The organism is Chondromyces apiculatus DSM 436, assembly GCF_000601485.1.
GTDB classification, from domain to species: Bacteria; Myxococcota_A; Polyangia; order Polyangiales; family Polyangiaceae; genus Chondromyces; species Chondromyces apiculatus.
Genome location: NZ_ASRX01000004.1, coordinates 1 through 52882, shown reverse-complemented (window position 1 = coordinate 52882; position 52882 = coordinate 1). Strand labels below are relative to the sequence as shown.

32 protein-coding genes and 1 pseudogene are annotated in these 52882 nt (G+C 72.0%); 13 read left to right on the top strand and 20 right to left on the bottom strand.

Annotated features, from left to right (window positions below; translation table 11 throughout):
* Together CAP_RS03065 and malQ are read right to left on the bottom strand one after the other, a co-directional pair.
* A pseudogene (locus tag CAP_RS03065) lies at nt 1-1378 on the bottom strand (PD-(D/E)XK nuclease family protein); the annotation flags it as partial.
* Nucleotides 1379-2018: 640 nt separating this feature from the next.
* Nucleotides 2019-3560, bottom strand: a complete 1542-nt coding sequence (malQ, locus tag CAP_RS03060; protein WP_044235877.1) for a 4-alpha-glucanotransferase — start codon at nt 3558-3560, stop codon at nt 2019-2021.
* A 139-nt stretch (nt 3561-3699) separates the two neighbouring features.
* Between malQ and CAP_RS03055 the strand changes: the two genes are divergently transcribed.
* On the top strand, nt 3700-4215 hold the full coding sequence (locus CAP_RS03055; RefSeq protein WP_044235876.1) for a hypothetical protein: 516 nt from the start codon (nt 3700-3702) through the stop codon (nt 4213-4215).
* A 97-nt stretch (nt 4216-4312) separates the two neighbouring features.
* On the opposite strand, the gene CAP_RS03050 is transcribed toward CAP_RS03055, so the two are convergent.
* A complete protein-coding gene (locus CAP_RS03050; protein ID WP_044235874.1) occupies nt 4313-4774 on the bottom strand; it encodes a SpoIIAA family protein in 462 nt (153 codons plus the stop codon).
* Between the two features lie 180 nt (nt 4775-4954).
* The gene (locus CAP_RS03045) at nt 4955-7141 is read right to left on the bottom strand and encodes a serine/threonine-protein kinase (protein ID WP_044235873.1); all 2187 of its coding nucleotides are present in this window, start codon (nt 7139-7141) and stop codon (nt 4955-4957) included.
* A 232-nt stretch (nt 7142-7373) separates the two neighbouring features.
* Between CAP_RS03045 and CAP_RS03035 the strand changes: the two genes are divergently transcribed.
* Nucleotides 7374-8540 carry an acyl-CoA dehydrogenase gene (locus CAP_RS03035; protein ID WP_044235869.1) on the top strand — a complete coding sequence of 389 codons (1167 nt, stop codon included), beginning with the start codon at nt 7374-7376 and terminating at the stop codon, nt 8538-8540.
* A gap of 70 nt (nt 8541-8610) precedes the next feature.
* On the opposite strand, the gene CAP_RS03030 is transcribed toward CAP_RS03035, so the two are convergent.
* From CAP_RS03030 to CAP_RS03020, 3 genes are all read right to left on the bottom strand, one after another.
* A complete protein-coding gene (locus CAP_RS03030; protein WP_044235868.1) occupies nt 8611-9003 on the bottom strand; it encodes a SpoIIAA family protein in 393 nt (130 codons plus the stop codon).
* A 194-nt stretch (nt 9004-9197) separates the two neighbouring features.
* Nucleotides 9198-9545, bottom strand: a complete 348-nt coding sequence (locus tag CAP_RS03025) for a hypothetical protein (RefSeq protein WP_044235866.1) — start codon at nt 9543-9545, stop codon at nt 9198-9200.
* Nucleotides 9546-9667: 122 nt separating this feature from the next.
* Nucleotides 9668-10636, bottom strand: coding sequence for an NAD-dependent epimerase/dehydratase family protein (locus CAP_RS03020; RefSeq protein ID WP_044235864.1), 969 nt, complete (start codon nt 10634-10636; stop codon nt 9668-9670).
* 664 nt (nt 10637-11300) lie between these two features.
* On the opposite strand from CAP_RS03020, the gene CAP_RS43625 reads away from it, so the two are divergent.
* Nucleotides 11301-14576, top strand: a complete 3276-nt coding sequence (locus tag CAP_RS43625; RefSeq protein WP_052374036.1) for a hypothetical protein — start codon at nt 11301-11303, stop codon at nt 14574-14576.
* A 199-nt stretch (nt 14577-14775) separates the two neighbouring features.
* Nucleotides 14776-16089, top strand: coding sequence for a serpin family protein (locus CAP_RS03010; RefSeq protein WP_052374035.1), 1314 nt, complete (start codon nt 14776-14778; stop codon nt 16087-16089).
* Between the two features lie 57 nt (nt 16090-16146).
* Here CAP_RS03010 and CAP_RS03005 read toward each other — a convergent pair whose 3' ends face one another.
* The 7 genes from CAP_RS03005 to CAP_RS02975 form a co-directional block, all read right to left on the bottom strand.
* Nucleotides 16147-20661 (bottom strand): UvrD-helicase domain-containing protein, encoded by a 4515-nt coding sequence (locus CAP_RS03005; protein ID WP_231511056.1) that lies wholly within the window; start codon nt 20659-20661, stop codon nt 16147-16149.
* A 112-nt stretch (nt 20662-20773) separates the two neighbouring features.
* Entirely contained in the window at nt 20774-23980 is a 3207-nt protein-coding gene (locus CAP_RS03000; RefSeq protein ID WP_156040444.1) for a PD-(D/E)XK nuclease family protein, read from the bottom strand.
* 620 nt (nt 23981-24600) lie between these two features.
* The gene (locus tag CAP_RS02995; protein WP_044235860.1) at nt 24601-25218 is read right to left on the bottom strand and encodes a glutathione S-transferase family protein; all 618 of its coding nucleotides are present in this window, start codon (nt 25216-25218) and stop codon (nt 24601-24603) included.
* Nucleotides 25219-25333: 115 nt separating this feature from the next.
* Nucleotides 25334-26989: a PAS domain-containing protein gene (locus CAP_RS43620; protein ID WP_231511054.1), complete on the bottom strand. Its 1656-nt coding sequence runs from the start codon at nt 26987-26989 to the stop codon at nt 25334-25336.
* Nucleotides 26990-27108: 119 nt separating this feature from the next.
* On the bottom strand, nt 27109-27876 hold the full coding sequence (locus CAP_RS02985; RefSeq protein ID WP_044235858.1) for an SRPBCC family protein: 768 nt from the start codon (nt 27874-27876) through the stop codon (nt 27109-27111).
* Between the two features lie 303 nt (nt 27877-28179).
* The gene (locus CAP_RS02980) at nt 28180-28764 is read right to left on the bottom strand and encodes a bactofilin family protein (protein ID WP_081864510.1); all 585 of its coding nucleotides are present in this window, start codon (nt 28762-28764) and stop codon (nt 28180-28182) included.
* 53 nt (nt 28765-28817) lie between these two features.
* Entirely contained in the window at nt 28818-29231 is a 414-nt protein-coding gene (locus CAP_RS02975) for a secondary thiamine-phosphate synthase enzyme YjbQ (RefSeq protein WP_044235856.1), read from the bottom strand.
* Nucleotides 29232-29365: 134 nt separating this feature from the next.
* Between CAP_RS02975 and CAP_RS02970 the strand changes: the two genes are divergently transcribed.
* From CAP_RS02970 to CAP_RS54820, 3 genes are all read left to right on the top strand, one after another.
* Complete coding sequence (locus CAP_RS02970) at nt 29366-30040, top strand: cell surface protein (RefSeq protein WP_197040971.1); 675 nt, start codon at nt 29366-29368, stop codon at nt 30038-30040.
* An 800-nt stretch (nt 30041-30840) separates the two neighbouring features.
* Nucleotides 30841-31596 (top strand): hypothetical protein, encoded by a 756-nt coding sequence (locus tag CAP_RS02965; RefSeq protein WP_044235852.1) that lies wholly within the window; start codon nt 30841-30843, stop codon nt 31594-31596.
* 58 nt (nt 31597-31654) lie between these two features.
* On the top strand, nt 31655-33208 hold the full coding sequence (locus CAP_RS54820) for a hypothetical protein (RefSeq protein ID WP_044235851.1): 1554 nt from the start codon (nt 31655-31657) through the stop codon (nt 33206-33208).
* Between the two features lie 361 nt (nt 33209-33569).
* Here the strand turns inward: CAP_RS54820 and CAP_RS49780 are convergent, their stop codons facing one another.
* On the bottom strand, nt 33570-33725 hold the full coding sequence (locus CAP_RS49780; RefSeq protein WP_156040443.1) for an RHS repeat-associated core domain-containing protein: 156 nt from the start codon (nt 33723-33725) through the stop codon (nt 33570-33572).
* Between the two features lie 63 nt (nt 33726-33788).
* Here CAP_RS49780 and CAP_RS02955 point away from each other — a divergent pair, with 63 nt between their 5' ends.
* The 5 genes from CAP_RS02955 to CAP_RS02935 all read left to right on the top strand — a co-directional run bounded on the left by CAP_RS02955 (nt 33789) and on the right by CAP_RS02935 (nt 42887).
* A complete protein-coding gene (locus CAP_RS02955) occupies nt 33789-35186 on the top strand; it encodes a hypothetical protein (RefSeq protein WP_231511053.1) in 1398 nt (465 codons plus the stop codon).
* A gap of 288 nt (nt 35187-35474) precedes the next feature.
* On the top strand, nt 35475-38885 hold the full coding sequence (locus CAP_RS02950) for a protein kinase domain-containing protein (RefSeq protein ID WP_052374027.1): 3411 nt from the start codon (nt 35475-35477) through the stop codon (nt 38883-38885).
* A 243-nt stretch (nt 38886-39128) separates the two neighbouring features.
* Nucleotides 39129-39965, top strand: coding sequence for a mechanosensitive ion channel family protein (locus tag CAP_RS02945; protein WP_044235847.1), 837 nt, complete (start codon nt 39129-39131; stop codon nt 39963-39965).
* Between the two features lie 423 nt (nt 39966-40388).
* Nucleotides 40389-41402: an FHA domain-containing protein gene (locus CAP_RS02940; RefSeq protein ID WP_044235843.1), complete on the top strand. Its 1014-nt coding sequence runs from the start codon at nt 40389-40391 to the stop codon at nt 41400-41402.
* 153 nt (nt 41403-41555) lie between these two features.
* Nucleotides 41556-42887 (top strand): NAD(P)/FAD-dependent oxidoreductase, encoded by a 1332-nt coding sequence (locus CAP_RS02935; protein ID WP_197040970.1) that lies wholly within the window; start codon nt 41556-41558, stop codon nt 42885-42887.
* Between the two features lie 206 nt (nt 42888-43093).
* Here the strand turns inward: CAP_RS02935 and CAP_RS43615 are convergent, their stop codons facing one another.
* The 5 genes from CAP_RS43615 to CAP_RS02910 all read right to left on the bottom strand — a co-directional run bounded on the left by CAP_RS43615 (nt 43094) and on the right by CAP_RS02910 (nt 50176).
* The gene (locus CAP_RS43615; protein ID WP_052374025.1) at nt 43094-44962 is read right to left on the bottom strand and encodes a serine/threonine-protein kinase; all 1869 of its coding nucleotides are present in this window, start codon (nt 44960-44962) and stop codon (nt 43094-43096) included.
* Nucleotides 44963-45110: 148 nt separating this feature from the next.
* Nucleotides 45111-47204 (bottom strand): transglutaminase TgpA family protein, encoded by a 2094-nt coding sequence (locus tag CAP_RS02925; protein WP_044235838.1) that lies wholly within the window; start codon nt 47202-47204, stop codon nt 45111-45113.
* Nucleotides 47201-48466, bottom strand: a complete 1266-nt coding sequence (locus CAP_RS43610; RefSeq protein WP_052374023.1) for a DUF58 domain-containing protein — start codon at nt 48464-48466, stop codon at nt 47201-47203. The genes CAP_RS02925 and CAP_RS43610 overlap by 4 nt, the downstream gene beginning before the upstream one ends.
* Nucleotide 48467: 1 nt before the next feature.
* A complete protein-coding gene (locus CAP_RS02915) occupies nt 48468-49349 on the bottom strand; it encodes an AAA family ATPase (RefSeq protein WP_197040972.1) in 882 nt (293 codons plus the stop codon).
* 143 nt (nt 49350-49492) lie between these two features.
* Entirely contained in the window at nt 49493-50176 is a 684-nt protein-coding gene (locus tag CAP_RS02910; RefSeq protein ID WP_044235835.1) for a polymorphic toxin type 44 domain-containing protein, read from the bottom strand.
* Nucleotides 50177-50309: 133 nt separating this feature from the next.
* Here CAP_RS02910 and pbpC point away from each other — a divergent pair, with 133 nt between their 5' ends.
* Nucleotides 50310-52784: a penicillin-binding protein 1C gene (pbpC, locus tag CAP_RS02905; RefSeq protein ID WP_052374021.1), complete on the top strand. Its 2475-nt coding sequence runs from the start codon at nt 50310-50312 to the stop codon at nt 52782-52784.
* Nucleotides 52785-52882 lie beyond the last annotated feature (98 nt).

Below are 52882 nucleotides of genomic sequence, written 5' to 3'. Positions count from 1 at the left end.
CCCCCTGCCTGGCCCCCCCCTGCCTGGCGCCCTCCCTGGCGCCCTCCCTGGTGCCCCCCTGCCTGGCCCCCCTCTCCCGGGCGCCCGTGTCCCCGCCCATCTCCCAGATGTCGGGCTTCCTCCGGCCCACGTCGGCCAGGATGGCCAGTGCGCCCACCACCTCCAGCGCTTCCCGCGGCGTCAGCGGCGCGCGCCCCGTCAGCCGGAAGAGGGGCAGCAGCGCGGCGATGCGCTCCATGGGCAACCGCTCCTGGAGCGCCCTCACCACCGACAGGAGGCGCGCCCCGGCGGCGCACTGCGCGATGGGCAGCCCACCCGCCACGTAGACCGCAGGGCCCTTGTCCTCGGGCCAGGGCAGCCTCCCGAGCCGCTCCTCCAGCAGGATCGCCCAGGGCTCCACGGAAGGCACGAGGAGCGCGATCTCCTCGAAGGGCGTCCCCCGACCCACCTCGTCCACCACCCAGGCGGCTGCCGCGTCGAGCTCCTCGTCCACGCTTGGATGCACCTCGACGCTTACCTCACCGCGCATCTCGCCGCGCGCGCCCTCCTCGTGCCCCTCGCCATGCGCGCCCTCCTCGTGCCCCCGCGCCGTGGCGTCCTCGAACAGCCAGCGCCCGAGCTGCCCGAGATCCCCGGCCGCCTCTGCGTCCTCCGCGGTGCCCGTCCTCAGCGCGTCGGCCGCTTTCATCCCGAGCAGCGCCTCCATCCGCGCCAGGTAACCCTCGTGCCGCGGCCTCGCCGCGAGCAGCCCGAGGGTCAGCCGGGGCAGGGCGAGGACGAAATCGCGCTCCACCACCGTCAGGTCACCTGCGACCACGGCGAGGGTGGACCCCTCGAAGGGCCAGGCCGCGGCGCCGGACGAGAGGACCGCCGCCGCTTCGGCGAGGAGCCGCGGCGTGGTCACCGAGGTGCCAGCCTCGCGGTCCAGCGCCGCCCAGAGCGCCGCCACGTCCCGCTCCCGCGGACCGGCGTGGCCTGTGCCGAGCAGCGCGCGCGGCGACAGCCCCTGGGTCTCCAGGTCCCGCAAGGTGCGGGCGAAGGCGTCTTCCCAGCCCCGGCAGTCGCGGAGCTGCGCGGGGTCGAAGCGCTCGAGCTGCAGCTTCTGCCGGAACAGCGCCGCGAGCCGCGCTTGCCGCATCTCCTCCTCCCCTGGCGATAGCGACGACCTTGCCGTGCGCAGCACCGCCTCCGCGGCCCCTGGCACCGTCAGGAACCGCGTCCCCGCGAGCCCGTCTGCGCGTCCCTGCCGCAGCAGCTCCCGCCGCAGCCCGTAGGCGGCGCGCCCGTGCGGCACCAGGACGGTCCGCAGGGGCACCGCGCCGACCGGGAGGTCGAGTATGGCCTGCGCCCACGCCGCCGTGCTCCAGAGCACCAGCATCGGTCGCCCCGCCTCGCCGGGCAGCGGACCTCCGGGTGGGGCCACGCGAAGTGCGCCAGCCCGTTTCCATCCGGAGTCGATGCTCGTATTACCAATCGATGCGATTGCGCGGATGGTCGTCATCCGAAATTCGACTCCGCTTCTTCGTGAGCGCCGCAAGACCTTCATTGGGCCGCTGTTTCAGCACTGCGTACGTCCCCTCAGGGCGATGCCGCGTGCTGCTCGTTTCGATGCGAGGCGGTGATTATCACTGCAATACGACGGCTCGCAAGAAGATTGACGCGCATGAATCGCGTGCAATTCTGGGTAAGCTAGCGTGTTTCCAGGCAATCACACGGACGCTTGAGCGTGCGTATCGCTTCTATCCGACAAATTGCAAACGTTTGGCTGAGAAGGCAGGCACTGAACCGGTAAGCGATGGAGAGCGCTGCGCGCGCCCGCGCCGGTGATCTCAGCGGCCCTCTGCGGCGTGTGGCAACGAAACCGATGGTTCCGGAAGACGAAGCGGACCGCCGTACGGCAGCCCGCTGGCGCGGGAGAGGCTCTCCCGGCCGAGGTGCGCGGCCGGGATCCTGGCGCTGAACGTGTGCTGGCGCGGAACGCGTGCTCGGCGGAGCGGGGCTCGCGGGAGCGAGGCCGGTCAGTCCTCTTTCGCCTCGCGCTTCGCCTCGCGGAGGCTGGGGATCCGGTCGTAGAGCGCGCCGATCTCGTGGAGCCGCCCGGCGTGCTCCCTGCGGAATGGGTCGCCCGTGAGCCGGAATCGCCAGTTGCCGTCGGCCTCCGCCGGGGTGTTCATGCGCGCCTCGGCGCCGAGGCCCAGCACGTCCTGCATCGCCACCACCGCGATCCGCCCCACGGAGGCGAACGAGGCGCGGATGAGGTCCCAGTGAATCTGGTCTCCCGACACGCTCAGGTATCGCTGCGTGTGGGTGCGCACGTGCGGCTCCGCGCTCCGCCACCAGCCGACGGTGGTGTCGTTATCGTGGGTGCCCGGATACACCACGCTGTCCTCGGTATGGTGGTGGGGCAGGTGGGTGTTGTCGCCGCCGCCGCCGAAGGCGAACTGGAGCACGCGCATCCCCGGCAGCTTCGCCTCCTGCCGCAGCGCCACCACCGGCTCATCGATCATGCCGAGATCCTCGGCGATGAGCGGCAGCCGCCCCTCGTGCTTCTCGATGGCCTGGAAGAAGGCGATACCCGGCCCTTTCACCCAGCGGCCCCCGCGGGCGTCCGGCGCGCCGAAAGGCACCTCCCAGTAGGAGGCGAGCCCGCGGAAATGGTCAATGCGCACGATATCGGCGTGGGTGAGGCAACGCCCGAGCCGGGTGCGCCACCAGGCGAAATCGTCCTTCGCCATGCGCTCCCAGCGATAAAGCGGATTGCCCCAGAGCTGACCGAGCTTGCTGAAGTAATCCGGCGGCACCCCGGCGACGCCGGTCGGCAAGCCCTTCTCGTCGAGGAAGAACAGGTCGCGGTGGGTCCAGACGTCGGCGCTGTTGCGGTCCACGTAGATGGGGATGTCGCCGACGACGCGCACCCCGCGGTCATTGCAATAGCGGCGCAGCTCCGCCCACTGGTGCTCGAAGAAGAACAGGGTCACCGCCTCGGCCTCGATGGCGTCGGCGAGCTCCTTCTTCGCCCCCTCCAGCGCGGAAGGCTCGCGGTCCCGGAGCGGAACGGGCCAGTCCCACCAGGCGACGCCGCCGTGCTGGCGCTTGAGCACGCTGAAGAGGGCAGCGTCGAACAGCCACGCCTCCTTGTCCCGGAGGGCGCGGTAAGCGCCGGAGAGGGGGTGCTCGGGGGTCTCCAGCAGGCGCTTCGCGGCCTTGAGGAGGCGGGGCTCCTTGAAGGCGCGCGCGGCGCGGTAGTCGACGTGGGGGCCCTCGCCCAGCTCCCGGGGCGCGTCGAGGTCGCCGTCGTCGAGCAGGCCCGCGTCGCGGAGCGCGACGAGGTCGACGAGCATGGGGTTGCCGGCGAGGGCCGACCAGCTCATGTACGGCGCGTCGTTGTCCGTCGGCCCGAGCGGCAAGACCTGCCACAGCGACAACCCTGACGACGCCAGCCAGTCGATGAAGGCGCGCGCCGCGCCGCCCAGATCCCCGATCCCGTGGGGTCCTGGCAACGAGGTCGGGTGCAGCAAGATGCCCGCTTCGCGGCGGGTCTCGGGGGATTGTTCACTCATGCTCGATAAGCCTCCAGGCTGCCGCATACGTCACCTCCCGGAGGACGTCGAGAGGGGCTCGGCCGCGCGCCCTGCGCCCGCTCAGGCGCCGTCATCGCCGGCACGGTCATCGCAAGGAGGCGGGACGGAGGTAACGCCCATGCGATGGCTCATCCTTGTTGCTGCCGGAGTGCTCGGGCTCTCGGCATGCCGGGCCGATGAAGAGGGAGACCGGGCACTCGGGGCCGAGCCACCGACCCCGATCGAGGCCAGCGAGCGCCCAGACCTGCCCACCATGCGCGACGGCACGCCCAGCGCAGGGCCGGCCACGGACGTCACGGCCTCGCCGCCCGTGCGGGCGCCCTCGGCGCCCTCGATGACGGAGACGCAGCCCAGGTCCAGCATGCCCGGGCCGGTGATCACCCCGGAGACCCGGTCGGAGGGGACCACCCGAGCTACCCCGTCCTACACGCCTCCCGACGCCTACCGGGCGCCCAGGGAAGACCTCCCGCCGGGGATGCCTGGCGGCACGCAGCGGGAGATGCAGCCCTCGGAGCCCAGGCCCACGCCCGAGGTCCCGCCGGGCACGCGCCACGAGGTGCAGCCGTCGTCACCGCCCCCGATCTTCCCACCCGAGGGCATCGCCCCGGGGCGCGACAACGGCTCTTTCCGGTGACGGGGTCTCGTGACGGGGACTCGCCGGTGATGGGGACTCGCCGGTGATGGGGACTCGCCGGTGACGGGGGCTCGCCGGTGACGGAGGCCTGGTCGGGTCAGATCTGGAAGACGGGCTCCCGGTCGGGGTGCGTGTCTTCCAGCCAGGCGCGCGCCTCGGCTTCCTTGGCGAAGAAGCGGGGCGCGTAGAGCGCGCCAGGCTGGCCGGTGAGCCGCGAGGCCTGGATGGTCAGGGTCGCGATGGCCCGCTGCACGCGGTTCGCGCCGAAGATGGCGGTGGCGCGCAGGTGGCCGTCGAGGCCGTGCTCCATCGCCGCCTTGCGGGTCTCCAGCGGGATCTGACCGAGGTAGGTCAGGTCGATGAGCCAGCACACCGTGCCCGAGCGCGACGACAGCCTGCGCACCTCCTTGAACAGGTGCCGGATGTGCTCCGGGGTCACGTCACCGAGCACCCGGAGGAAGACGATGTCGGGCGCCTCGAAACGGATGCTGTGGGTGCCGAGCCGCTGCCATCCACTCCGTCCCACGCTGAGCGCCGCATCGATGGAATCGTGAGCCATCGGACCCTCCAGGGTTGCGACCCATGCCCATGTGCTGAGGTCGGATCTCCGGTCTAGCTCCGGAAACGGGGTCGGTCAAACCGCCACACGGTCAGGACGTGTTGGGGAAGATGAAGGGGGGAATGGCGTAGTGGCAACGCCCTACGCGGCTCTGCGCAGCCCCCTGAGAGAAAGAGTTCCCTAGTCTTCCGGCTGGAGCAGCGCGCCGCCTCCGTGCGCATCGACGACCCGCGCGCCTCCGGGCGTGAAGCCGAGGGCCACGAGGCGCGGCGCGCCCTCGGGCCGTGCGTAGCAGGTGCACCACGTGGCGCGGCTCCCACCGTGGCGCCGCAGCACGGCGCGCTCTGTGACCAGCCAGGGGACGCCCTGGAGATCGAGGACGAGCGCCATGGGCTCGCCGGACGCCTCGGCCCCTGCTTCCAGGCGCTCCTCGTACGCTCCGCCGCGATCGAAGCGCAGCACCACGCCCTTGCCCGCGGCCCAGTAGTCTCCCTCGACGCCGGCCACGGCCACGCGCAGCGCGGGACCGTCGTTGACGCAGGCGGTGACCACCTGGATCTGCTGGTCGTAGCCGAGCACCAGCGCCCGGCCTCGCACGCCGCGCCGCGATCCCACCACGAGCATGCCGAGAGGACCGGGGGCCAGCGCCTGCACATCGCCGCCGAGGGGCAGGATGGTGGGGCCGGCGTAGGTGTGACCGTCGTCCGAGAGCCACAGCTCCGGGCCGCCGTTGCTGTCGTCGGTCTCCGCGGTGACCACCCCGAACGTCTGCCCGTCGCTGAACGCCGCCTGGATGGGACCCACCTCGCCCGGGCGCCCGGGCATGCCCCCGCGCACGAAGCTCGTCTGCGGAAGCAGCAGCACGTGCTCGGGCCCGACCAGGACCACGCCTCCGCGCGGCCCGCGCACCACCCAGGGCGAGGCGGCCACCTCGGCCCGGAGCTCGCGGGGGACGGGCACCTCCATCATCCGCCCCTCCGACTGCGCGAAGAAGAAGAGCCGGTCGCCGGAGCGCGCGAAGGCATGCGCGCCCGACTGGAACGAGACGCTCCCGGGCGCGAGGGACACGCGCTCGGCAGGCCCCGGAGAGGTGGGCGCCGAGATCTCCTTCACGCGCACGCGGGCCCGCAGCCTCTGCCCACCTTCGCCACCTTCGCCGCCTTCGCTGCCGTCGCCGCCGAGCAGGTGCGTGGTCCGGAAGCAGGTCGCCGGCCTCCGCTCCGCCGCGGCGCGCTCGCGCCACCGCGTGGCGCACGCCTCGAGCAGCGGCAGAAGCTCCGCCCCCAGCTCCTCGACGCTCGCGAAGCGCGCCGGTCGGTCCTCGCGGGCGATGGACGCGAACCGCTGCCGCGCCTTGCGCTCGTAGCGGCTCGCGCCTTCCACCTCCAGCGCGGGCCCGGGTGGGCGCGGCGAGCCCCCGCGGGCGAGGATCTCGTCGACGGCGTCGAGCAGCGCCCGCTCCTCCAGCCAGCCGCGGTGCAGCAGCCGCGCCGTGCGCAGCGAGCGGCGCTCTCCGTTGTCCCACGCGGTCCGGCTCCGGCACCACGCCTCGCCCGCGATCAAGAACCAGATCGTCGCCGAGAGCGCGTGCACGTCGGTCCAGGGACCGACGAGCGGGTTGCGATCGCTCGGCCACAGGGCCGAGAGCATCTGCTCGGGCCCCCCGTACTCCGGCGTGCCTGCCGAGAGGGTGGCCACCGAGAGGCCGTCGACCCGGGCGATCCCGCAGTCCCCGAGCTTCGGGGTCTCGTCGTCGAGGGGCCCCGCGACGAACACGTTGTCCGGCTTCAGATCGCGGTGGAGCACGCCGAACCGGTGGAACACCGCCACGCCTTCGAGCATGCCCCGCACGAGCCGCAGCGCCCGCACCGGGTCCACGCCCTCGCCCTGGGCGCGGCGCACCCGGTCGGTGAGCGTCGCGCCCTCGACGCCGCCTTCGACGTGCTCCAGGGCGATCCACGGCAGCGCCTGGGGCTTGCCGCCGAACGCCTGGATGGACAGCGTCCCGCTGCCGTAGAAGCCCACGATGAACTCCGTCGGGGGGCGGAGCGCGCGCACCGCGGAGAGCGCCTCCACCTCGCGCCGGGCGATGTCCGCCCCGCTCATGTTGAACTGGCTGAGCTGGCGATCCATCCCCGGCTTGAGCACCTTCACCGCCACCTGCGCGGGCGCCAGCTCCCCGAGCAGCAGGGTCTCCTCCGCGCGCTCGGCGCGCTCGGCGAGCAGCACCGCCGACATCCCCCCGGCGCCGAGCCAGCGCGTGAGCCGCAGGCCCACCGGCTGCCCGGTCCCCTCGTCCACGAGGAGCGGCCGACCGTCGGCCAGGTCCCGCAGGTTCTCGTCGTCGCTCCGGAGGGCCTGCGTCATCAGCGCGAGTCTACTGCGTCTGCTTCACCCCGATCACGCCCCTGATCGCCGCCCCTTCGGCGCCACGCGCCACGCGCGCCACGCGCTGGTTGACGCTCGGGGCGCTCCCTATCAAGAATCGCCCGCCAAACAGGCCCGGATCGCCGCCCCGCCCGCGCGCCTGAGCGTTCAGCGCGCCCGGGCGGTCGGCACCCGGCGTCGACGAGCCCCTCACCCCACCCGAAAGGCAGCCGTGACTCACCCTGCGTTGACCCAGCTCTCCGAGGAGGAGCGCTTCTTCCGCGACTCGGTCCTCGACTTCGCGAAGAAGCGCGTCGCCCCCCGCGCCCACGCCATGGACGAGGCGGGCGCGATGGACAAGGACCTCATCCCCCCGCTCTTCGAGCTGGGCCTGATGGGCGTGGAGGTCCCCGAGGAGCACGGCGGCGCCGGCGCCAGCTTCTTCAACGCCATCCTCGCCGTCGAGGCCCTCGCGGTCGTGGACCCCAGCGTCAGCGTCCTCGTCGACGTGCAGAACACCCTGGTCGCCAACGCCTTCCTCCGCTGGGCGACCGACGACCAGAAGTCCCGCTACCTGCCCCGCCTGTGTCGGGACTGGGTGGGCTCGTACGCGCTCAGCGAGGCGGGCTCCGGCTCCGACGCCTTCGCCCTCGCCGCCCGCGCCGAGAAGCGCGGCGACCGCTACATCCTGAACGGCCGCAAGCTCTGGATCACCAACGCCGCCGAGAGCTCGCTCTTCCTGGTCTTCGCCAACGTCGACCCCTCGAAGGGCTACAAGGGCATCACCGCCTTCGCCGTCGAGCGCGACTTCCCCGGCTTCTCCGTGGGCAAGAAGGAGAACAAGCTCGGGATCCGCGCCTCCAGCACCTGCGAGCTGATCCTCGAAGACTGCGAGGTCCGCGAGGACAACGTGGTCGGCGAGGTGGGCAAGGGCTACAAGATCGCCATCGAGACCCTCAACGAGGGCCGCATCGGCATCGGCGCCCAGATGCTCGGCCTCGCCGAGGGCGCCCTCGATCAGGCGATGCGCTACATCGGCGAGCGCAAGCAGTTCGGCCAGTCCATCGCCAGCTTCCAGGGCGTGCAGTTCCAGTACGCGCGCGTCGCCATGGAGATCGAGGCCGCGCGCCTGATGGTCTACAACGCCGCCCGCCTCAAGGACGCCGGCCAGCCCTTCCTGAAGGAGGCCGCCATGGCCAAGCTCTTCGCCTCCGAGGTCGCCGAGCGCGCCGCCTCGCAGTGCCTGGAGCTGTTCGGCGGCGTGGGCTTCACCAAGGAGTACCCCGCCGAGAAGCTCTACCGCGACGCCAAGATCGGCAAGATCTACGAGGGCACCTCGAACATGCAGCTCTCGACCATCGCCAAGCTCCTGCAAGCCGAGTACGGCATCAAGGGCTGACGCCCGCGCCCTGAGGGGCCCCTGGGCGTCCCCTCGGCATCCCCTCACCGAAGCCCGCGCGTTCGAGGCCTCAGGCGTCGAGGTACGCCAGCGCCTCCGCGCGCGTGGCGAACATCTTGACGGGGAGCTGCACCGCGAACGCCACGCTGGCCGTCATCATGCGGCTGGCGTCGGTGGCCACCGCGAACGCCACCCGGCGCGCCCCCCGCTCCCGGGCCAGCAGGAGCGCGCGCTCGGCGCGCTCGCCCACGTGGAGCATGAATCCCTCGATCGCCAGGGTGTCGATGAGCACCCCTTCCAGGGACCGGTGTTCGGTCAGCGCCGCGAGCTGGCTCATGGCAGCCTCGATCTCCGCGGTGCCGAGGCGCCCGCGAAAGGTGATCCCCAGGACGCCCTCCCGCAGCCATGACACCCGCACGTTCCCGCCCGCTGACGTGGCCTTCGCGTGCGCTCTGATCTCCATGGCGACTCCTTGTTCGTTCATGTCTGCTCTGCGCCCACGCCGCAGCGCGCGGGCCGTGACCCCCATGCATGATGCACGTCGGGGACATGCGCCAGGCTCCGCGCTCCGCCGTCGCGCCTCCCGGCAGCGACAGGAGAAAACCCGCACCAGCACGGTAGAACCGGAGGCTTTCGTCCCTGCCCCGGAGCCTGAACCTACACGCCGATGTAGGCCAGCGCTTCCCCGCGGGTCTCGAACATCTTCAGGGGGATCTGCGCGGCGAAGGCGACGCTGGCCGAGATCATCCGGTTCGAGCCGGTGGCGACGATGAACACCACCTCGCGGGCGCCCCGCTCTCGCGCCAGCGAGATCAGGCGCCCCGCCGGCGAGCTCACGTGCGGGGTGAAGTTCTCGACGTCGAGGCCGTTGATGAGGATGCGGTCGAGCTTCTTCTGCGCGTTCAGCGCCGTGAGCTGCCGCAGGCTCGTCTCGATGATCTCCGGGTCGAGGTGCCCCTGAAACGTGATCTCCAGGACGCCTTCGCACACCCACGCGTGGTGCACGCTCGGGGCTGATGGGGTGGATGAACGATCTCGGCCCGGCATGGCTCCTCCTCGCACCTGACGTATATCACGTTGCCGCGCACCTTCCCGCTCAGGTCCCCGCGCCTCGACGCGCGGCGCGCTCACGGGCGGTGACAGGCGGCGACGGTCTCCGAGAACGAGGTCTCCAGGTCGTGGCCGCGGTAGCCGAGCAGCGCTTGCGAGGCCGTGGGGTCGATGAACAGCTCGCGCAGGAAGAACTCGGGCATGTGCGCGGTGTCCATGCCCGCCTCGCGCCCGGTGAGCTTGTGCGAGACGACGATGGGGAAGAGGCCCACGTGCATCAGGGCGCCGGGCAGCGCGTGAACGGGCCGCGGGTGGCCGGCGACGGCGGAGAGCCGCGCGAGCAGATCGGTCCAGGTGAGGTTGTCTTCCACGACCGGGTGGAGGCCCGCGACGTCGGGATCGTCGCTCTCCAGCGCGTTCGCGCTCGCCTCGGCGACCTGCTCCACCGTGCACGCGGCGGTTCCTCCCCGCGGCGCCAGCAGCGGCAGGGACGACTCCACGTACTTCACGAGCGGCGCCCAGAGCGGCACCCGCCCCGGCACCGAACCGAAGATGAACGGCAGCTCCAGGAGGGTCACCCGCACCGCGTCCCCCGCTGCCACCTTTGCGGCCCGGGCCTGCTCGACGCGGCTGCGGATGTAGGCGTGACGCTCGGCGAGCCGCATCTCGGGCCACACCCGGTTGAAGTGGGTGAAGTAGGAGGCGTGGACGACGACGCGGGTCACCCCGGCCGCCTTTCCCATGGCGATGAGCCGCACCACCGGGAGCACGTTGGCCGCGTGGAAGCTCGCGTACGCCGGCGCCTTGCGCACCGACCGGTCGTCGAGGCCGGCGGCGAAGACCACGCCGTTGCACCCGGCGAGGAGATCCGAGATCTCGGCGTCCGAGGCCCGGTCCACATCGAGGACGCGGCGCTCCACCCCCTCGGGCACCGCGTCGAACGCCGGCTTGCGCGCGGCCGCCACCACCTGGTGACCGCGCCGGACCAGCTCGTTGACCGTGTGCAGGCCCGTGAACCCCGTTCCCCCGATCACCGCGATGCGCATCGGGCACAGGGAAGACCAGTGCCCCTGACCGCGCAAGGAGAACCAGCGCGCCCCTCGACCAGCCTGGATGCGTGGACAGAAGCCCGCGACCATCCTCCCACCGCCGCCCTGCCGCAGGAATCCGTCGGTGCGTCTCCTGGAGGGCAGGGGTGCCTTTCGGAAAGTCCGTGGGAAACACGGAACGGCGGGGGTGACCTTCGGAACGGCGGGGGTGACTTTCGGAGCGGCAGGGGTGCCCTTCGGAACGGCGGGGGTGTCCTTCGGAACGGCGGGGGTGACTTTCGGAACGGCGGGGTGACCTCTCGGAGCGGCGAGGGTGATCTTCGGAACGGCGGGGGTGACCTTCGGAACGGCGGGGGTGTCCTTCGGAACGGCGAGGGTGACCTTCGGAACGGCGAGGGTGACCTTCGGAACGGCGAGGGTGACCTTCGGAACGGCGGGGATGACCTTCAGGAGGTCTCGCGGGAATACGGAAAGGCAGGGTCGCCTCTCGGAGAGTCCAGCGGGGGGATCCGGAACAAGGGTGGCCGTTTCCAGGTGGTCTCGACGAGTCACGGAAAGGCTGGGGGCTGGGTGCGCAGGGGAGAAGGCCGCCCGCGGTTTCACGGACGCTGCTGGTTCGCTCCTCGCGCAACGGGCGAGCCGGCGGTTATCCTGCCGTGCGATGACTGACACCGCCGCCCATCCGTTCGTGTTCTTCGGGGTCGAGCCGAGCGACTGGTTCCCGCTGGAGAAGGATCTCTTCTCCTACGAGCTGTGCTTCGTGACGGCGCCGGAGCCGGCGACGAGGCGCGCCATCGCCGAGGCCTTCGAGCGGACGCTCGGCCGCGCGGCGGTGGAGACGGTGGAGCCCTTCGTGTGGGCCGATCGCTGGGCGCTCCTGCGGCTGCGGCCCTCGGGGTGGAGCCGGAAAGACGTGGCGGCGATGGCGCGGGCGGTGGAGAAGGCGCTCGCGGCCGTGCACGCGGCCTGTCCGCTCGACCAGGTGATGCTCGCCGAGGTGATGGAGAGCGACGGGGACTGGGAGGCGTGGTCGTCGGAGCAGCGCCCGGAGCCGCTCACGGGGCCGCGTTGGTCCGTCGAGCTGCCGAACGCGGGATCGGCGAAGCGCTTCGAGGCGACGGGCGCGGTGGACGCCGAGGTGGAGCAGGTGCGCGCGCAGATCCGGGCGGAGGCCGCGGAGGCGGGGCAGCACGGCGGGTGGCAAGGAGCGGGAGAGGACGAGGACGGGGGCGACGAGAGCGCGCGGCAGGATGGTCCCCGGACGAAGGCGCCGCTCTCGGTGGAGAAGCTCGGCAAGGAGTCTCCCGTGGCGATCCCCGAGGAGATCACGAAGCTCTTCGGGCGGTACGGCGTGACGCAGGTCGCTCCGAACGGACGCGCATACGGGCTCAAGCGAGAGAAGCGGCACCTCAACGTGCCTTCGTGGGTCGACGACAACGGCGTGCTCCAGAGCGTGGCCGACGCGGGAGACTTGCCTCGCAACGCCGGCACGCCAACCGTCGCCGGCAGGGGGGACGGGGGCGCCGTGCTGCTGGCCTTCGACTCCGAGGGGGTCTGGGAAGCGGTGTTCGGGGACGGGACCCTGCGGAAGCTCGTCGACGACGACGACACCATGTACGGGCTCGGCTACGGGCCCGAGGGGAGCGTGCTCTTGCTCGCGGGGGACGAGCTCCGGATGTACCGGCGCGCGGGGGAGGGGACCGAGCTCGCGCAGCGCTGGGACGTGAACGGGTACGAGATGATCTGCGCAGCTTCCGGGCGGATCGCCATCGTGACGGAGAGTGGGACGGAGGAGGGCGACGACGACGGCGTCACGCTCTACGGGATCGAGGGGGACACCTTGCGGAGGCTGAGGCGCGTGACGTTCTCGGTGTCCCAGGTCGCCGTGAAGGACGATCGCGTGTTCCTGAACGACAGCGGGGTGTGGTTCGAGCTGCTCGGGGTGCAAGCGCTCCTCGACGGGCTTGCCGCGAACCCCGCCGTCTTTCCGACCGTGGACGTGGCCAAGGATCGGGACGACAGCAACAGCGACGACGACAGCAGCGACGACAGCGACGGCGACGACGACAGCAGCGGCGACAGCGACGGCGACGGCGACGACGACAGCGACGCGTCGGACGACAGCGGGTCGGACGACAGCGGGTCGGACGACCGTAGGTCGGACGACAGCGCGTCGGAGGACGACGACGGGGAGCAGGAGCCGGAGGTGATGGAGGGGTCGCTCCGGCTGGAGCGCGAGGAAGTCTCCTCGCCTCATGGATATCGCGCGGTGGAGCCGGCGCTGCGTTCGCTGTTCGGGCGCAGCTCCAGCGTTGTCAAGTCGCCGCTCGGCAAGGTCTACGGGGTCGCGAAGCAAGGCCGCAAGCCGTCCACCGCGGCCTGGGTGGAGGAGGGGGAGCTACAGGTCGCCGCGGGCACGCTCCCGCGCGACTCGGCGACCCTCGCGGTGCGGGAGGACGAGACAGCGGCGCTGTACGGGTTCTCGTACTCCGGGGTGTGGGAGCTGAGCTTCGCGGAGAAGCAGCTCCGGCCGCTCATCGAGATGGACGACAGCCTGATGGATGCGGCCTACGGCCCCGAGGGGACGATCTTCGTCCTCCTGGGCTCCACGATGGCGGTCTACCAGCGCGAGGGGGAGGCGTACGCGCGGACCGCGGAGTACGACGTGAACGCGTACGAGCTGCGCACGATGTGCGGAGGACACGTGCTGCTCGTGAAGGGGCTGACGGACGACGACGGCAACGACACGCTGTTCGTCTACGGCTACGACGGGCGCACGCTCCGGAAGATGGGGCTGATCCGGGCCTACTCGATCGTCACGCGCATCGAGGGGTCGAGCGCGTTCCTCCTCGACTCCGAGCACCGGCACCGCATCGACGGGCTGGAAGAGCTGCGCGCGCAGCTCGACCTGAACTCGGAGTCGTTCCCGGAGGTCGACCTGGCCCCGACCCAGGACGACGAGGAGGAGGAGGACGACGACGAGGACGGGACGCCGCGCCCGCCGAAGCGGCGCGCCGACTCGTTCGGGGTGGAGCCCGCGCCAGGGCGGGTGGGGCTGCGTTACCTGGGCGAGGACCGGCCGGTCCCGGAGAGGAGCGATTCCGTGACGAAGGCGGTGCGGTCCGCGTTCGGCACCGGGGCGAAGCACCTGGAGCGCGCGAGCATCGCCGGTGAGGCGTACATGGGCTGGAAGAAGGAGGGGAAGCGCGCCTACCGGTTCGCGGTGTACATGGACGGACAGCTCTCCGAGACGGGGATCGTGGTGTCCGATCCCTCGATGATGATGGCTCTGAGCTGGGATGGGCGGTACGTGGCCGCGACCTCGGCGGGCGACAGCAAGCTGTGGTGGGGCGAGGCCGGGCAGAGCAGCGGGGCGGTGCTGGTGCACGACTTCGGGAAGGACGAGGACGAGGTCTACAACGTCGAGGTGCTCGCGTTCGGGAGGGTGGTGGTGGGGACCTCCGCGCAGACGTACCTCTTCGCGGTGAGCGGCGGGAAAGCCACGCTCGAGGTGAGCGGTGAGCTCGACGTGACGGGCTCCGAGGCGATGTTCGAGGGGCGGGTGGTGGCGCTGGAGGCGAGGGGGGACAAGCCGACGCTCCTCTGGGCCATCTGCGAGGATGGGGCGCGGGTGCTCGACGCCTTCGAGCTGAGCTCCTCGGAGTGGGCGTGGCGCGAGGATGGGAGGCTCATCGTGGAGACGATGGGCGAGGGCTGGTACGAGTTCACGCAGGTCGAGGAAGCCTGGGAGGCAGCGCGGCGCGACACGAGCGGGGCGACGTACCCGCGGGTGGCGCTCACGCCTCCGGCGCCCGCCGAGGAGAAGGACGAGGACGACGAGGACGACGACGACGAGGGAGAGGGCGACGAGGGGGAGGACGACGGGGAGGAAGAGGGTGGGGAGGGCGAAGGGGACGAGGACGAGGACGACGACTGAGGCAAAGGGCGGGCTGTGCCACGCTGCGCCGCTGGCTGACGGGCTCGCCGGTGCTGCGCCAGGCGAGGGGGGGGCCAGATGCGGCGCTCAGCGGCCCTCAGCGGCGCTCAGGAGAGGAGATCCCCGGTGTGCCGCGCGACGTGCCGCGCAGGCGCAGGCGCACGGGGCATACGGCACGGGGCTTGCTGAAGGTCAGGGCATGCGATCACTTCTCCTGTTCCCCCTGGTTCTTTCCTTGGCTGCTGTCGCTTGCACCTCGGAGGGCGGCAGCGAGCCCGAGCCCGACGCTCCCGAAGTGGCGTGCAGCGATCCCGGCAAGGCCGGGTGCGTGGTCAGCTCGGAGCTGAAGCGGGACACCGCAGCGAGCGTGGCCGCCGCGGACATCGAGACGCTCGTGGAGGGCAACACCACCTTCGCGCTGTCGCTGAACCGTCTGCTGAGCACCGAGCCCGGCAACCTCTTCTTCTCGCCCTACAGCATCTCCACGGCGCTCGGGATGACCTACGCCGGCGCGCGGAACGCGACGGAGACCGCGATGGCCTCGACGCTGCACTACACGCTGCCGCAGGCGCAGCTCCACCCGGCATTCAACGCGCTGGACCTGGCGCTGTCGAGCCGGGGGCAGGGCGCGCAGGGCGCCGACGGGCAGCCGTTCCGCCTCCACACGGCGAACGCGCTGTGGGGTCAGATCAACTTCGCGATCGAGGCGCCGTTCCTCGACGTGCTCGCGCAGAGCTACGGCGCAGGCGTGCACGTGGTCGACTTCGTCGAGCAGAACCAGCAAGCCGTGGACCTGATCAACGGCTGGGTGGAGAAGAAGACGGAGGGGAAGATCAAGGATCTGGTCTCGACCGACTCCGTGACGCCCGACACGCGCCTCGTGCTGACCAACGCGGTGTACTTCAGCGCGGCCTGGGAGACGCCCTTCGAGGCGTCGGCCACGCAGCCGGGGACCTTCACGACGCAGGCAGGCCAGGCGGTGGAGGTGCCGATGATGAAGGCATCGCTGGAGATGGACTACGCCGAAGGCGCCGGGTTCCAGGCCGTGTCGATGCCGTACGACGGGCGCGAGATGTCCATGGTGGTGATCCTGCCCGACGACCTCGCGACCTTCGAGCAGAGCCTCGACGCGGACAAGCTCGCGGACATCACCGGGTCGATGACGGAGTACCTCGTGAACACCGAGATGCCGAAGTTCGACTTCGAGTCGGAGTTCAGCCTGAAGGAGGCGCTCGGCAAGCTGGGGATGGAGAACGCCTTCAGCGCCGAGGCCGACTTCACGGGCATCCACAGCGCCGGCGGGCTCGTCATCTCCGACGTGGTGCACAAGGCCTTCGTTGGAGTGAACGAGAAGGGGACCGAGGCCGCCGCCGCGACCGCAGTGATCATGAACGAGACGAGCGCGCCCGCGAACTTCGCTGACTTCCACCTGAACAAGCCCTTCCTGTTCCTGGTGCGGGACAACGCGACGAACAGCGTGGTGTTCCTGGGCCGCGTCAGCGATCCCTCGTGAGCTGAGCTGAGCTGCGCAGTGACTGACGGCGGGGGCGGGGGGCCCCTGCCGCGTGCGTCACACGGCGGTGTCCTTCTCGCCGTGGCAGATCTCGATGAAGCCGCAGCGCAGGCGGCGGCAGGTCTCCACACCCACGGGTTCCCAGCGGTCGGTGCCGCGCGCTTCGGCGAAGCTCTGGGCGAGCCAGGCGAGGCCCTGCTCGAAGCGGTCGTGTTCCTCCTGGGAGAGGGTGCCGTCCGGGCCCTGGGCCTTGAGCCAGGTGGGGTCGAGGGTGCTGCCGAGGAAGAGGACGCCGGCGCGGAGCTGCCGGCCCTCGGCGCGGCGGTGGAAGGCGAGGGCGTCGACGCGGAGGACCAGCTCGTAAGGTTCGAGGTTCGCGCGGGGGCGGGCGCGGCGTAGCTCGATGACGTCGAGGGTGCCGTCGGGGAAGTCGACGACGAGGTCCGCGGCCCAGCGCACGGAGAGGTGGGCGCCGCGGGCGCGGTCGATGATCTCGGGGGAGACGCCGAGGGTGAAGGCTTCGTCGCCGAGGACCGTGGCTTCCTCGACGCGGACGCGGCGGGCGTAAGGGCCGTCGAGGAAGCGGGCGATGCCCTGGGCGAGGCGGGTGGCCTCGGGGTGGTCGGGGGGCATGCCCTCGGCGGCGAGGCGATCGAGCACCTCGCCGACCTTGGTGGGGACGCCCCAGCGGGCGCGGGGCCAGCGGGAGAGGACGCGGTGGGCGGCGCGGCCAGGGGGGCGGGGGTCGGCGCCTTCGAGGAGTTCGATGCGCTCTTCGCCGGGGACCTCGGGGGGGCCTTCGAGGTCGAAGAGGCCGAGCTGCGCGGCGGGGGCGGGCTCCTCGACGCCGAGGAGGTGGCGGAGGCGGAAGCGGCGGGGGCAGCCCTGGAAGAGGGCGAGGGCGCGGGCGTCGATGGCGACGGTGCGGGCGAAGGCGAGGCGCGGGGCCGGGGCGTGGCGGAAGGGGGCGACGGGGCGCGCGTAGGCGTCGAGGCCAGGGGCCGGGGCGTGGGCTCGGGCGAGGAGGGGGCGGGCTTCGAGGACGGTGCGCACGGCGCCATCCATCGCTGCCTGATCGATGGCGTGCTTGAGCGTGAACCAGGCGGAGCCGCTGCGGGGCTTGGCGGCAGGGGCGATGAGGACCAGCTCGCGCTTGGCGCGGGTGATGGCGACGTAGGTGAGGCGCTGGCGCTCGGCGCGCTCGCGGGCGCGGATCTCGGCGCGCGCGTCCTGCATGGCCGGGGTGGAGATGGGGTAGAGGGGGGCGAGGGCCTGGGCGGCTTCTTCGTAGCGGGAGCCTGGGTGCGCGGCGCGATCCATGCGGCGGGCGTAGTGCTGGACGAAGAGGGCGGCGGGGCGGTCGCCGGAGGGGGGGATGAAGCCGAGGCCGGGGAGCTGGGGGGCCGGGGAGGCGTTGAGGTCGACGACGACGACGGCGGCGAAGTCGAGGCCCTTGCTGGCGTGGATGGTGGTGAGGCGGACGGCGTCGTCTTCCTGGGAGAAGACCGCGGCCTCGGGCTCGTCGGCCTCGTCGCTGATACGGCGGTCGAGCCAGCGGACGAAGCTCGCGAGGGAGCCTCCACGGCGGCGGGCGATGGCGATCAGGCGGTCGAGGTTGCCGATGCGGGCGTCGGCGCGGGGGAGGGAGGCGAGGACGCGGTCGAGGTCGAAGGCGGAGATGACGGCGCGGATCGCCTCGCCCGCGGAGGAGCGGAGGGCGGCGCGGCGCAGGCCGGAGAAGCGGTGCCGGAAGGTTTCGAGGCGGGCGCGATCGGTGTCGGGGAGGCGTTCGAGGGCCGGAAGGGAGAGGTCGTCGCTGACGTGCGGCGCGTGCGGCGCGTGCGGCGCGTGCGGGACCTCGGGAATGGCAGGCGCGGCGGGCTCCGGCGTGGCGGTGGCGCGGCCGGGCCAGCGGCCGAGGAGGGGGACGGTGAGGCCGCGCCGCGGCGGGGAGAGCAAGGCGAGGGCGGTGTCGCTGAGGCCGACCATGGGGCCGCGCAGGACGGTGGCGAGGGCGAGCTGGTCGCCAGGGTCGAGGAGGAGGCGGAGGGCGGCGGCGGTGTCGCGGATCTCGGGGGCCTCGAAGAGGGCGCGGCCAGCGACGACGTAGGGGATGTTGAGGCGGCCGAGGGCCAGCTCGATGAGGGGGATGGTGCTGCGGCGGCGCGCGAGGACGGCGACGTCCTTGAAGCGGAGGTCGCCGTCGCCCTCGCGGACGCGGCGGGCGATCCAGGCGGCGGCGACGAGGGCTTCGCGCAGGGGGCCGCGGGCGTCGCGGACCAGGGACTCGGCGTCCTCGGGGGCCTCGCCGTCGTCGCCGATGAGGATGACGTCGGTGGGGAGCAGGGCGCTGGCAGGCGCGGGGGTGACGGCAGGAGAGGCGGCGTCGGCAGGAGAGGCGGCGTCGGCAGGAAACGCGGCGTCGGTGGAAAGCGGCGGGAGCGCCGGGGAGGACGGGAGCACGGGGACGAGGTGCTCGGCTTCGCCGTAGGAGACCTCGAAGTCGCGGATGGGAGCGCCCTCGGGGGCGTCGCCGCGATCCTGGGCGAAGTCGCGCACGGAGAAGTCGTTGACGAAGCGAAGGACCTCCGGCGTGGAGCGGCGGCTCTCCTTGAGGGCGACGAAATCGGCGACGGGGCGCGGGGACCAGAGGCTCTCGGGGAGGCCGAGGGCGCGGCCAGCCTTGTCGCCGGCAAGCTCGGCGCAGACACGGCTGAAGACGGAGACGTCGGCGCCGCGGAAGCCGTAGATGGACTGCTTGCGGTCGCCGACCAGGAACAGGCCGTGGCCGAGGAGGCCCGCGGCGGTGGGGGCGGCGGCGGGGGCGGCGGTGGGCGCGCGAGCGGCGCGGGCGAGGGCGGCTTCTTCGCGCTCGCGGAGCAGGTAGACGAGGTCGCGCTGCACGGCGCTGGTGTCCTGGAACTCGTCGACGAGGAGGACGTCGATCTGCTCGCGCACGGCGCGGGAGACGGCGGGGTCGTCGCGGAGGCCGTCGCGGGCGGCGCGGAGCAGGTCGCCGAAGCCGAGGCCGCCCTCGGTGCGGCGGATGATGGTGAGGCGGGCCTTCACCTCGTCGAGGAGGGCGACGATGTGCTGCTCGCGCTGGCCGAGGCCGGGGGCGTCGCGGAGGAAGCCGAGGAGCCGGTGCGCCTTGTCCTTCAGGACGTCGCCCGGGAGGGTGTCGCGGAACTCGCAGAAGGCGTCGTCCGCGGGGGTGCGCTTGCGGGGTTTGTGGGCGGTGATCAGGTCGACCGCAGGGCCCCAGGCGCCGCGGGGGAAAGGGGACTCGGTCTTCACGCCGCGGAGGGCTGCGGCGAGGGCGCTCGCGGGGCCTTGCAGGGCGGGGCTGCCGCCGGAGGTGAGATCGATGGCGACGCGGGCGAGGTCTCTGCGCAGGATGCGGGCTTCGGCCTCGTGGTCGGTGAGGGAGAGGGTGCGGGGGGTGAGGCCCTCTTCGTCGAGGCGGTCGAGGAGGCGGGTGACCTGGCTGCGGGCGACGTCGACGCCGCCGGCGGCGGCGAGGAGGGCGCGCGCGGCGTCGGCGCGATCTCCGCCCTCGGCGAGGGCTGCCGAGAGGGTCTCGTCGACGGCGAGGTCGCTGAGCGCCTGCGCCTCTTCCTCGTCGAGGATGCGCGCGCCCGGGGTGAGGCCCATGGCGATGGCGTGGCGGTCGACGATCTGCTTGGCGACGCCGTGGAGGGTGTCGATGCGGGCCGCGCCCCAGCGGCCGAGGGCGTCGCCGGCGCGCTTCTTCAGCTCCTCGGGGGGGATGGCGAGGCCGGTCGTGATCTCGCGGGCGCGGATCACCTCGGCGAGGGCGGGGATCTGCCCGCGGCCGTCCCAGGCAGCGATCTTGCGGAGGGCGTTCTCGATGCGGTGGCTGATCTCGGCGGCGGCGGCGCGCGAGAAGGTGGTGGCCACGATCCGGTCGGGGAGGATCGGAGGGGCGGGGATCTCCGACATGAGCTGGCCGTTGGAGGTGAGGCCGAGCGTGAGCAGGAGGTAGAGGGCGGTGAGGCGGTAGGTCTTGCCGGTGCCGGCGCTGGCGGCGACGACCACGTTGCGCCGGAAGGCGTAGAGCAGGGCGTCCGTGTCGGAGAGCGGCGGGAGCGGCAGAAGGGGGAGGCCGGGCTCGGCGAGCGCAGCCTCGATGGCGGCGGGGTCGAGCTGGGGGGCCTCGGCGTTGTCGGCGCTGGGCTCGCCGTCCGCATCCTGGAGCGCGAGGTCGGGGTCGGGCTGCAGTTCGGGTTCTTCACCGGAGACGCTGGCGGCGCCCGCGCGGTGCGCCTCGACGGCCCGGGGCCCCTCGTCGGTGACGTCGTCGTCTCCGGCAGCGTGCGCGGCGTGCGTCGCGGGGCTGCCAGGGGCCGCTTTCCTGCCCACGGCTGCCTGGGCGAACAGCGACGCTCCGACCTCCGAGTCCACGTCGAAGTCTATCTCGTCGTCGGCGCTGGAAGCCGCACCGATCGGGGTCCTGGCAGCAGGCCTCCTGCGGGTCGGGCGCTTCGCGGGAGGCGCGCCCTCCGCCGCATTTGCGGAGCCCGAACGGCCGCGCGACCGCATCGAGGACATGCTTCGGCTTTACTGCATGAACCGCTGTTCAGGCAACCGGCGCTTGCGGGGGGGAGGGCCGAAGGTGGGCAGGGTCGTGGGAGAGCGCCTTGCGTCCGGACCGGTCGGGCTGTCACCCGCGCTCCTCGGCGACCTCGTCGATGGGCATCACCGCCGGGCGACGGCACACGTCCCGCGCGTCGCAGCGTGCGCACATGTCGTCCTGCTTCGGCCTGGGGACCACGTTGCCTGCCCAGAGGGCTTTCACGGCCTTGCGGGCCGTCTCGGCGGCGTCGGGCGCCCGCTCGGCGAGGGCGCGCTGGGCGTCGGGGTTCGAGGGGGACTCTTCCACGAGGCCGCGCTGGCGGACGGCGATGTACTGGGCCCTGACCTCTTCGGCGCCCAGGGCGCGGCGCACCACGGCGGCGTAGAGCGGGAGCTGGAGCGCCCTCTCCTGCTCCTTCTTTCCGGGGAGCTTGCCGGTCTTGTAGTCGATGATCCGGGCCGTGCGGCCGTCGGTGCTGCGGTCGATGCGGTCGATGGCGCCGTCGACGAAGAGGCTCTCGCCGCGGCCCTCGTCGTCTTCCAGCTCCAGCGCGCCCCAGGGGTCGTTCTCGCGGGCGCCGAAGCGCTGCTCGGCGAGGAAGAAGCGCACCGGGTCGCCGGCATCGATGGCCCGGACGACCACCTGCAGCGCGTCGGCGATGGCCTTCTCGATGGCCTCCTGGCGCAAGGGAGCCATCGCGGTGCCGGCGCCGAGGGCGGTCTCGGCCGCGGCGCGGGCCCTGGCGAGCTGCTCCTCGGGGTCGCGGTCGGGGCCCAGCTCCCGGAGGGCCTCGAAGGCGGCCTGGAGGGCGCGGTGGATCATCGTGCCGCGCTCGCGGGCGTCGGCGGACTCCAGGAGATCGTCGACGCGGCGCACGCGCATGACGCGGCGGGCGAAGGCCGCGAAGTGGCAGCCGACGGCGCGCTCGATGTGGGTCACGGCGATGGGTTGATCGGGCCTCCCGCCGCCGACGGCTGCCTGGAGCTGCGTGCGCAGGCCGGGGTCGGCGCCGAGCGCGATCTGGCCGGTGTGGTCGTCGGCCTCGGCGCGCAGGTCGAGGAAGAAGGCCGCGCGCAGCCGCTCGATGCGCGCGCGGTCGGCGACGTCGGTGGTGGGCGGGGCGCCGCTGGCGAGCGCGATCAGCTCCGCGCCGCGGGGGCCGAGCTTGGAGGCGGTCATCGCCACGCGGGAGGCGGGCTCGTCGTGCTTGCGGGCGCCGCGCACGGAGGCCCAGCGGAAGAGCGGGTGGGGGTCGGAGGGCTCGCTCTCGTCGCCGCGGGTGTAGCTCACGGCCACCTGGTGGGCGCCAGCGACCACCCACGCCAGCTCGGCGCGCTGGTAGCCCTGGCGCTCGCGCGCCGAGGGGGGGCGGCAGGTGGCGGGGAGCTTGGCGCGGAGGTGCTCGCCGACGAGGACGTCTTCGGGGCCGGCGGAGCCGCTGTACGCGCGCGAGGTCAGGCCGGTGACGAGGACCAGCTCGTGCCAGAGGCCAGCGAGGCCGCCGGGGAGATCGATGCGCACGGCGCCGGCGCGCGCGGGCGCTCCCTGAGGGCAGACGCCGATCTCGGCAGCGGCGCGATCCAGCTCGGCGCTCATCTCCGCCGCGGTGCAGGGGCGGCCTTCGTGAGCGAGGGCGCGCGCTGCCTGGGCGATGCCCTCGCAGATCTCGCGGATGATCTTCGCGGCCCGCGCGCCCTGGCCCATGGCCTCCATGGCGAGCGCGCCGCCTTCGATCTGGGGGAGGCCCCCGGCGCCGCGACCGCCACGCAGCTCGGCCTTGAGCATGGAGCGCAGCTCGTCCGCGGCGGGGACGCCGAGCTTGAGCTGGTCCATGAGGGCGAGGAGGCGGCGGGAGAGCTCGGGGCGGGTCTCGGCGTCGCCGAGGTGGCGGCCGCTCTGCAGGAGGCGTTCGAGGGCGTGGGGCATCCAGCTCTCGTCGTCGTCGTCGGCGACCTTGGGGGCGCGCGCTGCCCGGGCGATGGGCGGGAGGTCGGCCTCGGGCTCGGCGATGGGGAGCGCGGCACCCGCAGGCGCCGTGCCCCGTCGGCGGGCGAGGGTCGCGCGCTCGGCCTGCTGGTCCTCGACGACCTTGCGCAGGGCCTCGACGAGGAGCTTGCCGGTGCGGTCCACCTCCACAGGGACCTCGCGGAGGCGGTGGGCGAGGCGCTGGGCGCGCCGGGCGGCCTCGCGGGGGTTGCCGCGCTCCGTCCAGGGGGTGGTGGAGAGGCCGGGGGCGCGCAGGATCTCGATGGTCTGCTCGCGGGTGACGGGGGTGAGGGCGAGCTTGAGGAGCGAGAGCGCGGCGCGCCCGTCCGGGCAGCTCGCGGCGGCGCGCCCGCGCGGCTCGTGGAAGCGCACGCCGGCGTCGTGCAGCGCGGCGCGGAGGGGCTCCAGGGCGGCGTCGTCCAGGGTGGGGACCACGACGGCGATCCGCTCCGGGGCGACGCCGCGCGCGAGGGCCCGCGCGACCTCCGAGGCGACGGCGCGCGCTTCGCCCTCGGCGGTGCGGGCGGTGATGGCCGCGCCCGACATGCCGGCGCGCGCCTCGGTCCAGGACAGCTCGGGAGCGTCGGTGAGCGAGGCCCAGCGGCGTTCGAGCATCTCGGCGATGGGGTCGGTGGCGTCGCCCTCGGGGCCGCGGATCTGGGGCAGCTCCACGGTGACGCCGGTGCCGCCGCGCCGCTGCACGGCGGCGTGGAGCGCCTCGACCCAGGCGAGGTCGTCGAGCTCCCAGGCGGCGATGCCGCGCACGGTCACGGACGCGGGGAGCGGGAAGGTCCTCGGTGCCTCGCGCAGCGCGCGCGCCAGCACGGCGCCCACGCCGCGGGGATCGACGAGGCCGGCCCCTTCGAGCTGCGCGTCGGCGCCTTCGAGCACGTCGGCGATGGCGCCCGCGAAGGCAGAGCCGATGGCGCGCAGGTCGTCGGGCGTGGTGCCCGCGCGGCGCAGGCCGCCGAGGGCGCGGTCGAAGGTGAAGGCGAGCGCGACGCGCGCGGCGGGCTCCTCGGGCTTGCGCAGTCCGCCGGGCGGCAGCGCATCGAGCGCGACGCGGGTGGCGAGGCGGCTCGCGTGTGGGGTGGCGATGCTGAGGTCTGGCCGGAGCCGCGCGAGGCACCCCGCGAGGAAGGGCCACCGCGCGAGGACGGGTCCGTCGTGCACCGGCGCGCCGCGATCCATGCCTCGCTCCGCCTCTCGCTCCGCACCTCGCTCCGCGCCCAGCCGGGTCTCCTGCCGGGAGAGCTCCAGCTCGACGTGGCGCTCGGTGGGGACGATGAGGAGGGGTCCTTCAATCACGTGGACGCGCTCGCTGGCGCCATGGATCACGCAGGTCCGCGTGAAGCCACGACGACTGCATCGCGAGGCTTTACTGATTGGATGACCAGGATGCAATGGTTGACGCCACGATTTGGGCGGCAAAGCGGCGCTTCAGGAAGCGCTCAAAGCCAGCGCGGCAGCGGCCGCGCACGGCGAGGCGATGGATCCAGAGGCAAACGAATCGGGTGGGAAGGTGGGCAGGCGGACCGCGTCGAATGCGGGGCCGTCAGGGCGATCGACGATGCGATCTACGATATCTGGGACGCTATCGGCGCCGATCCACCACGGGTTGTGGTGGCGGCGGTGTGTGCACGGAATGGGCCGGCGGCAACGCGGGGCTGCGCGGGCGTCGTATGCAGGAGATGGACCAGGCGGCGCGCATGCAGGAGATGGACCAGGCGGTGCGCATGCAGGAGATGGACCAGGCGGCATGCGTGCAGGAGATGGACCAGAAGGGGCCCACGATGGCCCCGAAGAGGCCCACGATGGACCCGAAGGGGCCCACGCAGGAGAGGAACAGGACGGGTCAGGGCGGGGTGAGCGCAGGCGCGCCGCGAGGATGGAGGCGGGGCGAGAGGGAGCGCTGGGTGGAGCCGGGCTCAGCCCTCGGTCTTCATGGAGGGGCGCGCGCTGACGTTGGCCACCCAGGCGGCGGTCTTCGGGTAGACGGCCATGTCGAGCTTGCACATGTAGATGGCCCACTGCATACACCCCACCAGATCGAGGTCGGCGAGGGTGAAGCGCTCGCCCGCGAGGTAGGCGTTCTTGGCGAGGTGGCCTTCGAGGATGCCGAGGAGATCGTGGATGTCCTTCATGGCCTGCTCGGCCTGCGGGGCGCTGTGCAGCGCCGCGGGGACGTAGTCGGCCGTGTTGCTGATGTACTTGAACATGGTGCCCATGAGCGAGACCTGGCCCCACACGAGCCAGGTGGTCGCCTTCAGCCGCTCGGGCGTACCCGCCTCGGGCCACACGCCCTTCTCGACGCCGTAGCGCTCCCCGAGGGCGAGCTGGATGGCCACGGACTCGAAGACGGGCGTGCCGTCGATGACGACCGTCGGCACCTTGGCGTTGGGGTTGAGGGCCAGGAACTCCGGGTTCTTGTGCTCCCCCTTCTGCAGGTCGTACTGCACCGTCTCGTGCTTGACGCCGAGCTCCGCCAGCGAGGCGTGGACGCGGGACGCGTTGGACATGGGCGCGTAATAAAAGACAATGGACATGGCTATTTCCTCCTCCGGCGCTTCTAGGTGAGTTCGTGGCGGGTTACCAGCAGCTCTGCACGGGCTCGGTGCGCGGGCTCGGTGCGCGGGCTCGGTGTGCGGGTGACGTCGCGGATCAGGTCCAGTACGCGGCGAGGGCGCCGCTCAGGCTTCGCTTCAGCTCGACGCCGTCGAGGGAGACGCCGAGCTGCACCATGGTCCGCGCCACCTCGGGGCGTACGCCGGCGATGACGACGCGGGCGCCGAGGAGCCCGGCGCTGCGCGCGGCGCGCGCGAGCACGTCGATGCTGTGGTGATCCAGGGTCGGTACGCCGGTCATGTCGATCACCACCACCTCGGTGCGCGTGGCGGCGATCCCGTCGAGGAGGGTGGTGAGCAGGGTCTCGGCGCGGGCCGGGTCGATGGTGCCCACGAGGGGCAGGATCGCGAGGCGGCCGCCGAGGGGGATGAAGGGGACCGACAGCTCGGTGATGCGGCGCGCCTGGTGCTCGACCTCGCTGCGCAAGCGCAGGCTCTCCTCCTCGAGGTGCACGCGCTCGCTGACGTCGAGCGTGACGCCACGCACGCAGCGGACGCCCTCGTCGTCGCCCGGCATGACGCGGACGTGGTGCTCCAGCCACCGCTCCTCGCCGGCGCGGGTGAGGATGCCGTGCTGCACCACCCCGTGGCCGCGGGCGATGACCTCGCTCCACGCCGCCGCGATCCGGGCGCGCTCGGGCTCGGGGGCCATGGCCAGGAAGCCATTGTCGGAGGCGCACCACGCCTCGGTGGAGTGGCCGGTCATGGGCTCCAGGTTGTCGCTCACGAAGGAGGGCCGCGGGGGATCGGGGGCGCCCAGCCAGCGCTCCCAGAGCACCCCGGGGACGCTCTGCACGAGGCCATCGAGGCGGTCGTGGAGCGCGCGCTCGCGGCGGAGCAGCTCCTCCACGTGCTCCTCGGCTTCCTTGTAGCGGGTCACGTCGAGGGACAGCCCGTACATGGTGACGGGGGTGCCGTCGGAGAGGCGCTCGACCACCAGCTCCGACTGCAGCCAGAGGTAGCTGCCCTCCATGGTCCGCATGCGGTAGGGCGGCATGGAGCCGTGCCCCTGGAGGACCTCGCGCGTCCTCTGGAGGACGAAGTCCCGCTGCGTGGGGTCGATCAAGCTCGCCCACATGCCCGGGGTGTTGACCCACTGCTCCGGGGTGAAGCCGGTGAGGCGCTCGAGATAGCGGCTCATGTACGAGGCGGGCCGGAGCGTCGCGTCCGGGTTCATCTCGCAGTACCAGATCATCCCCGGCATCATCCTGGTGAGGACGTCGCGGTGACGGGCGGCGTGCTCCACCGTTTCGGGCTGGCTGTAGGCGAACTCGGGGGGGACGTGGGCCGTCACCCGGCGCGCGATGCAGAGGACCTGCCGGTGCGCGCCACGGTCCTCCGTGGAGGTGGCGCGGGGGCGTGTCACGCGCAGCCGCAGCTCGATCCACACGTGGTCTCCGTCGGCGCACTGCAGCCGGCAATGCACGGCGGTGAGGTGTTCTTCGTGCGCGATCCCCCAGCGCCAGCGCTCGTCGAAGCGGATGCGGTCGTCGGCGTGGACGAGCTCCGCGAGCCGCCTGCCGGCGAGCTGGTCGGGCGTCCATCCGAGCACCGATTTGCACGCGGCCGAGGCGAGCTGGAAGCTACCGTCGACCTGGTGGGTGGAGAGCATGTCCGGACAGGCGTCCACCAGCGCGCCGTACGCATTCGGGTCAGTCATCTGCACCGCGTGGGAGGGGAGAACGGGCGTCACGCTGCACGGCTCGCGTGTGTAACACGCTCGTCGGTGGGTGAGCGGGTAGCCCCCCCAGGGGTGCCCCTCGTCGCGCGATCTCGTCAGGCCCGTACATCACGGGCCCATGCTACTCCAGCTCAGTGCGCCGCGGCGTCCACGGTCGCGGCTGAATCCAGAGCCTTCTCGTCGCCCGCAGGGAGGCCCCTCGCCTCGGCGGGGGTCTGGCTGGCGACCTCGGTGGTCTCCGCGCGGGCCGTGTTCTTCGCCGTGGCCTCGGCCGCCTTCTTCGCGCCGGGCCGCTTGGCGTACGCCTCTTCAGCCCGCTTCTTGACGCCACCCACGCCCTTGGCAGCGCTATGGACCAGGGCCTTGGTCACCAGCGACGCGCCGAAGGGAAGCGCCGGGTCCACGAGCAACTCCAGCTTGAGCACCGTCTTGTCTGGCCCCGCGGAGCGCAAGCGCCAGACGGCGCGGAAGTCGTCGACGTTGCCCTTCTTGAGCTTGCCGACGATCACCTCCTCGTTCCCACGCTTCACCGGCGCGGCGATCTCGGTGATCGCCCAGATGTTCGCGGCGCCGTGCAGGACGGGGACCTGCAGATAGACCTCGCTCACGCCCTTGCGCTTCGAGAGCACGCGGCTCTGGTCGAAGGGCTTCAGGAACTTCTGGTAGGCACCGTAGTTGGTGACCACCTTGCGCACGTCCTCGATGGGCGCATCCACCAGGATGGCCGCTCCCCCCGTCTCGATGGGCGACATCGGCGCGGTCGTCTTGACCGTGTAGGTGTGCGCCTTGCCCAGAGCTGCAAGCCGCTCGGACTCGTCATCCGCGCGCGCAGTGCCCGCTCCGAGCAGGAGCGCGAGGGCCATCAGAGACGCGAGCCATGCGGTCCGGAGGTGCTTCATGGGGGAGGCTCCTGACGTGCGAGGCCGGGTCGGCCTTAAGCACGTTGCCTACATGTATCCTCGCTTCCATGAGGCCGCACCCCCCTCAGGACGAAAAAAAACTGCTCCGTTCGCGCATTGCGCCACTTTATCGCCGGGTGCGTAACGCAGCCCGGAGAGCGCGTACCAGGGGTTGCGGGGAGTGTGGCAATCGATACCCGCGTTATTGCAGATTTTCCAACGATCCCGCCCGAGAGGGGCGATGCCGGTCGTCTGCTGGACGCCTGGATGCCCCCGGATACCGTCAGGCGCCGTCGGGCGCCGTCAGGCCGGCTCGTCGGCGGGCTTGCCGGGAACGATCAGGGGGAGGGTGGACAGCTCCGGTCGGGGGCCTTCATCCGCCGGGAGGGCGGTGGCTGGTTCTTCGAGGGGGGCCATCTTGCAGGAGCCATCGAACTGCACCCCGCGGTCGATGAAGATGGCCGGCGCGTGCAGCGCGCCAGTCACCCGGGAGGGCGCGTAAAGCTCGATGCCGTCGCGGGCGCGGATGCTCGCTTGCACCTCGCCGCCGGTGACGATGCAGGTGCCGACGTGGATCTCGCCGACCACCATCGCTCCCTCGCCGATGACGAGCACGTCCTCGCCCCGGATCTCGCCGCGGAAGCTTCCGTCGATGCGCACCCGTCCCTCGAAGAAGAGCTTCCCCTCGAAGTGGGTGCCACGCCCGAGCAGCGCGTTGATTTCGGTGGGGCGGTGGCCACCGCTGCCGCTGTCACGCGACGGGCCACCCCCCAGTCCACCCCCCAGTCCACCTCCCAGTCCACTACCCAGATCGCGCGCGCCTCCGGCTGTCCCGCCGGAAGCGCGGAGCGCTGCGTCGCGATCGCCTGCGAACGAGGACGGATCCATCCTGGAGCCTTACCGCAGCGATCCACGGCTCCGCAACCGGATCCCGCCCGGGCTCACTCGCCCATGGCCTTCACCACCATGCGCTTCCGCCTCATCCCGTCGAACTCGGCGTAGAAGACCTGCTGCCACGGGCCGAGATCCAGCTTGCCGGCGGTGATGGGCACGATGACCTGGTGATGCACGAGGATGGACTTGAGGTGCGCGTCGCCGTTGTCCTCGCCGGTGCGGTGGTGGCGGTAGTCAGGGCCGTCCGGCGCGAGGTGCTGCAGCCAGTCCCAGATGTCTTCCCACAGGCCCGGCTCGTGATCGTTGACGAACACCCCGGCGGTGATGTGCATCGCGCTGACCAGGACCATCCCCTCCTGGATGCCGCTCGCCGCCACCACCGCGGCGACGCGCTCGGTGATGTTGACGAGTTCGCGCTTTTTCTTCGTCTCGAAGGTGAAGTACTCGGTCTTGCTCTTCATCGCGGCGATCGCAGGCTGCAGTGCGCGCCGACGGTCGTCAACCGGACCGCGCGCTCGCGCGCCCGGGCGCGCAGTCGCGCGGTCCACTGCCGAGAGGCTTCAGCGTGGGTGGGCGCTCTGCTATGCCTCGCGGCGTGCACCGTCTCCGCGTCGTCGTCGCCCTGTCGCCCCTCGTCCTGACCTCTGCCTGCGGCGGTGATCCTGGTGCACCGGGCCCTGTCGACGAGGAAGCGTGCCCCGCGGACGCGGAGCCGACCCGCACGGTTTCCTGCGTCCTCGACTTCACCCCCGGTGACGGCGCCGGCTTCGGCATGGATGCCTACCCGGACATCGTTTACGGCCCGCCCCACGGCGGCGCGTCGTCGAGCGGCAGCCTGGACGTGCTCTCGCTGGGCAAGGGCGGGGAGATCGCGCTGGGCTTCGGGGGCAACACCATCGTGAACGGGCCAGGTCCCGATTTCATCGTCTTCGAGAACCCCTTCATCATCGGCGGCGATCCCGAGAAGGTCTTCAAGGAGCTCGGCGAGGTGAGCGTGAGCGCCGATGGCGAGACGTGGACGACGTTCTCGTGCCAGGCAGACGCTTATCCCTACGAGGGGTGCGCCGGCTGGCGCCCGGTGCTGGGGACGCCAGACTCCGGCGACGGCATCTACAACCCCGAGGTGGCCGGCGGGGACGTCTTCGATCTCGAGGCGCTGGGCATCGACGAGGTGCGCTTCGTCCGCATCAAGGACATCTCGAACTTCGGCGCCGCAGACACCGCGGGCTTCGATCTCGACGCGGTGGCGATCGTTCACCCCTCGCGCTGACCGCGGCGCCCCCGCTCCCCCGGGTCGCGCTGACCGCGGCGCTTCCACTCCCCCGAGTCGCGCTGACCGCGGCGCTTCCACTCCCCCGACAAAGAGCGAGCCCAGCGCGCCCGCGGACCCCCTCTCGGCCATATCTCGGCCATACCGGGGCTCACGCGAGCCAGCCATACCGGGGCTCACCCGAGCGATACCCAGGCTCACGCAGTCCAGCCATACCTTGGCTCATGAGGACCCGTCATCCCACGATCCTGCCAGCGAGGTGCCTTTTTCGTCACTGGCGAGCGCCACATGGTGCCGCTTGTGGAACCGCCCGCCCTGGGCACGAATTCATTGTGCCGGGAGGCAAAAACCAAGCGGATGGAGTAAGGTTGCAAATGCCTGCATATCGCCCTGGATCCGCAGGACAATGCTCTTGCCATCTCTCGTACCGGGTAGGTAGTGTCCGCGGAGTCCCGGGCAATCGGCGCGCATTGCAATCGCCAGCGCCGCAACGATTCCCCTTCAACTCATCCTCCGGCATGCAGGTCCGGAGCGCGGAACGTGCCATGAGCCCTGTCAGGTACTCGACGTGCGTCAACGCCATGCGTGCACTCACCATGGCGACCGGCATCCTCGGTGGATGCCTGTTCGTGCGTGCAGCCGCCGCGGATCCAGCTCCCGGAACGCCGCGCGCGCCTTCGTCCCCCGCCCCCCCGCCCTCCCCTTCTCCAGACCCTGGAACGCCTGCTGCACCACCGCCTCCAGGGTCCGCGTCAGCCTCGGAGGGGGCGCCGGCCTCCTCGGCTGAGAGGTCTGCGCAGGTGCCTGCGCGCAAGGGGGCGCTCTTGATCAAGGTGGATGCCGGCGCCGTGGTGCTCGTGAACGGGACTGCGGTCGGCGTGGCGCCCCTCGCCGACCCCGTCGTCGTGGACGCTGGTGGGCAGGTGGTGGAGGCGCACCTGGACATGCGCCATGGGCGGGTCGAGGTCGGCGTGAACCCGGGTGAAGCGCGCGTGGTCACCCTGACGCTCGTGGATCCGACGGCCCCCGAGGCATCTCCGGAGGGGGCTGCGGCAGGGGGAGGCGGCGTGGGCCTTGCGGCGGGAGAAGCGGCCGGCGCGGACGCGGCGGGAAGTCCGGAGAACGAGGGCGCAGCGACGGTGTCGGAGGAGGACGAGGCGCGCGCCGCGCGGCAAGCGAAGGTCTGGCGCCTCGGTACGCTCCTCCTCGGTGGAGGCGTGACGCTGCTGGGGCTCGGCATCGGCGTGGGCATGACCGCGGCTGCGAACGGGGCGAGCAGCGAGGCCGAGACGTTGCGGGTGGGCGATGGTGATCCGTCGGCCTGCTACCGGAAGGCCACGGCGCCCTGCCAGGCGCTCGGGGATGCGGTGAGCACGCGCGATACGTTCACCACCCTGGCGGCGGTCGGTTACGGCATCGGTATCGGTGCTGCGGTGGGAACCACGCTGCTCCTGCTGCTGCCGCCCAGGAAGCGCCCTGGCGCTGGCGAGACCGTGCGGCTCGCGCCCTGGGTGGACGTCGCGGGCAGCGGCATCGGCGTGCAGGGGACGTTCTGAAGCCGGCGGCAAGAGGGCGCGCGCCCTCGCCGCTGGAACGCAATGAGGGAGCAAGGTGATGAGGAAGCCAGCAGGGATCGACGTGGCGAGGATCGTGGGCGTGGCGCTCGGCCTGGTCATGGCCACGCCGGGGTGCAGCTCGGACTGCGCCCTCTCGCAGACCTGCGCGCCGGAGGGCGTCACGGGCAGTGGGAATGGGGGTCTCCCTCCGGACGGCTGTGTCCCCGTGGAGAGCGGCTGGGGTGTGGAGTCTCGGTGCGGGGTGTTCGTGTCGAGCAGCCTCGGAGACGACGGTGGTGACGGGACCCCCGACAAGCCCCTGCAGACGCTGGGAGCCGCGATCGCGAAGGCCCAGGAGGGTACGGGGTTGGTGTACGCCTGCGGCGAGGTGTTTGTCGGTCCGGTGACCCTGCCGGGGAAGGTGACTCTCTACGGCAGCCTCGATTGCCACTACGGGTGGACCTACGCGCCTGGCTCGGTGCGGACCACCATCACCGCGGCGCCCGGGCAGATCCCGCTGCGGATCTCGGGGATCGAAGGGCCAGCGCGGATGGAGGACGTCGACGCGATGTCGCTGATCGACGTCGAGGACCCGGCCCTGCTGGGGATGTCGACGATCGCCGCCGTGGCCGAGGGGCAAGTGGAGATCCTCCGGTGCCTGATCGAAGCGCACGCGGCGGCGCCGGGGCTCGATGGTGAGCCCTACACCGAGCCTGGCGCCGGGGGACCCGAGGGGCTCCCCGGAGCAGAGGCATGCTCCAAGGCAGTGGTGGTCGGTGGGCTGGGCGCTGTGAACGACTGCGGTGGGACGCCCGACGACTTCTCCGACGACTCGATCGGGGGACTGGGGGGCATCGGCACCATGACGATGGCGGGAGACGGATCGGCCGGATCGCCAGGCGGCGACGAGAACGACAATGGCGGGCAGGGAGAGAACACCGTGGTCTGCAAGGTCGGCAAGCTGGGGAGCGACGGCACCGCAGGGGCGCCTGGCGCGGGCGCGACCAGCATCGGTGTGCTGACCAGCGAGGGCTTCACGGGCGCCTCGGGAGATGAAGGTGGGCGCGGGGCCAAGGCGCAGGGCGGGGGCGGCGGCGGCGGGGCCAAGGGCGGCATTGGTGCGGGGAAATGCGCGATGCAGGCCACCGCAGGAGGGGCGAGCGGCGGTAGCGGCGGGGCCGGGGGCTGCGGGGGACGCGGCGGGCGCGGCGGCGGGGCGGGTGGGTCCAGCATCGCGCTCATCAGCCTCGGGGCCTCGTTCTTCTTCGATGGCGCGGTGGTCGCTTCGGGGCGCGGCGGCCCGGGGGGCGTCGGAGGTCCCGGGCAGGAAGGCGGCGTCGGTGGACCCGGGGGCGCGGGAGGCTCGAAAGGGGCAACGGCGGCGCTCAACGACGGGTGTGCAGGCGGCACGGGCGGCAAGGGAGGGACCGGAGGAAAGGGCGGCGGAGGCTCCGGGGGGCACAGCTTCGGGATCGCGTACTTCGGCGCGGCGCCTTCGACGGAGGGGTTGATCCTCTACGGCGGAGAGTCCGGGCGCGGTGGCGAAGGGGAAACGCCCGAGAGCCGCGGCGCGGATGGACTGAAGATGGACCTGATCGCCTTCGAGAACTAGCCCTCTACGTAATCTCTCCCTTGTGATTGGGCGTTTCGATACGGAGAAACTGGTGACCCTGGCTGCTAATCGTCGCCGCCCGATCGGCTTCCCTCGGACACTCACGAACCGCCGATCGATGCTGGCCATCCCTCCGGACACAGGTCATTGAAGCTTCGCCAGATGGTCTCGCAGAGATCCACAGCGATTGAGCCCGTAAAACCACCGACATGGCGCAGGCCGATGAAGACCAGCTCGGCACTCACAAGAGGGATAGCGGTGGCAACGTTCCCGAATGGTCTGCGCCATTGACCGGATCTCCAAGCGCGTAGGCATACAGATTCGAGTCCCCTCCATCGAACAGCAACGAATCTTTTGCGTTTCACCTCCCGATATCTGCGTCGTCGTCACGCGCGCCGAACCTGACGAGGTCCGTCTCCGGATCGTACAGCCCGCCTGCGAACCCGAACGGCTGAAATCCTGGGCTGGTGTCGAGCAGCACCCGCCCAAACCCATCGTCATCGATGCCTTCGAGCACGGACGGGCACGGACGGGCACGGAGCAGATGCCACCGCTGCACGGGGTGGGGTAACCAGGAGGGATGAACCCCTCGCGCAGCCGGATGGTCGTCCCCGTCGCCGCTTCCTTTCTGCTCGCGTGCGCGGGGGCGCCAGCGGCTTCCCCCACACCAGCTCCTGGAGCCCGGGGGACTGCAGACGAAGCCTCGGTGGAAGGGACAGGCGTGAAGGGCGGCGTGTCCACCGCAACGACCGCTGCGTCGGCGCCTGCCTCGCAGGGATCCACCACGCAGCCGCCACGCGCTCCGGCGCTGCCACCTCCGGCGGCGGGTCTTCAGCTTGCGTACCACGAGACGTTCGAGGCTCCCTTCGCCGAGCCGGAAGCGTGGACCGAGGACACGTACGGGCCGAAGAGCCCCTGGCACGTCGACGACTTCGACGAAGACGGCGCGTTCTTCGCCGAGGCGGGGGGGGAGCTGTTTCGCGCGGGGCTCCGCAGCTTCCGCGCGTTTCGCAAGTCGTTCACCCATGGTCGCGATGGCTGGCTGACCGTCGAGCTGTATGGGCGGGACCAGAACTGCGACGGCGTCCCCGAGAGCGGTGGCCGCTTCACCAGCGAGGGCGGCAAGGCCCACCTCGTGTCGAAGCGCCATCACGACGGCGCCATTCTCCGTTCCACGCGGCCTTTGCCAGCCCGTTACCGGGTGGAGGTCACGGTCTCTGGCATTCGCTTCGGGGGGGCCGGGCCGGGTGGCTGGCTCTCGCCCGACGGGTCCAAGCTCAATGGATACGACGGTGACGAGATCGGCGATCCGTGGCGCTTTCGGACCTCGACGCCCATCCCGCTCCCGGCGATCACGGACAACGGTGTCTACTTCCTGTGCATCACCGACTACGCCCGCCCTGCGCCTCACAACAACGTGTTCATCCACCACCACCGGAAGGTCGTGATGGACACCGACAACAACATTCCCGCCTGGTCGGCCGTGTGGAACCCGCACACGAAACGTGCCGAGCCGGATGGCTCTCACTACGTGAGCATGATCTTTCTGGACGGGCGCGCCTTCGGATCCCCCTGGACGGGAAACGAGTTCATCTCGTTCACGCCTTCCGGGTTCCAGGAAGGCGCGGTGTTCGTGGACAAGTACCTGGACGGCGAGGCCTACACCTTCGTCGTGGAGCGCGACGGTGAGGCGTATACCCTCGCGGTCAGCGGGCGGTTTCACCACGGCGGGGACACCACGTACGTGGCGCGGCGGCGGTTCCGCGACGACCCTCCCACCTGGCATTACAACCAGACGCCGGGCGAGCTGGGAGCGCCCCCGATGCGGGAGACCGTGAAGCTCGGCAGCCGCACGTTCGAGGCGTGGCCCGCGGACGTGGGCTACCCCGACCATTTCTTCTTCGGCGATCCCCACATCAATTACTACGAGGGAACTGCCGCGTTCGACGACGTGAAGCTCTACCTGCCCGCGCAGTAGGAGAGGTTTCCGTCCTCGTCTCGCTGCGCAGCTCCGATCAGGGCGTGCTGGACGCCTCGCCCGAGCGAACGTGACGATTCTCGGGTGCAGGAGGGCGGGTTCTGGGGCAACCTCTTCTCGACGTTCGCACGCACGCTCGTTCGCACGCTCGTTCGCACGCACGCTCATTCGCAAGCCAAACGATCGGTCCACGTGTTACCCACCGACCCTGATCTGACCGCCGCAGCCACGTCCTCTCTTCCCCAGCCATCCCTGCGCAGGGGTGCGGGCCTGCCCAGGGGCGATAGCGTGTGCGCCTTCGCCTCGGGCCATGGCTCCTCGCTTCCGTCGCCGTGCGAGAGCGGTGGCGACTGCGACACCATCTCGTCCGTCCCGTCGCCCTTCAGCGACCGCCCGTCGCTGCTCGACATCCCGCACGCGGCGACCATCCCGGCGGACCGCGCGCAGGACGGAGCGCCGGAGAGCGCGGCCCGCATGAACGCCGTGTCGAGCCGCCGATCGACCGAGCTGGCGGTGGCCAACTGGGATCGGTACGAGGTGATGGGCATGGTCGGCGAGGGGGGGATGGGCGCGGTGTACAAGGCCCGCGATCCGCGCCTCAACCGGCTCATCGCGCTCAAGTTTTTGCGCAGCCACGACGTGGGCCTCGTCGAGCACTTCTTCCGTGAAGCGCAGGCGCAGGCGCGCATCGACCACCCCAACGTGTGCAAGGTCTACGAGGTGGGCGAGGTGGCCGGTCACCCCTACATCGCCATGCAGCTCATCCAGGGCGAGCCGTTCGGCGACGCCATGCGCGCCATGTCGCTGGAGCAGCGGGTCAAGGTGATCCGGGACGTCGCCGAGGGCCTGCACGAGGGCCACCGCACCGGGCTGATCCACCGCGACGTGAAGTCGGGGAACATCCTGGTCGAGCGCTCGCAGACGGGGACCCTCACCCCGTACCTCGTCGACTTCGGCCTGGCGCGTGAGATCAAGGGCCAGGACAGCACCATCTTCAGCGTGGAAGGGACGCCCTGCTACATGTCGCCGGAGCAGGTGGCTGGCGATCTCCGCCAGCTCGATCGCCGCACGGACGTGTACGGCCTCGGCGCCACGCTCTACGAGGCCCTGGTCGGCGAGCCTCCGTTCTCGGGCCTGCCGCCCCTCGACGTGATCTGGAGGGTGAGGACGGAGCAGCCCCGCCCCGTGCGGGACATCGATCGCCGGGCCCCGGCCGACTTGGAGACCATCACCCTCAAGTGCCTGGAGAAGGAGCCCCACCGCCGCTACGACTCGGCCAGGGCGCTCGCCGAAGATCTCCAGCGCTACCTCGACGGCGACCCGGTGCGGGCCCGGCGCGCGAGCTTCCTGTACGTGGCCTGGAGCAAGGCGCGCAAGCACCGGATCGTGCTGTCCCTGAGCCTCGCCGCGCTGGTGGCCCTGGGCGCGGCGGGCGCGGTGCTCATGCGCTCCCGGATCAGCGCCGCCGAGCAGGTGCGCCGCGCCGAGGAGGTGGCGGCGCTCGCGCAGGAGATCGGTCAGGACGTGAAGGAGATGGAGCTGTTCATGCGCTACGCCTACGCGCTGCCGCTCCACGACACCACCCGCGAGAAGGCGGTGATCCACGCCCGGCTGGAGGATCTCGAGCGGCGCATCGCGGCCTCCGGAGAGCGGCTCGGCGCGCTCGCGGAGGGGCCCGGCCATTATGCCCTCGGCCGCGGCTTCCTGGCGCTCGGCGCCATCGAGGAGGCGGTCCGCCACCTGGAGCTCGCGCTCGTGCAGGGCTACGACACCCCGGACGCCACCTTCGCGGCGGGGCGCGCGCGGGGCATGCTCTACCTGCGCGCGCTCGACAAGGCCCGCCGCCTCCCCAGCCGCGAGGCGCAGGAGGCCCAGCAGGCCGAGATGGCCCGGGAGCACCTCGAACCGGCGCTGCGCTACCTCCGCAGCAGCGTGGCAGGCGCGCGGGCGGCCATGCCCTACGCCGCGGCCGTGCTCGCCCTGCACGAGGGGCGCCTCGACGACGCTTACGTGGAGGGGAAGCGCGCCGTGGTGGTGGAGCCCTGGAGCTACGAGGCCCGCGTCATCCAGGGCGACGCGCTCCGGGGACGCGCTGTGCTGGCCGAGGAGCGCGGCGAGCACGAGCAAGCGCTCCTCGACCTGCACCGCGCCATCGCCCACTACGGAGAGGCCTCGGCCATGGCCACCAGCGACCCGGCCATCTACGACGCGCAGGCCGAGGCGTGGCTCGGGGTGATGCGCATCGACAGTCACCGCGGCGCCGACCTGCGGGGAGCCTACGAGCAGGCCATCCAGGCGTGCAACCAGTCCCTCACCGCCGAGCCCCGGCGCGCCGCCGCCGCTGCCAACAAGGCGTGGGCCCACATTCACCACGGCTGGAGCCTGTACCGCCAGGGCGAGGACCCGCGTGCCGCTCTGCAGAGCGCCATGAAGGACGCCGAGCAGGCGATGCAGTGGGGAGGCCCCGACCCGCTCGCGTACAACTCCATCGGCGCCGCCTGCTGGCTGCGCGCCCAGTACGAGGCGGGCATCGGCCTCGACACGGACGAGGCCCTCGGCCGCGCCGTGGAGAGCAACCGGCGCGCGATCGAGATGGACCCGAACTACGGCTGGGCCCACAACGACATCGGCATCGCCCTCGGACTCCTCGGCGAGCGCGCCGCGGAGCGCGGCTTCGACCCCCTGCGGCACTTCTCCGAGAGCGCGCACCACCTCGATCGCGCCATCGCCCTCAGCCCTGGCGACCCGACCCCGCGCGCCAACCAGACCTGGTTCTACGCCCAGCGCGCCATGCACGAGATGGAGCACGGCGTCGACCCGGTGCCGACCCTGAACCGCGCCCTCGCCTACGCCGAAGCGGCCCTCGCCATGCGGCCCGAGCACGTCGCCTCCCACAACAACCAGGGCCTCGCCTTCACCCTCCTGGCCAGCCACATCCTCACCTCGGGCGGCGACACGCGCGGCCCGGGCGACGCGCGCGGCACGCTCGACAGGGCCATCGGCGCCTTCGAGGCCGCGCTGCATCTGAGCCCTTCCGACGTGGAGGCCAGGCGCGGCCTCGCCACCGCCCGCGCCCTCCTTGCCCGGGTGCAGCTCGCCCGCGGCGAGGACCCGGCCCAGGCCTTGCGCGCCGGGCGGCAAGCCCTCGCCACGACCCTCGCCACGGCCCTCGACCCCTCGCCCACCGACGGCGAGACGCTCTTCACCCTGGCCGCGCTGGAGCGCGCCACCGCCTGGGCTGCCGCCAGCTCTGGCCGCAACCCGCGCCGCCCCTTCCAGGCCGCGCACGACGCCCTGAGCAAGGCCCACGCCCTGAACCCCCGGAGCGCGCGCCCCCTGGCGACCCTCGCCTCCCTCCACCGCGACCGCGCCGAGCTCTCGCGCCCCGGTGGCCGCGCCGACGGGGACATCGCCGAGGGCCTCCAGCGCATCCGCGCCGCCCTGGAGCTGACCCCGACCATGCCCGCCTACCGTGCCCTCCAGGGCTCGCTCCTCGTGCTCCGGGCGCGCGGGGCCCGCGACCCCGGCGTGCGGATGGCGCTGTACCAGCAGGCGCGCGAGGAGCTGCAGGCTGCGCTGAAGGGGAACCGGTTCCTGGAGCGCGAGTACGGGCGCTGGCTGGCCGAGACAGAGCTGCAGCTCCCGGCGGGGGAGGGGACGCCTGCCTCTTCCGGTCCTCAGGTGCGTCCAGCGCCCTGAGGCCCCCAGGCCTCAGTGGACCTTCACGGGAACCGCCCCGGGAGCCCCCTCACGCCTGTCCGCGCCCCGTTTTCCCCCTCAACCTGCCTCGTTCTCGCCATCTCCTCGCCGTCTCTTCGCCGTCTCCGCGCCCTCCCGAGCGCTCCTGTCCGCCTGGCACACGATCTGCCAGTGCCGATGTCCGGACGGTCTGCGCGCAGCCCGCGCGGTTCCCGCAGGAGGCTTCTTGTCATGGATGAGCGAATGAAACAGATGCAGGGTTACCTCGACATTGCGGCCACGTACGCGGCCAGCATCGGCACCAGGATCTTGGGCGCCATCGTCCTCTGGATCATCGGGCGCCTGATCATTCGCACCGTCCTCGGCATGATCGAGCGTAGCCGCGGCATGCAGAAGCTCGAGCCCACCGTGGCCCGCTATGTCGTCTCGGCCCTCTCGGCGCTCTTCACCCTCCTCCTCGTGGTCTCGGTGCTGAGCGTCTTCGGGGTCGAGACGGCCACCTTCGCCGGCCTCCTGGCGGGTGTCGGCATCGCCGTGGGCATGGCCTGGTCGGGCCTGCTCTCCAACCTCGCCGCCGGCGTCTTCATGATGGTCCTCCGCCCCTTCAAGGTCGGCGACTTCGTCACCGTCGGAGGCGTCACCGGCACGGTGCAGGCCATCGGTCTCTTCGTCACCGCGATCGATACGCCCGACAACGTGAGGACCTTCGTCGGCAACAGCAAGGCGTTCGGCGACACCATCCAGAATTTCTCCACGAACGCCTTCCGCCGCGTCGACTGCGTGGCGCAGCTCGCCCATGGGGCCGACCACCGGGCGGCCATCCAGCTCCTCACCGAGCGCCTCGCCGCCCTGCCCCATGTCGCCAAGGAGCCCAAGCCCCAGGTGGAGATCCTGGAGTTCACGCTGGCGGGTCCCGTTCTCACGGTGCGCGCCTTCTGCCACACCGATCACTACTGGACGGTCTACTTCGCCATGAACAAGATCATCCGCGAGGAGCTCGGCACCCTGCAGCTCCCCATCCCCAGCCAGCACTTCCTGCTCCAGCAGCAGCAGCCGCAGCAGCCGTCGCTGGCAGCCTGACGCGCCCACCGCGGCCCTGCGCCGCGCGCATTCCCTGCCCGGCACGCTTCCGCCCTCGGCGAGCGCGCGCTCTTTCCCTCCCGCACGCCCTCCCGCACGCCCTCCTGCACCACCCCCATGGATGCGCCTCACCCGCGCGTGGGTGTGCCCATGCGCTCCTCATGCGCTCCCATGCGCTCCCCATACGTTCCAGCGCGGTGCATCGGGTGCCTTCCTGACACCAGAATTCGGCGCCCGCCCGCCGGACAATCCGCAAAGCTGTAGCTAGATTGTTCCAGGAAACGGCCGTGGCAGTGCGCATCCCCGCATCGCCTCGCAGCGCTCACGTTTCTCTCCGGCGGCGGATGCCCACGGGCAGCCAACGAGGGCAACCGAAGCTTCACCGACCAGCGCCCTGGCCCCCCAGTGCAGCGAGGAGCACCCGTGTCTCACGAGATCAGCCGTCACCGTGGCAGCCGCGACGACAGCACCCCGCTCGGCCGCTCCCGCCACGTCCCGCTGCGTCATGACCCACCCCTCGCCCCGCGCAATGCCTTCCTGGTCGCGCACGACCGCCTCCAGGTCCTCGCCCAGATCGCGCGCGGCCCTGCGGTGGTGGCCGTGGCCGTCGCCCCGGATGGCCGCGTCGTCGACTCGGCCCTGGTCGAGGATGGGCGTGCGCTCCTCATGGGCCGACACTCCCGCTGCGGCTTGAGGTTGAGTTCGCCCATGGCAGCCCTCCGCCAGCTCGCCGTCCTGGTCCGCAAGGAGGAGAACGCCATGGTGACCCGGGTCTGGGACCTCGACACCGGCGTCCCCTTCATCACCGAGGATGGCCAGCGCAACGCCGCGGTCATCGCCGACGGCCCGCTCTATTTCTCCGTGCACGGCTACGGCATCTGGCTGGTCCCCGCCGATCTCTCGGCGGGCTGGTCCGGCCGCGCCCAGGACACCTGGGAGGCGCTCCCTGGCCGCGTCTTCGTCGACCGCCGTCCACCCGGGCGCGGCACCCAGGCGCCCGGAGAGGCCTCGGCGCGCTTCTCCCCGGGATCGACGCCCCACAACGCCGAGGAGATCTCTCATGTGACCGGCGTCGGCGCGCCCCTCGTGCTCGGCGACCCCGACAGCATCGAGATCGGCTGGGGGACCCTGCGGCTCTCGCACCGCGGCAGGCGGTTGCGTCACGAGGTGAGCGCAGAGCGGCTGGAGCGGGGCGTCCTCATTGGCCGCTACGAGCGCTGCGGCCTGGAGATCAAGGCAGAGCCCGAGATCTCCCGGGTCCACGCCCTGCTCGTGAAGATCGGCGCCGACGTCTGGGCCATCGACGCGGCGAGCACCAACGGCCTCTGGCGGGGCGACATGGCGGTGAGGGCCGAGCCGCTGCGTCATGACGACACGCTCAGGCTGGGGCGCACAGTGACCCTTCAGTGGACGCGTCGCGAACTTGCTGAGGCCTGAGAGGGTGCGTCAAATCGTTCGCGCCCCTCCGACCGGCCCCCCGCGCTTCGCCTCGCGGAGCTGACGTCATGATCCGAGGGAGCACGTCCAGCGCTGCCCGGAACACATCGCGTCCCCCACTTGCGTGATGACGGAATCGGCTAAGGTACTGTGGTGGAAGCTCGATCACCGGAGGCCGATACGGACACTCTGTACGACGTGATCATCGTGGGAGGCCGGCCGGCCGGCGCCTCGCTTGCCGCGCGCCTCGGCAAGCAAGGTCTGAGCGTGCTTGTCGTCGACAAGGCTACGTTCCCCTCACCCCCCGAGGTGCCGTCGAGCGCCGTCATCTACCCGTCGGCCATGCGCCTGCTCGACGAGATCGGCGTGGACGAGTCGCAGTACGCAGACGCCTGCGCCCGGATCGAGACGGGCTACATCGAGTTCGAGGGCCACTTCATTGCCCACCTCGCGTCGACCGAGGTGCATGGCCGGGACTACTTCTACGGCCTCGACCGGGCGGGCTTCGACCACGCCCTCTGGCGCAACCTGGAGCGGTTCCCGTCCGTCACGGCGCTCTCCGGGATCACCGTGGCCGACGTGGTCCGCGACGACAGCGGCCGCGTCGTCGGCGTGGTCACCTCGGCGCGCCAGGGCGAGGCCGTGACCTACCGCGCGCGGATCTGCGTGATCGGCGCCGACGGCCGGCACAGCCGCATCGCGCGCAAGGTGGGCGCCAAGGTCGTCGAGGACCGGTCGCAGCAGACGAGCACCGTCTATTTCGCCCCCTGGGAAGACGTCGCCCCCATCGCCACGGACGGCAAGCCCGCCCTCCACATCGTCAACCGCGCCCGCGGCGAGACCCTCATCCTCCAGCCGACCGCCGGCGACCGCATGTACGTGGCCGTGCAGGTCCGCGCCGACCGGGTGGTCCTCGGCGGAGACCCCGAAGGCTTCTACGATCGCACCGTGCGCTCCTTCGCCGTGGCCCGGAACCGGCTCGCCAACGCGCGGCGCGTGGGCAACCTCCTCGGCGTCACCCGCATCGCCAACCGCTACCTGGAGCACGGCGGCCCCGGCTGGGCCCTGGTCGGCGACGCCCTCCACCACAAGGACCCCCTGGACGGCCAGGGCATCTACGACGCCCTCGCCACGGGCAGGCGCCTCGCCACGGTGATCGTGGCCGTCCACGAGGGCCACCTGACCTGGGAGCAAGCCCTCGCCATCTACCGCCGCGGCGTGGACGAGGAGACCCTGAGCATGTTCCGCGTCACCGTGGAGCGGCTGCAGAACCAGCTCTACGGCGAGCCCTCCCCGCTGTTCATCCGCACCATGCTGCGCTGGCTCCTCAACGATCCGGAGTACCAGCGCCGCCACTTCATGTTCCTCGGCCGCGCCCTCCCGCCAGACCGCTGGATGCCCCCGTGGCTGATGATGAAGGCCGCGGCCCGGGGGGTGGCGACGGACGTAGGCCGAGCCCTGGGGTTCGGGGCGCCGGCGGGGTGAGACGGGGAGGGGGGATAACGGGCGCTGCGTGCGCCGCAGTCGTGCTCAACACTGCTCCTGCGCGTGTCGAGAGAGGTGCAGCGACGCTCCGGTCCAGGTGACCGTCCGCTGCAGGAGCGCATCGAGATTGAGCCCCTCCTCCAGCCGCCGCGCTCACCGCTCCAGCGTTTTCGTCGGCCCTCGCCCAAGGCCTCTCCGCGCCAGCTTCATGGCGATGTCTTGATGGGACCCTTGATCCGTGAACCACCCGGAGCAGCCGGTGAGGGTGCAGCGCGATCCGGTTCCGACTGCTCCTCGTAGACGGTGTCCGAGCCGGCCTCCCGACGTGGTGCCGGCTGCTCCCCGTAGATGGCGTCTGCGCCGGCCTCCCGACGTGGTGCCGGCTGCTCCCCGTAGATGGCTCCTGGACTGACCTCGGGAGCGCCGATCGCCGCGCCCGCAGGCATGGTCGGCAGTCGCTGCTCTGCGGCGCCAGCGATGGCCGTTCTCGCAATGCCGCCCTGCGGCTGCTGCGCTGCGAGCGCCTTCGCGCCTGGTGCTGCTGGCGACTCGGTGCCTCGTCCTCGGAGTGCCTCGCTTGCAGCGCCGGGGTCTGGCGATGGCGCGGGTGTCTCGGCTGCCGTCGGCAACATGCCAGTCAGCGTGTTCACTGCCGTCCGCCGCTGCTTTTGCCGTTCCTCCTCCTCGCCGGGAGCACGCGCGGTGCTGGTCGCGGGCGCCTTCGCGGCACCTGTCAGCACGCTCAGGCCGGCGGCCCCGAAGCCGAGCGCCAGGGCGGCTGCCATCAAGTGTGGTACCCGCCTGGGCCTCTGGGATGCGCCGTGAGGGGCCGGGGGTGGAGCCGTGATCGAACTGGGGGCGAGGCTCGGCGCGCGTTCCACGAGCTCCACCATTCCCGACAGCAATGCAGGAGGCGGCATCTTTGCGGTCAGGGTCTCGTCGATGGACGGCCGCTCTGCCGGGCTCGACGGCCGATCCGACGGGCTCGGGCCGAGGTTCCTCGTCGTGAGCCCCGCGCTTTCCTGGACCGTCGGTCTCGGCTCCAGTGGCTCGGGAAGAACCACCGGCACGCCGTCGTCCCTGCGCTGTGGCCGTCTCGCCTCCTGCGGCTCGGCGGACGGCTCCGGTCCGCGCTCGCCTGCGCGCTGCGTCCGTCGAATACGCTCCACCGACGTCCGGCACTGAGGAGGGCAGAATGGCAGCAGCCGGTTCGCCAGCTCCGTGATGTCGGGCAAGCGCCTGCTGCGATCCTTCTCCAGGCAGGCGAGGATCGCCGCCTCCAGCATCGGAGGTACATCGGGCCGGAGCGCCCGCAGCGGGGCCGGGGATTCCACCATGATCTGCGCGAGGCACGCGCCCATGTTGGCGGCGCGGAAGGCGTATTCGTCGGTCAGCAGCCGGTAGAGAATCACGCCGAGTGCCCAGATGTCCGTCCGGCTATCGACATCCCTCAAGCTGCGGCTCTGCTCTGGCGACATGTAGAGCGGCGTTCCGATGACCTCCGAGGACCTCGTGAGGCTCAGCTCCGCAGGGGTGCCCGGACCGGCGCTCATCTTGGAGATGCCGAAGTCCAGCACCTTCACGAGGGCGGAGCCGTCCACGCGCCGGCTGAGGAACAGGTTCGAGGGCTTGAGATCGCGGTGCACGATTCCCCGGGCATGCGCCTCCGCGAGCGCCTCGCAGGCCTGCAGCACGTACTCCAGCGCCTCCTCGATGGGCAACGGACCTCGCCGCCGCAGGAGCGCGTCGAGATCGAGCCCCCTCAGGTGCTCCATCACGATGTAGGGCGTCCCGTCTTCGAGGCGCCCCATGTCGTGCACGCGCGCCACGTGCTCGCTGAGGATCCGGCTCGCCGCGCGCGCTTCCCGCATGAACCGGGCGACGGCCTCGCGCTCGCGGGCGATGTGGGGCTTCATCACCTTGATGGCGACGAGCTGATCCAGGTCGATGTGCCGCGCCGCAACGACCACGCCCATCGCACCGGCTCCGAGGCTCTTTTCGACCGTGTACTTCCCGGCGAGCGTCGTTCCAGGGCGGACCCTCTCGTCATGGGCATCGACCTCTTGCCCCTGCATCCCAGCCACCTCCTCAGCGCGCGTCAAAGTAGGCGGAGGCACACTCGAATGTCCAATTACCGCCTGGTCATGTTCTCGGCAGACGCGCCCTGGCGCAGCAACCCAGCGGTTCCCCGCTCTCGCTACCCCGCCTTCACCGCTCCCGTCTTCACCCCGCCTTCACCGCTCCTGCCTTCACCGCCGCCTTCACCGCCGCCTCCCGCAGCTCTTCCCGCACCGCGGCCGCCTCCCCCACGCCCCCGTACCGCAGCGCCGCGTACCGCGCGATCGCCTCCCCCGCCTCTCTCCTCCCCGCCTTCTCCAGCCGCCGCGCGAACCGCTCCAGCGTCTCCGTCGACCCTCGCCCCAGGCCTCCCCGCGCCAGCGCTGCCAGCAGCTCCCCCAGCTCCTGGGGCGGCGGCTCCTCCACCACGGCCCGCCCCGCGCTTCGCCCCCGTCCGCGCCTTCGCCCCCGCAGCATCCGCCAGCTCAGCGCCACCACGAAGAGCCCCCCCGCCGCCGTGAGCACCGTCCCGGGATGCTCTCCGAGCCACCGCACCCCCGCGCCCCACTGCATGGCCACCCAGTCCTTCAGCGCCACCAGCAGCGGCGTCTCCCGCCCTGCCGCGTCTCCCCCGGACGGCGTCGCGTCCACCGTCGTCCACCCCCGCCCGTCGAGGTGCACCTCCGCCCAGGCATGCGCGTCCTGCTCGCGCACCAGCGCGTATCCCCCGAGCGGGCTCCGCTCTGCCACCTGGTAGCCCACCACCATCCGCGCCGGCACCCCCGCGGTCCGCGCCAGCAGCACCATGGCCGACGCGAAGTACTCGCAGTGCCCGCGCCGCTCGCGCAGCAGGAAGTCCAGCAGCGGATCCCTCCCTGCGCGCCGGCTGAACGACAGCGCGTACGTGAACTGCGTCTGCAGCCGGTCCACGATGGCCTCCACCTTCGCGCCCGGCGCCACCGCCCCGCCCGTCCACGCCTCCACGATCGTCTCCAGCTCGGGACGCAGCGCTGCCGGCACCTCCAGATCCTGCGGCTCTGGTCCCACCGGAACGCCCTCGGCTTGCCGCCCCTCGGCCTCCCGCCCCTCGGCCTCCCGTCCTCCGGACGCACCCCCCACCGCGAAGTCCACCGCGGTCGCCTCGCCCATCGGCAGGCGGAACACCCCGAACCTGTCGACCCTCGCCCGCGCGTCGTGCGGCGTCACGCTGCGCGCCCCGAGCGGCAGGAAGTAACGGTCGCGGTTTCCGGCCACGAGCGTCACCCGCGCCGACCGTCCCTCGCCGTCCATCCGCTCTGCCCCATCCGGCGCTCCCGCCCCGCCTGTCTCTCCTGCCGCTCCCGCCGCTCCCGCCGCTCCTGCGAGGAAGCGCTCCTCCAGCGGGCGCGCATTCATCCAGCGGCCCTTCTCGTACCGGTCGTACACCACCCCGCGCAGGTGCTGCAGCGCCGCGCCCTCACCGGGCCCGCTCTCCTCCGCCTCCTCGACCCGCAGCACCAGCGCATCCGACTGGAGCATCCCCTCCATCGAGCCCAGCCACATCCGCTCCCCGAACCCGCTCACCGGGTCTCCCGCCCCCAGGATCTGCTCCTGCGACCACACGGACAGCGGCGGCAAGAGCAGCGACAGCCCCACCGCGAGCGCGCCCGTCATCACCAGGACCAGCGCGCCCATCGCCAGGCTGCGCCGCGGCATCGCCTTCCACACGGATCTCCCCGGATCGGCCGCGCGCATCGCCAGCAGCACGAGCAGGAGGTGCAGCGCCACCATCCACCCGAACATCGGCCCGAGAGACGCCTCTCCGGCCGCGGTGAGCGCGAACAGCGCCATCGCCGCCGTCACCGTCATACCGCCCTCGGGGGCGCGCAGGCACAGCCTCCCCGCCGCGGGCAGGAGCAGCCCCAGCACCGCCGCCGTCCAGAAGCGCCCCAGCCCCCCCGGGCCTGCCGGGAGCGGCACCTGCATCGCCATCGCCGCGCCTGACGCCGCGAGCACCACCAGCAGCACCCGCTGCCCGAGCGCCCCCGGCGCGAAGCGCGGCCCCAGCCCTAGGCCCACGGCCACCACCAGGGCGGCGATCCCCGCGGCGACAGGCGCTTCTCCCATCATCATCACGCGCGCCACGACCAGCAGCGCCGCCGCCATCAGCCGCCTCGCCGTCCGCATCCCCGCGTGGGCTTCACCGGCGGATCCCGGGCGCAGCTCCGGCGCCGCGGCCGCCTCGCGCCCGCCGCGCTCCTGGGCCACCTCGCGGCTCACAAGAGGAGCGCTTCCTGCGCCACGGCGTGCGGCGCGACGGTGATGTCCTCCGGAGCCCCGCTCCCTTCGCTGCCGACCACCAGCGTCTTGCACCCCACGCCCGCGCTGCGGATCCGCGCGGCCAGCGCGCCTCCACCCGGGGTCGCCGTGATGAACACCATGCACGAGAGCCGCGACAGGTGCGGCTCCAGCCGCCCCAGCAGCACCGCGAGCGCCACCGGCTTCGCGCCTGCGCCCGCGGGGACGCAGGCCAGCAGATCCAGCGCCTGCTCCAGGAACCCGAGGTGCCTGCCGAGCGTCATGTCGTGCACCTCCTCGCCCACCACCAGGAGATCGATCAGCGCCTCTCCGCGGCTCAGGAAGGCCACCACGCCAGCCGCGAGCGAGAGCATCGCCTCCAGCCGCTCCGGATCGGCGCCGGCCGGGTCCACCACCACGCCGACGCGGCTGAAGTACTCCTCCTGGTACTCCCGCACCACCGGCACCCCGAGCCGCGCCCAGCTCCGCGCGTGGAGCTGCCGCACCGGATCTCCCGCGCGGTAGGGCCTCACCCCGAGCAGATCCATCGACTCGCCGGTCTTCGAGGCCAGCGACACGCCGCCGGGCTGGTGCCGCTGCCCCATCGGCAGCGCGAGCCGCGTCACCCGGGCGATGCGCGGCACCACCAGGAACCGCACGCCCGATGACGCCACCACCGGGCCCTGCGCCAGCCCGAGCGGCACCAGCGCCGCCACCTCGAAGGGGTCGAGGTGGTGCATGCCCCGCTCCACGAAGCGCGCCCGCAGCTCGAGCCGCGTGCTCCCCCCGGCGGGCACCCGCGGCACCCGCGGCGGCGGCCCGAGCCACCGCCCGTCCCAGGGCAGGAAGGGGCCCACCATCCGCACCGCGTGGGCGTCCTCGGGCCCCGCGTTGCGCAGCATCACCGTGAACGTCAGGGCCTCGCCCAGCGCCACCCGCGGCGCCGCCAGCACCTCCACCCGCACCGCGTCGATGCGGTAGCGCCGGTGCACCAGCAAGGACCCCAGGAGCACCGCCGTGAGCCAGCACCAGACCAGGTGCGCCTGCGTCGACTGCACGTCCAGGCCGAGCCCTCCCGCGAGCAAGGACAGCGCGGCGAGGAAGCGCCCCTCCTCGCTCAGCGCGGTGTACAGCGCCCCGAGCGGCCGCATCAGCTTCCCGAGGAGACTCTGTCGGAAGCGATCCCGCCCGTCCTTCGTGGTCGGGATCAGCGCGTGGTTCAGCTTGGCGAAGTTGATCTTCACGTCACGTCGGCACAGGCGTCGCCGCGACGATCTCCTCGGCCACCGCGGCTCCGGTGAGCCCGCCGTAGCGCGCCTGGGTGGTGAGCGCGAGCCTATGGGCGAGCACCGGCACGGCGAGTGACTGCACGTCGTCGGGGCTCACGTAGCGCCTCCCCTCCAGGAACGCCCGCGCCTGCGCCGCGCGGAACAGGGCGAGCGCGCCCCGCGGGCTCACCCCGAGCGACAGCGCCCGGTGCTCGCGCGTCGCCGTCACCAGCGCGAGCAGGTAGCGCCCCACCGCCTCCTTCATCTCCACCTCGCGCACCTCGGCCTGGAGCGCGAGCAGATCGTCCGTGCTCGCCACCGGCGTGACCGAGGCCAGCGGATCCTCCCGCTGCCGCGCGTACAGCATCCGCAGCTCGTCCTCGGGCGGCGGATAGCCCACGCCCACCCGCAGGAGAAACCTGTCGAGCTGCGCCTCCGGGAGCGGGTAGGTGCCCTGGTAGTCCACCGGGTTCTGGGTGGCGATCACCAGGAAGGGCCGCGGCAGCGGGTGCGTCACCCCGTCCACCGTCGCCTGGGCCTCGCTCATCGCCTCCAGGAGCGCCGACTGGGTGCGCGGCGAGGCGCGGTTGATCTCGTCGGCGAGCAGCACGTTGGTGAACACCGGCCCCCGCTGGAACGAGAACGACCCGTCCTTCGGGTGCAGCACCTGCGCCCCGAGGATGTCCGAGGGCAGGAGGTCGGGCGTGAACTGCACCCGCGTGAACGTGGCCCGGAACGCGCGCGCGAGCGCCTTGGCCAGGGTCGTCTTGCCGACGCCAGGCACGTCCTCCACGAGCACGTGGCCTCCCCCGAGGACCGCCACGAGGAGCAGCTCGATCACCTCCGCCTTGCCGTGCATCACCCGGCCGAGCGCGTGGCGGAGAGCGTCGACAGGAGCGTCGACAGGAGCGTCGACAGGAGCGTCGACAGGAGCGTTGGCGAGAACGTTGGCGAGAACGTTGACGGGAGCGCCGGCGCGCGTGTCCACCGCGGATGCTGCCATCACGCCGGCAGGGACACGGGCTGGCCGGAGAGGGTTGCGAGGCCCGACGAACCCCGCACTGCCGCGAGGAGCTGCTCGCGCGTCAGCGTTTCCCCCTGCCGCTTCCACAGCGTCACGCCGAGATCGATGGCCGTGTGATCGCACGGGTCATCGATGGCCGGGAACAGCTCCATTTCGAGGAGCCGCTCGGCCAGGCGCTCCAGGTAGCCCGGAGGGATCTTGCCGGTGAGCAGGTGGGTGGCGCCAGCGCCCGAGCGCAGGAGCCGCTCCGGGAACCCCGCCGCCTTCCCCACGAAGCCCATGTGCACGTTCGACCAGATGTCGTAGCGGTACGAGCGATCGCTCACCGGGTCGTAGGTCCACTCTCCGAAGCGGTCCCGGAACGACGCCTTGTGATCCCACAGGCTCACGAGTTGCAGCTCGTCGTCGCTTGGATCGAGGATGTACTTGGTGAGCACGCTCCGGTGCGCCGCCGGCCAGGTGAGGATCGCGAAGCGCCGGATGGCGCGCCCGATGTCCAGCCCGTAGGTGCCTGGAATGAGGTTGTCGGGGTGCCACGGCTCCCACTGCGCGCGCAGCTTCGCGACGTGCTCCCCCTGCACGTTCGCGATCATGCCGTTGCGTGGATCGCCGAGGATGGTGGCGACCACGTCATCGAGCGCCGAGCTCCGAGCATCGACCATGCGGGGCAGACCTCCTTGCAGCCCAGCGTAACACCCAGAAGCCCGCGTGGTGCGCGCTCTCGTCGCCCCTCCGTCCAATCTTCCCCACCACCCTGGAATATCCTGCTGCCGCAGCGTCGTTCGACTTCTGGTCATGCGCTCCACCACCTCCCTTCGCTCCTTTCTGCCCCGCATCCCCTGCAGGCTCTCCCGCCCCGCGGCCCTCGCCGCGCTGGCCACCGTCTGCCTCGCCACCTCCGGCGCCGTGGCCTGGAGCGCCTACCGCGGCGCCGCGGGCGAGCCCTCGGAGCGCCTCGCGGACACCTGGCACGCGGGGCGCCTCGTCCTCGACCGCAACGGCCACCCCCTGCGGGAGATTCCCTCCGACGCGGGTCACCGTGGCCAGAGCGCCCCGCTCGATGCCCTGGGCGAACGGATCCTCCTCGCCACCCTCGCCAGCGAGGATCGCGGCTTCTTCGAGCACGAGGGCATCGATCCCGTCGCCATCCTCCGCGCCCTCGGCCAGAACCTGCGCCACGGGCGCCTCGTCTCCGGCGCGAGCACCATCACCCAGCAGCTCGTCAAGCTCCTCGACGCCGGCGGCGCCCAGCGGCCCCGCACCCTGGGCATCAAGATCGAGGAGGCAGCCCGCGCCCAGAACCTGGAGCGCATCGTCGACAAGCGCACGCTCCTCCAGGCCTACCTCGATCGCCTCGGTTACGGCCACGGCCTCACCGGCCCCGAGGCCGCCGCCCGCGGCTACTTCGGCGTCGCGGCCAGCGAGCTGTCCTGGGCCCAGGCCGCCTACCTCGCGGTGCTCCCCCGGGCGCCCACCGCGCTCGATCCTTACCAGCACCCCGAGCGCGTGCTCCTCCGCCAGCGCGCGCTGCTCGACGCGCTCCACGCGCACGGCCTCATGCCCGCCGCGGACCACGCCCGCGCCGTGGCCGAGGAGGTCACCCCGCGCCTCCTCGCGCGCCCCTTCCACGCGCCGCACTTCGTGCAGGCCCTGCTCGACGACGGCGCAGTCGCCCCGAGCGGCCCCACGACCACCACGCTCGACCTCGACCTCCAGCGCGACGTCGAGGGCCTCACCCGCACCCACCTCGCGGCCCTCGCCGACCTCGGCGCCAGCAGCGCCGCCGTGCTCGTCGTCGACACCGCGCGCGGCGAGGTCCTCGCCCACGTGGGCAGCGCCGACTTCCACGATCCCCGCAACGCCGGTCAGGTCGACCTCACCCGCGCCCGCCGGCAGCCTGGCTCCGCCCTCAAGCCCTTCGTCTACGCCCTGGCCTTCGCCGCGGGGCACACCTCCGCCGAGCCCCTGCCCGACGTGCCCACGAGCTTCCCGGAGCCCGGCGGCACCTACGCGCCCGGCAACTTCGACGGCACCTTCGAGGGTCCGATCAGCGCCCGCGAGGCCCTCGCCGGCAGCCTCAACATCCCCGCCGTCCGCCTCGCCGCCGAGATCGGGCCCGCCCCCCTGCTCGACACGCTCCACCACCTCGGCTTCGCGAGCCTGACCCGCGACGCCGGCCACTACGGTCTCTCCCTCGCCCTCGGCAGCGGCGAGGTCACGCTCCACGAGCTGGCCGAGGCCTACACGACCCTCGCCCGCGGCGGCCGCCGCCTCCCACTCACCCGGCTCCTTGCCGCCAGCGCATCGCCCGCGTCGCCCGCGTCGGAGGGCGAGCCCGTGCTCGAGCCCGCCGCCGCCGCGCTCGTCATGGAAGCGCTCTCCGATCCGCTGGCGCGCATCCGGGGCCTGCACGGCCGCGGCCCCTTCGACCTCGGTTTCCCCGTCGCCGTGAAGACGGGCACCAGCTCCGGCTACCGCGACACCTGGGCCATCGGCGCGACGCGGGAGCGCACGGTCGCGGTGTGGCTCGGCAACCCCGACGGAAGCCCGACGCGCGCGCTCACCGGCGCGAGCGGTGCCGGTCCACTCTTCGCCGACGTGATGAAGCGCGCCATGGCCGACGTGTCCACCCGCGCTCCTCTCTGGGAGGCCTCCCTGCTCCAGGAAGCCACAGTCTGCCCCCTCTCCGGCGCCCTGCCCGGCCCCGACTGCCCCGACCGCGCGACGCGCCGCTTCGCGCACGATCACCTGCCCCACGAGACCTGCAGTTTCCACGTGCGCGCCCAGGCAACCCCCGCAGGCCCCCGGGTCTCCCCCACCGGCGTCCAGGTGATCGTGGCGCTCCCCGAGACGTACGCAGGCTGGCTCTCCAGCCGCCCCCGCGGAGCCCCCGGTCAGGACCCGATGGGTCTGCCCTGGTACGCGCGCGGCGAGGTCGGAGGCGCCGCCGCCGTCGCCGCTGCCACGCACACTGCCGTGCCGGAGCTTCGCCTCGACAGCCCCGCTCCCGGGACGGTGTTCGTGCGCTCGCAGCGCAGCGACGCCGACGCTCAGGTGGTGCACCTCGCAGCCTCCCTCGCCGGGGAAGCCAGCGCCGGAAGCCGCGTGTCCGAGGTGGAGTTCGTGGTGGATGGCGTCGTCGCCGCCCGCTCCCGCCCGCCGTTCCGGGCCGCACTCCCAGCCACGCCAGGCGATCACCTGGTGCTGGTGCGCCCGACCAATCCCACCCTGCCAGTCCAGTCAGCCCTCACCCGCTTCAGCGTCCGCTAGGTACTGCGGTACTGCGTACCCTGGAGCAGGGGCCTTGCGGCCCCTACGCTCCCGCTGGTCGGTACTGCGTACCCTGGAGCAGGGGCCTTGCGGCCCCT

Bases quoted from the DNA above. Each gene is read 5' to 3' on its own strand.
- CAP_RS03045 (WP_044235873.1), bottom strand. From the start codon at position 7,141: ATGACGCAGGCCCTCCGGAGCGACGACGAGAACCTGCGGGACCTGGCC.
- CAP_RS03010 (WP_052374035.1), top strand. From the start codon at position 14,776: ATGCGATCACTTCTCCTGTTCCCCCTGGTTCTTTCCTTGGCTGCTGTC.
- CAP_RS02995 (WP_044235860.1), bottom strand. From the start codon at position 25,218: ATGTCCATTGTCTTTTATTACGCGCCCATGTCCAACGCGTCCCGCGTC.
- CAP_RS02980 (WP_081864510.1), bottom strand. From the start codon at position 28,764: ATGGATCCGTCCTCGTTCGCAGGCGATCGCGACGCAGCGCTCCGCGCT.
- CAP_RS03055 (WP_044235876.1), top strand. From the start codon at position 3,700: ATGCGATGGCTCATCCTTGTTGCTGCCGGAGTGCTCGGGCTCTCGGCA.
- CAP_RS03030 (WP_044235868.1), bottom strand. From the start codon at position 9,003: ATGGAGATCAGAGCGCACGCGAAGGCCACGTCAGCGGGCGGGAACGTG.
- CAP_RS02975 (WP_044235856.1), bottom strand. From the start codon at position 29,231: ATGAAGAGCAAGACCGAGTACTTCACCTTCGAGACGAAGAAAAAGCGC.
- CAP_RS43625 (WP_052374036.1), top strand. From the start codon at position 11,301: ATGACTGACACCGCCGCCCATCCGTTCGTGTTCTTCGGGGTCGAGCCG.
- CAP_RS02915 (WP_197040972.1), bottom strand. From the start codon at position 49,349: ATGCACGGCAAGGCGGAGGTGATCGAGCTGCTCCTCGTGGCGGTCCTC.
- CAP_RS02910 (WP_044235835.1), bottom strand. From the start codon at position 50,176: ATGGTCGATGCTCGGAGCTCGGCGCTCGATGACGTGGTCGCCACCATC.
- pbpC (WP_052374021.1), top strand. From the start codon at position 50,310: ATGCGCTCCACCACCTCCCTTCGCTCCTTTCTGCCCCGCATCCCCTGC.
- CAP_RS03020 (WP_044235864.1), bottom strand. From the start codon at position 10,636: ATGCGCATCGCGGTGATCGGGGGAACGGGGTTCACGGGCCTGCACACG.
- CAP_RS03005 (WP_231511056.1), bottom strand. From the start codon at position 20,661: ATGTCCTCGATGCGGTCGCGCGGCCGTTCGGGCTCCGCAAATGCGGCG.
- CAP_RS54820 (WP_044235851.1), top strand. From the start codon at position 31,655: ATGAGGAAGCCAGCAGGGATCGACGTGGCGAGGATCGTGGGCGTGGCG.
- CAP_RS02945 (WP_044235847.1), top strand. From the start codon at position 39,129: ATGAAACAGATGCAGGGTTACCTCGACATTGCGGCCACGTACGCGGCC.
- CAP_RS02955 (WP_231511053.1), top strand. From the start codon at position 33,789: ATGAACCCCTCGCGCAGCCGGATGGTCGTCCCCGTCGCCGCTTCCTTT.
- CAP_RS02985 (WP_044235858.1), bottom strand. From the start codon at position 27,876: ATGAAGCACCTCCGGACCGCATGGCTCGCGTCTCTGATGGCCCTCGCG.
- CAP_RS03050 (WP_044235874.1), bottom strand. From the start codon at position 4,774: ATGGCTCACGATTCCATCGATGCGGCGCTCAGCGTGGGACGGAGTGGA.
- CAP_RS43615 (WP_052374025.1), bottom strand. From the start codon at position 44,962: ATGCAGGGGCAAGAGGTCGATGCCCATGACGAGAGGGTCCGCCCTGGA.
- malQ (WP_044235877.1), bottom strand. From the start codon at position 3,560: ATGAGTGAACAATCCCCCGAGACCCGCCGCGAAGCGGGCATCTTGCTG.